The following is a 57671-nucleotide window of genomic DNA, read 5'->3' as shown; positions in this document are numbered from 1 at the left end:
GATTTGCCGTTTGGCGATCTCACGATAGAGACTTTTGCTGCCAATTTTTCACTTAAATTTTGTGACATTTGCCGTATTTCTAGGTCTTCTGACACGTTTTTATCGTCAGATAGGCCACTTAAACATTTTTTTACAAGTTGCTCGGTTTGACGAACGGTCAGTTGCTTCTTCGCCACTTGCTGCGCAATTTCAACTTGTTGTTTACCTTCGAGCATCAGAAGTGCACGCGCATGACCCATTTCCAACTGTTTGGTTTCCAATAAGCGCTTTACGTCATCACTCAATTGGTTCAGACGCAGCAGGTTGGTCACGGTAGTGCGTGACTTTCCAATCACCTCTGCGACTTGTTGGTGTGTGAGTTCGAATTCATTCTGTAAACGCTCTAAAGCTTGCGCTTCTTCCATTGCATTCAGATCTTCACGCTGAATATTTTCGATCAAAGCCATGGCGATCGCAGCACGATCTTCCACTTGCTTGATCAAACAAGGCACTTGCTTTAAGCCCGCTTGCTTGGCAGCACGCCAACGACGTTCACCGGCAATGATTTCATAGCCTCCCGTTGACAAGTGGCGCACAACAATCGGCTGAATAATGCCTTGGGATTGAATGGAAGCAGCCAGCTCTTCTAGAGCTTCTGGCGAGAGATCTTTACGCGGCTGATAGATACCGGGTTTGAGGTTAGAGATGGACAAATCAGCCAGCTCACCTTCAGTCGACATCGACTGACTGAGTGAAGCGACTTGTTGTTTTTCGCGAGCTAATGAACTGGTTGCTAGCAATGCATCCAGCCCTTTTCCTAAACCACGTTTAGTCATGTGAACGAATTCCTATAGTTGTTGTTTTATGCGGGAATCTCTTCGCGACGTAACATCTCACCTGCTAATGCCAAGTAGGCTTTAGCTCCAGCCGATTGTTTATCGTAATACATCGCAGGCTTACCATGACTTGGCGCTTCCGCCAAACGAACATTACGTGGGATCACAGTACGATAGACTTTACTACCGAAGTGTTTTTTCAACTGATCAGATACTTCATTGGCTAAGCGATTACGTGGATCGTACATGGTACGCAATATACCTTCTATCTTGAGGTTATCGTTCACCACTGCTGCTAATTTGCTGATCGTATCCATCAATGCGGTTAAACCTTCTAACGCAAAATACTCACATTGCATAGGAACCAGCACCGAATCTGCGGCTGCCATGGCATTGATTGTAAGGAGGTTTAAAGAAGGTGGACAATCAATAAAGATGAAATCATAGTTATCGCGCACTGACGCCAAAGCGTTTTTTAAGCGCACTTCACGGGCAAACACTTCCATGAGCTTGATTTCAGCTGCGGTCACATCACCATTGGCCGCAATCAAATCGTAATGTCCGGTTGTTTTACGGCATACCACTTGGTCAAACGGTGCATCTTCAACCAAAAGTTCATAAGCCGTGGAATCAACCTGATATTTATCGACCCCACTGGCCATCGTGGCGTTGCCCTGCGGGTCTAAATCCACCACAAGAACCTTGCGTTTGGTTGCAGCCATAGAGGCTGCCAAATTAATACAAGTTGTTGTTTTCCCAACTCCGCCTTTCTGGTTGGCGATTGCTACGATTTTTCCCACGGTATGCCTCGCTGTTATCCCTTGCGCGATAAGATTACAAGATGACGCTCACCTTCCAACTCAGGAACTTGCAAAGCTTTGATATCGGTCACAGAACACCACTCAGGGAGTAAGGTGATTTCATCATCAGGCCGTACCCCTTTAAGGGCTAAAAATACCCCACCATTTGGTTTTGGGAGATGCTGGCACCAGTTCACCATATCAGTCATGGAAGCAAAGGCTCGACTTAACACACCATCAAACCCCTGTTCAGGATCGAACTCTTCGACTCGGCTCTGCACGGGTAACACATTGTCGATCTTCAGTTCGTGGATCACTTGTTTCAGAAAACGGATCCGTTTACCTAAGCTATCCAGCAGTACAAATTGTTTATCGGGATGCATGATCGCCAGTGGGATCCCAGGCAACCCTGGTCCGGTACCCACATCAATAAAACGCTCACCTTCAAGATGCACACTCACTACCAGACTATCGAGAATGTGTTTCACCAGCATTTCCATTGGATCACGTACCGACGTTAGGTTGTACGCTTTGTTCCATTTGTCGAGCAGTTGCACATAACCGACTAACTGCTCACGTTGCTGCTCTGTCACCGATAGCGTGGTGTTGCTGATCAGGGCGTCTAATTTGACTCGTAACGGATTCATTACGCCGCTTCTCCCTTCTTCAGCATGCCGTGTTTTTTCAGGTGAACCAACAAGATGGAAATCGCCGCTGGAGTGATACCGGAGATGCGTGAAGCAATACCAATGGTTTCTGGCTTCGTCGTACTTAACTTCAGAACCACTTCGTTAGACAACCCTTTAACTTGCTTGTAATCCAAATCTACAGGCAACTTGGTGTGTTCATGGCGCAGTGATTTCTCAATTTCATCTTGCTGGCGTTGAATATAACCATCATATTTCACTTGAATTTCGACTTGCTCAGCGGCTTCGCTATCTTCCAATACTGGAACAAATGCCGGCAAAGTGGTGAGCAGTTCATAGGTCATTTCAGGGCGGCGTAGCAAATCTTCACCGCAGGCCTCACGCGACATTGGTGTTTTCAGCAAAGCATTGAGCTGCTCTACGCCAACCGAATTTGGATTCATCCATGTATCTTGCAGACGCTGACGCTCTTTCGCCATGTTGTCGATTTTTTGGTTGAAACGCGCCCAACGTGCATCATCAACGAGACCAAGTTCACGTGCTTTTTCAGTCAAACGTAAATCGGCGTTGTCTTCCCGTAGCAGCAGACGATATTCAGCACGAGAAGTGAACATGCGATACGGCTCTTTCGTCCCCATAGTTGAGAGATCGTCAATCAACACCCCCATGTAGGCTTGATCGCGACGTGGGCTCCATCCTTCTTTGTCTTGGCTGTACAAGCTGGCGTTTAAACCCGCCATTAAGCCTTGTGCCGCCGCTTCTTCGTAACCCGTCGTACCGTTGATCTGGCCTGCAAAGAACAAACCATGGATAAATTTGGTTTCGTAAGTCTGCTTCAAATCACGCGGATCGAAGAAATCGTATTCAATCGCATAGCCCGGACGAACAATATGTGCATTCTCAAAACCTTTCATTGAACGCACGATTTGCACTTGAACATCAAATGGCAAGCTGGTGGAAATTCCGTTCGGGTAGAGCTCGGTGGTGGTTAAACCTTCAGGCTCGATAAATATCTGGTGGCTGTTTTTATCGGCAAAACGCATCACCTTATCTTCGATCGATGGGCAGTAACGAGGACCGATCCCTTCGATGATCCCTGCATACATTGGGCTTCGATCAAGGTTGGCACGGATCACATCATGAGTACGCTCATTGGTATGCGTGATATAGCATGGAATTTGGCGCGGATGATATTCACGTTTACCCATAAACGAGAAGACAGGGGTTGGATTGTCGCCGTGTTGCGCTTCCAGAACCGAAAAATCGACGCTATTAGCGTCAATACGTGGGGGTGTACCGGTTTTCAGGCGATCTACACGAAAAGGCAGTTCACGTAGGCGGTGAGCCAAGGCGATCGATGGAGGATCCCCTGCTCGGCCTCCTGCAAAGTTTTCTAGGCCAATGTGGATCTTACCTCCAAGGAAAGTTCCAACGGTCAACACTACGGCTTTAGCATGAAACTTAAGGCCCATCTGAGTGACTACACCGCGAATATGATCATTTTCGACGATCACATCATCCACGGCTTGTTGGAACAAGGCTAAATTGGGGGTGTTTTCCAGCACATTACGCACATAGGCTTTGTAAAGTGCGCGATCCGCCTGCGCACGCGTAGCGCGAACGGCTGGGCCTTTTGAAGCATTCAGTGTTCGGAATTGAATACCTGCGTGATCGATAGCTTGTGCCATCAAACCGCCCATAGCATCCACTTCTTTGACTAAATGTCCTTTACCGATCCCGCCAATAGCAGGGTTACAGGACATTTGACCAAGAGTGTCAATATTGTGGGTAAGAAGTAACGTACGTTGTCCTGTACGTGCTGCGGCGAGGGCGGCTTCCGTTCCTGCGTGACCGCCACCAACGACAATGACGTCAAATGTTTCGTGATAAAGCATGAACGACCTCAGGTATTCATTGAGACTATGGGATAACAAAAGAGGCGTATTCTAACCTCTTTCGAATGGCTAGAAAATCGCTTTCCTCTTTTTTCGATCAAGTGAGGTCATTAAATATATATAAAGATCTATATAGAGATCTTTTTATTAGATTTACTATTAAGGAGCATGATCTTTGTGGATAAGTGAAAAATGATCAACAAGATCATATTGATTGAAAGGATCAGATCATGTGATCAAGCACTGATCTGATCAAGGATTAGCTGGGATCAAAATGCGGTGTTATGCACAGGGTGGAGATGATCTAAAAGTTATTATTGGGATAACTAAAGGAAGATCACCGGATAATCGTATAGTTATACACACGCTGATTGTTTAAAAAGACCGCAGTTGGTTTTCAGAATTTTCCGTTTTTATCCACAGAGCATAAAAAAAGCGGCCGTTGAGGCCGCTCTGATCTTATTTAGAGAGCATAGCTTAGAAGCGGTTGATGACGCGTTTTAACCAAGCTTCAGCTGCATCTTCTGGTACGGGATGTTCTTGAATATCGATGGTGAAGCAGTTGGCCAGAGGTTTTGCTCCTATATCAGCCAAAAGATGATAAGCGTGTTTACCTGCAGCACAGAAGGTATCGTAGCTGGAATCGCCAATTGCAACGACGGCATAACGCAGCGCAGAAGTGTTGGGTGGCGTATTATGCAGCGCTTGAATGAAAGGTTGGATGTTATCTGGGTATTCGCCAGCACCGTGTGTTGACGTGATGATCAGCCAAGTGCCTTTTGCCGGAATATCACTGAAGTTAGGCTGATTGTGAATTTTGGTATCAAATCCTTGTTCTTGCAGTAGATCGCTGAGGTGGTCACCCACATATTCCGCACCACCTAGGGTGCTACCCGTAATGATATGAATCATAGCGTTACTCTATTTCCCAATACAGAATGATGAAAAAATACGGCCAAGCAGATCATCGGAGCTAAATTCACCGGTAATTTCATTTAGGTGCTGCTGAGCGATGCGTAACTCTTCCGCTAAAATTTCTCCGGCCATATAACCTTCGAGCTGTTGCTGGCCAATATCTAAGTGCTCAGCAGCACGCTCGAGAGCGTCTAAGTGGCGACGGCGTGCCATGAAGCCACCTTCCTGATTACCGGCAAAGCCCATACACTCTTTTAGGTGTTGGCGTAGCGCATCGACACCTTGACCGGTTTTGGCGGATAGGCGGATCAGCGTTGGTTGATTGACATGGCAGATCCCTAGGGGTTCACCTGTTTGATCCGCTTTGTTACGGATCACGGTGATCCCAATATTCTCTGGCAATTTATCGACAAAGTCAGGCCAAATTTCTTGCGGATCTGTGGCTTCAGTAGTGGTGCCATCCACCATAAATAGCACTCTATCGGCTTGGCGAATTTCTTCCCACGCGCGTTCGATACCAATCTTTTCTACCGCATCAGAGGCATCTCGTAGTCCTGCTGTATCTATGATGTGCAGTGGCATACCATCAATGTGGATATGCTCGCGCAGGACATCACGGGTGGTACCAGCAATGTCAGTGACGATGGCAGACTCTTTACCCGAAAGCGCATTGAGTAGGCTGGATTTACCGGCATTAGGACGCCCAGCAATCACCACCTTCATTCCTTCGCGCATGATGGCGCCTTGGTTGGCTTCACGGCGCACTGCAGCGAGATTATCGATAATGGTTTGCAGATCGGCGGAAACCTTACCATCAGCCAGAAAATCAATCTCTTCCTCTGGGAAATCAATCGCCGCTTCTACGTAGATACGCAGGTGAATGAGTGACTCGACAAGCGTATGGATGCGTTTGGAAAACTCGCCTTGCAGTGATTGCAGCGCAGATTTTGCAGCTTGCTCCGAGCTGGCATCAATCAAGTCAGCGATGGCTTCTGCTTGGGTTAAGTCCATCTTGTCATTGAGAAACGCGCGCTCAGAGAACTCCCCAGGACGAGCTGGGCGGACGCCGTTGATCTGCAGAATGCGTCGGATAAGCATATCCATGACTACCGGACCGCCGTGGCCTTGCAGCTCAAGTACATCTTCACCCGTAAACGAATGAGGATTAGGGAAAAACAGCGCAATACCTTGATCGAGCTGCTGGCCATCTTCATCAGTAAAAGGCAAGTATTCGGCATAGCGGGGGCGAAGCGTGCGTCCAGTGACTGTCTGCGCGACGTGGGCAGACAGTGGGCCTGATACACGAATAATGCCGACACCACCACGGCCGGGTGCCGTAGCCTGCGCGACAATGGTATCTGTTGTCATAGTGTTACCTGAACAGGATTGAATTAGCGTCATTGTAATCAGCGGCCAACAAAAAGGCGACCTTTTGGCCGCCTCTTTATTACTTAGTCAAACTTACTTGGAGTGTAAGCCTTTTTTCTCCAGCGCTTTGTAAATCAGCGTTTGCTGGATAAGAGTTACGATGTTCGACACTAACCAGTACAAAACCAGACCTGATGGGAACCATAGGAAGAAGAAGGTAAACATCACTGGCATGAAGGTCATGATCTTCTGCTGCATTGGATCAGTGATCGTCGTCGGGCTCATCTTCTGGATGACGAACATACTCGCACCCATCAGTAGCGGCAAGATGTAGTAAGGATCTTGTGCTGACAGGTCATGAATCCAGCCAAAGAAAGGTGAGTGACGCAGCTCTACCGATTCCATCAGTGCCCAGTACAGCGCGATGAAAATTGGCATTTGCAGAAGGATTGGTAAACAGCCCCCCAGTGGGTTTACTTTCTCTTTCTTGTACAGTTCCATCATCTCTTGGCTCATGCGTTGGCGATCATCGCCAATACGCTCACGCATTGCTTGCAGTTTAGGTTGCAGCATGCGCATTTTCGCCATAGAGGTGTACTGTGCTTTAGTCAGTGGGTACATCGCACCACGAACAATAAAGGTTAAGCAGATGATTGCCACACCCCAGTTCCCCACAAAGCTCTGAATAAACGACAGCAACCAATGCAGTGGTTTCGCAATGAACCATAACCAACCGTAGTCCACAACCAGATCAAGGTTAGGCGCTACCGCGGCCATTTGGTCTTGTAGTTTTGGGCCTACCCATAGGGTGGCTTCAAATTCTGCTTTATCACCGTTAGCAATGGTTTTGTTTGGTGTTCGGATACCCATATCACCTAAATTATTGATAACACGTGAGTAAAGCTGAGCTTGTGGCTCATCACGTGGGATCCATGCAGAAGCAAAGTAGTGCTGGATCATCGCTACCCAGTTTACCGTCACATCGTTTGGTACACTGAGGTTACGATCTTTCATATCGTCGAAGCTGTACTTCTTGTAACGAACATCGCTCGTTGAGTACGCACCACCACGGTAAGTTGGCATGGCTAAGTTGCCACCAGAATCCAGCAGATTTTGGCGCAGGTGAGCATACATACCTAAAGTCGCAGCGTTACCTGAGTTGTTGGCTACGTCAAACACTACATCCACCGCATAGCTACCACGTTTGAGGATGAAGGTTTTGGTGTACTCAATACCGTTCGCTTGATACGTCATCGGAATGCGCAGTTCATCTTGGCCTTCGGCCAGAGAGAAGCTATCTGCATTCACTTGGTAAGCTGGGCGGTTATTGCTAGTGACGTCAATACCTTGTGGACCAACTAAACCACTTTGGGCAATAAACTGATGGCCTTGGGTGTTTTGCAACAAGACAAAAGGCTCAGACGAATCCAGTTCTTCGGAGTACTGATTCAGCTTTGCACTCACGATATCGCCACCGAGCGTATCGATAGACAGAGTCAGCACATCACTGGTGACGGTAATGGTCTTTGCCTGCGCTGCCGCATTTTGTGCAGGCGTTGGATCTAACTCATCTGAAAATGAAGGAGCAGGAGCTGCGCCTGTGGATTGGGCCTGCTGTGTCGCTTGCGGTGTTGGGTTCTTTGCTACTTGCCATTGTTGAAACAGTAGGAAAGAAACCAATGCCAAGGCGATTAACAAGATATTACGTTGAGAATCCATCGTTATTTATCTCTGTCTTGTTTTTGGACTGGTGGAACGGGGTCAAAGCCCCCTTCGTTCAAAGGGTGGCATTTTAATAGACGTTTGGTGGATAACCAACATCCTTTTATAAAACCGTGAGCTCGCAGCGCTTCTATCGCATACGTGGAACAAGTTGGAGTGAATCGACAGCGTGGGCCGATGAGTGGACTAATGAACCACTGGTAAAGTTTTACAATACCAATGGCTAACCACGAGAAGGGCGAGAGAGGCGTTGCCATAGTTTGCCAAGCAAGTTAAACAGTTCTTCATTGCTCAAATCTTGCGCGCTCTTTTTGGCAATGACAACAAAATCTTTGTGAGCAAGTTGATTTTGATGTAAGCGAAAGCTTTCTCGACAGAGACGTTTGAATCGATTACGACCTACGGCAGTTTTGATCTGCTTTTTAGGAACCGCGAGTCCCAAACGAGGATGAGAAAGATTATTTGCGCGAGCGATGATTGTGAGATGAGGAGAACCAGCACTGTGAGCTTGCTGGAAGACTTTTTGATAATGTTCGGGAGTTAACAAACGTAACTCCCGATTGAATGCGTACGTACTCAAAATAATTCGAGATTATTTTGAAAGGCGCTTACGGCCTTTTGCACGACGTGCATTCAGAACTTTACGACCGTTCGCAGTCGCCATGCGAGCACGGAAACCGTGAGTACGCTTGCGCTTCAGAACTGAAGGTTGAAAAGTGCGTTTAGACATGATGTTACCTTTACTGATCAGTAGTTTTAGGTTCTTGGTTAACCCGGCGTGGGCATTAAGGTCTTCACTGAAGACGCCGACGCCTCTCAACAAAGAGGCGGAATTGTAATCACTGTCACAAAAGGTGTCAATGATTGGGTTTTCCTCAGTTCGAACTTACTCAATGAGTTGGTTCATTCTGGTTGCCGCTTTATTTCCGGTCGGCCGATTATACGGGCAAACAATAAAATCTCAAGGATCCTTAACTGATCCCAACTTGATTTAGGAATTTTCTTAAGCGCAGATCCTGTGGATGGTCAAAGATATCCTGTGGAGAACCTTGTTCGACAATGTTTCCTTCCGCCATAAAGATCACCCGATCCGCTACCTCTTTGGCAAACTGCATTTCATGAGTGACCACCAACATGGTTTGATGTTGAGTCGCCAATTTCTTCATTAGTGCCAATACTTCACCAACCCATTCAGGATCGAGGGCTGAGGTGGGTTCATCAAACAGCAATAGCTCCGGCTGTAGCGCCATGGCGCGGCCAATACCAACCCGTTGTTGTTGACCACCAGACAGTGCCGCAGGGTAGCTATCGCTTTTATCGCCAAGGCCTATATCATCGAGAATTTGTTGCGCCCGTTGGTAGGCTTGATCTTTTTTCCAACCGCGCACCGTGATCAAGGCTTCTGCAATGTTTTGCCGCGCGGTTAAATGAGCGAAGAGCGCGTAGTTTTGAAACACAAAGCCAGTTTTACGGCGCAGAGCTAGCACATCGGATTTAGTATGTCGTTGGGTATCAACGGTGAGCTCATCAATGCTGATGGTGCCTTGATCCGCCACTTCAAGAAAGTTCACGCAGCGCAATAGGGTGGATTTACCGGTGCCACTAGAGCCGATGATGACTACGATTTCTCCGCGTTGGATTTCAAGATCTATACCCTTAAGCACTTCACTGCTACCAAACCTTTTGTGGATATTCTTCAGTTTAATCATCGTGCGTACGCCTTATTGAGTTTCTGCTCTGCCCAAGATTGCAGGCGAGTGAGCACCAAAACCACCACCCAATAGATGAGGGCTACCGCCAAGAAGGCTTCGAAAAAACGGAAACTGGATGAAGCTTCCATCTGCGCTTTAGCCATGATCTCAGCCACGCCAAGGGTAAAGGCGAGGGAGGTTGATTTGATCATATCAATGAAATAGTTCATCAATGAAGGCAGAGCAACGCGTGTGGCTTGTGGCAAAATGATCCGGCGCATCGCCTGAGAAGTGGTCATTCCGACTGATAAGCTGGCTTCCATTTGGCTGCGATCTATACCGATGATCGCAGCGCGAATGCTTTCCGCCATGTAAGCGGCAAAATGCAGAGTTAAACCGATCACCGCAGCGCTGAATGCATCAAGCCCAACCAACAGGGGGAAGACTTGCGGCAAACCGTAGTAAAGCAAAAATAACTGTACGAGCAGCGGCGTTCCACGAAAAAAACTGATGTAGAGCTGGCTGAGTGGATCCAGAACCGGCACTTTGAACACTCGAATATTGGCTAAAATCAGCGCCAGAATCAGAGCAAAGACCAATCCCCAACTGGCCATTTCCAGTGTGGTTCCCAGATATTTGAGTAATATCGGTAGCAACTCAAGCATGTAGTGAAAGTCAAAACCCATCTACTTTCCTTTCTGAAATAATCAAAGGTGGGAAAGTCCCACCTTTATAGAGTCTAGTTTGGTGAAGCAGAATTATTGCGAGATATCGGTACCGAACCACTTGACGGCGATTTTGCTTAACGTACCGTCAGCGCGCATGGCAGCGAGTGCTTTATTGACTTCACCTTGCAGTTGTTGACCTTTTTCGTTGTTCACAAATGGCCAAGCGTTTTCGATAGTTTCAAACGGTGAACCCGCGAGTTGTAGTGGTAGACCGGTCTTTTCAATCAGATCAAGCGCTGAAAGACGATCCATCACGAAAGCATCAGCACGACCTAAAGCAACATCGTGTTCAATCCCTGTATCGTAGGTTTTGATGTTGATTTTGCCGTTTTTGTCATGGCTGCGTAGCAGTTGCTCGAAGTTAGAACCTAAGTTTACCGCAACAGTTTTACCCGCCAGATCTTCAATACCTTTGATGGAGTCATTACCTTTACGTACGGTGATTTGTGCGCCATCAATTACATATGGGTCAGAAAACAGATATTTGGCTTTACGTGCATCAGTGATAGTGATTTGGTTAGAAATGGTGTCGATGCGCCCAGTTTCTAGCAGGCCAAACAAACCTGAGAAGTTCGCGGTAACAAACTCCACCTTATAATCATTGCGTTTGCCAATTTCATTCCATACGTCAATTTCAAAGCCTTGCAGCTCGTCTTTTTTCACGAAAGTGAAAGGGAAGTAACGGCCAGACATGCCGACTTTGACATCGGTGGCAGCCTGAACGGTGGCAGAAGAAAGGGCTAGGGCAGCCAGAGCGATGTTAAACCAGTATTTCATTATGTGACTCCTGTATCATTTATGTTTATATACTACTGGTAATTAAATCATTAAAAGAAATAACCAGTAGTTATTAACAATAACTGATCAAAATCAAAAAGGTGGGGATAACTGCTAAAGATCTTTAGATATGTGGATCTTTATGTGGGTAGCACGCGTAAAATGTGTGAGGATCTTACTTATCAGCCATAAAATAATGTGAATAACTTAGATCTTATTCACTGGATCGTTGATCCAGCGCTGGCGATCTGAGTTATCAACAGGTAGAATTGCTCCTCTTTACCGATCGTTGATTTTTGAGTGAGGGAATCGTGTCATCTTCGCTATGGTTGCAATGTTTGCAACGGCTTCAGGAAGAGCTACCTGCCGCAGAATTCAGTATGTGGGTGCGTCCGCTTCAAGCGGAGCTCAATGACAATACTCTCACTTTATTCGCCCCTAACCGCTTTGTGTTGGATTGGGTACGCGATAAGTACCTCAATAACATCAATCGTCTGCTGATGGAATTCAGCGGCAATGATGTGCCTAATTTGCGCTTTGAAGTGGGTAGCCGCCCTGTGGTGGCGCCAAAACCCGCGCCTGTACGTACGGCTGCGGATGTCGCGGCGGAATCGTCGGCGCCTGCGCAATTGGCGCAGCGTAAACCTATCCATAAAACCTGGGATGATGACAGCGCTGCGGCCGATATTACTCACCGTTCGAATGTGAACCCGAAACACAAGTTCAACAACTTCGTGGAAGGTAAATCTAACCAGTTAGGTCTGGCCGCGGCTCGCCAAGTCTCCGATAACCCAGGTGCGGCGTATAACCCCCTCTTTTTGTATGGCGGCACCGGTTTGGGTAAAACTCACCTGCTGCATGCGGTGGGTAACGCGATTGTTGATAACAACCCGAACGCTAAAGTGGTGTACATGCACTCTGAGCGTTTCGTGCAAGATATGGTAAAAGCCCTGCAAAACAACGCGATTGAAGAATTCAAACGCTACTATCGCAGTGTGGATGCCTTGCTGATCGACGATATTCAATTCTTTGCCAATAAAGAGCGTTCGCAGGAAGAGTTCTTCCACACCTTTAACGCACTGCTGGAAGGCAACCAACAAATTATTTTGACTTCTGACCGCTATCCGAAAGAGATCAGTGGCGTAGAAGATCGTCTCAAATCGCGTTTTGGTTGGGGCTTAACGGTGGCGATCGAGCCGCCGGAATTGGAAACTCGCGTCGCGATCTTGATGAAAAAAGCCGAAGATCACCAAATTCATCTGCCGGATGAAGTGGCTTTCTTTATTGCGAAACGCCTGCGCTCTAACGTGCGTGAGTTGGAAGGCGCGCTGAACCGCGTGATTGCCAACGCCAACTTTACCGGTCGCCCAATCACGATTGATTTTGTGCGTGAAGCGCTGCGTGACTTATTAGCACTGCAAGAAAAGCTGGTCACGATTGATAACATTCAGAAAACCGTTGCCGAATACTACAAAATTAAGGTGGCAGATCTGCTCTCAAAACGCCGTTCGCGTTCGGTCGCTCGTCCTCGTCAATTGGCGATGGCATTAGCTAAAGAGCTGACCAACCACAGCTTGCCTGAGATTGGTGATGCGTTTGGCGGTCGTGACCATACGACTGTGTTACACGCTTGCCGTAAAATCGAGCAGTTGCGCGAAGAGAGTCACGATATCAAAGAAGATTATTCGAACCTGATTCGTACGCTTTCCTCTTAATTTGCGCTATGGTTAGCGCACTTGCGTATTTCGCTTTCACTCCGTTTAAGAGAAGACTATGAAATTTACCATTGAACGTAGCCACTTGATTAAACCATTGCAGCAGGTGTCTGGCACTTTAGGTGGCCGTGCTAGCTTGCCGATCTTGGGTAATTTGTTGCTCAAGGTGGAAGAGAATCAACTGTCGATGACCGCCACCGATTTGGAAGTGGAACTGATCAGCCGTGTGACGTTAGAAGGTGAATTTGAAGCAGGCAGCATTACGGTTCCTGCACGTAAGTTTTTAGATATTTGCCGTGGTTTGCCAGATAGTGCGGTGATCACTGTGCTGTTAGAAGGCGATCGCATCCAAGTGCGTTCTGGTCGTAGCCGTTTCTCGCTCGCAACTTTACCTGCCAGTGATTTTCCGAACATCGAAGATTGGCAAAGTGAAGTGCAAGTCTCACTGACTCAAGCGGAACTGCGTGGTCTGATTGAGAAAACTCAGTTTTCTATGGCCAACCAAGATGTACGCTACTACTTAAACGGTATGCTGTTTGAAATTGATGGCACCACCTTGCGTTCTGTCGCGACCGATGGTCACCGTATGGCGGTAGCGCAAGCTCAGCTCGGTGCGGATTTCGCGCAAAAGCAGATCATTGTGCCGCGTAAAGGGGTACTTGAGCTGGTGAAACTGCTCGATGCGCCAGAACAACCTGTGGTGTTGCAAATCGGCCACTCTAATTTGCGTGCAGAAGTGAATCACTTTGTGTTTACTTCGAAGCTGGTTGATGGTCGTTTCCCTGATTATCGCCGCGTATTGCCGCAACATACCAGCAAAACGCTACAAGCGGGTTGTGAAGAATTACGTCAGGCATTTTCGCGTGCAGCGATTCTGTCTAACGAGAAATTCCGCGGTGTGCGCGTTAATCTGGCCGATAACGAAATGCGCATTACCGCTAATAACCCAGAGCAAGAAGAAGCGGAAGAGTTGCTGGATGTGAGCTTTGAAGGTGAGCCGATTGAGATTGGCTTTAACGTCAGCTACATCTTGGATGTGCTTAACACGTTGCGTTGCGACAATGTGCGTGTTTCGATGTCGGATGCCAACGCCAGTGCCTTGGTGGAGAATGTCGATGATGACAGCGCCATGTACGTGGTGATGCCAATCCGTCTCTAAGGTATAACCGAGTTACCATGCCGCTTTCCCGGTTAGTGATCCAACAGTTTCGTAATATTAAAGCCTGTGATATTCGCCTATCAGCAGGCTTTAACTTTCTTATCGGGCCGAATGGCAGCGGTAAAACCAGCGTGCTTGAAGCGATTTATCTGCTCGGTCATGGCCGTTCATTTAAAAGCTCGCTGACCGGACGGATCATTCAAAATGAATGTCCAGAACTGTTTGTGCATGGCCGGATTTGTGAGCATTCTTTGAGCTCTGATCAATTTGAGCTACCCGTTGGCATTAATAAGCAGCGTGATGGCTCAACTGAGGTTAAAATAGGCGGCCAAACTGGGCAAAAGTTGGCGCAATTAGCGCAGATTTTGCCGCTGCAATTGATTCATCCGGAAGGCTTTGAACTGCTGACCGATGGACCGAAACAGCGTCGGGCATTTATCGATTGGGGTGTGTTTCATACCGAGCCTGCATTTTATGATGCTTGGGGTCGGTTTAAGCGACTCAGCAAGCAGCGTAATGCGCTGTTGAAAAGTGCACAAAGCTACCGTGAGCTCAGTTATTGGGATCAGGAATTAGCGCGTTTGGCAGAGCAGATTGACCAGTGGCGTGAAAGTTACGTCAATCAATTGAAAAGTGTGGCAGAACAACTATGTCGCACATTTTTGCCAGAATTCGATATCGACTTAAAGTATTATCGAGGTTGGGAAAAAGATCAGCCTTATCAATCGATTCTGGAAAAAAACTTCGAACGGGATCAGCAGTTGGGCTATACCTTTAGCGGGCCTAACAAAGCGGATTTGCGGATTAAAGTGAACGCAACCCCGGTGGAAGATGTGTTGTCGCGGGGACAACTGAAGTTGATGGTGTGTGCGTTGCGCGTGGCGCAAGGGCAGCACCTCACCGAGTTGACGGGAAAGCAATGCATTTATCTTATCGATGATTTTGCTTCCGAATTGGATAGCCTACGTCGCCAACGTTTGGCAGATAGCCTAAAAGGGACGGGGGCGCAGGTTTTTGTAAGTTCTATTACCGAAAGCCAAGTGGCGGACATGTTGGATGAGTCCAGTAAAACATTTCACGTTGCCCACGGTGTAATAGAGCAAGGATAAACAGAGTGAGAGAGTAACTCATGTCGAACAATTACGATTCATCGAGTATTAAGGTACTGAAGGGTCTGGATGCGGTACGTAAGCGTCCGGGTATGTACATCGGCGACACTGATGATGGCACCGGTCTGCACCACATGGTTTTTGAGGTGGTAGATAACTCAATTGATGAAGCGTTGGCGGGTTACTGTAAAGACATCGTGGTCACTATCCACGAAGACAACTCAGTGTCAGTCAGCGATGACGGTCGTGGTATCCCGACTGAAATGCATCCTGAAGAGAAAGTATCTGCCGCAGAAGTCATCATGACCGTACTGCACGCAGGCGGTAAATTTGACGACAACTCCTATAAAGTCTCCGGTGGTCTACACGGGGTAGGTGTGTCGGTAGTGAATGCGCTTTCTGAAAAAGTGCTACTCACCATCTATCGTGGTGGCAAGATCCATTCACAAACTTACCACCATGGTGTGCCACAAGCACCGTTGGCTGTGGTGGGTGATACAGAGCGTACCGGTACGACCGTTCGTTTCTGGCCAAGCGCACAAACCTTTACCAATATCGAATTCCATTACGACATTCTGGCTAAACGTCTGCGTGAGCTGTCATTCCTGAACTCTGGCGTGTCGATCAAGCTGTCGGATGAGCGTGAAGAAGATAAGAAAGACCACTTCATGTATGAAGGCGGTATTCAAGCGTTTGTGACCCACTTGAACCGCAACAAAACGCCGATCCATGAGAAAGTCTTCCACTTCAACCAAGAGCGTGAAGATGGCATCAGCGTGGAAGTAGCAATGCAGTGGAATGATGGTTTCCAAGAAAATATCTACTGTTTTACCAACAACATCCCACAGCGTGATGGGGGTACCCACTTAGCTGGTTTCCGTGGTGCGTTGACTCGTACACTGAACAACTACATGGATAAAGAAGGCTTCTCGAAGAAAGCGCAAGCGGCAACCTCGGGTGATGATGCACGTGAAGGCTTAACGGCTGTGGTGTCGGTGAAAGTGCCGGACCCTAAATTCTCAAGCCAAACCAAAGATAAGCTAGTTTCTTCTGAAGTGAAATCCGCGGTTGAGTCAGCCATGAATGAAAAACTGGCGGATTTCTTGGCGGAAAACCCAAGCGAAGCGAAAAACGTTTGTTCGAAGATTATTGATGCAGCACGTGCTCGTGAAGCGGCACGTAAAGCACGTGAAATGACTCGCCGTAAAGGTGCGCTAGACTTAGCTGGTTTGCCAGGCAAACTGGCGGATTGTCAGGAAAAAGACCCAGCATTGTCTGAACTCTACATAGTGGAAGGAGACTCAGCGGGCGGTTCAGCTAAGCAAGGCCGTAACCGTAAGAATCAAGCGATTCTGCCGCTGAAAGGTAAAATCCTCAACGTAGAAAAAGCGCGTTTTGACAAGATGTTGTCTTCACAAGAAGTCGCGACTCTGATCACCGCACTGGGCTGTGGTATCGGGCGTGATGAGTACAACCCAGATAAACTGCGTTACCACAACATCATCATCATGACCGATGCGGACGTCGACGGCTCGCACATTCGTACTCTGCTGTTGACCTTCTTCTACCGCCAAATGCCTGAGCTGATTGAGCGTGGCTACATCTACATTGCTCAGCCACCACTCTACAAAGTGAAAAAAGGCAAACAAGAGCAGTACATCAAAGATGAAGATGCGATGAACCAGTACCAAGTGGCACTGGCGATGGATGGCGCAGAGCTGCATGTGAATGCCGATGCTCCTGCATTGGCGGGTGAACCGCTTGAGAAGCTGGTTCAGCAATACAACGCTGCGATCAAACTGGTTGAGCGCATGAGCCGCCGTTACCCTTACGCGATGCTGCATGAGCTGATTTATGTACCACGCATCAATGCAGACTTGTGTGCTGATAAAGCAGCGGTTGAAGCGTGGACCCAGCGTTTAGTCGAACAACTGAATGCTAAAGAAGTGGGCGCGAGCCAATACAGCGTTCTGGTTGAACACAATGCTGAGCTGAATGTGTATCTGCCAAAAATTCAGGTACGTACCCACGGTGTGACTCATGAATACCTACTGAGTGCTGACCTGATCAACTCGAAAGAGTACGCGAAGTTAGCGGAACTGTCAGAAGCGCTGGACGGTTTGATTGAAGCGGGTGCTTTCATCAAGCGTGGTGAACGTGTGCAGCCAATCAGCAGCTTTGCCGCTGCACTTGAGTGGTTAATCAAAGAATCGCGTCGCGGTCTGTCTATCCAACGCTATAAAGGTCTGGGTGAGATGAACCCTGATCAGCTGTGGGAAACTACGATGGATCCAGACACTCGTCGTATGATGCAAGTGACCATCGAAGATGCGGTAGGCGCGGATGAGCTGTTCACGACGCTGATGGGTGATCAAGTTGAACCACGTCGTGCATTTATCGAAACCAACGCACTGAAAGTGGCCAACCTCGACGTGTAAGGGGTCGGTTGATTCACCGTGACAAAAAGCAGCGCTGTGGCGCTGCTTTTTTTATCTCTGCAATTTGTACCTTCCCCGGTGCTGGATGATTGCAACTTCGCGCAAGAACAAAAGGCACAATAAAAATTTTGTGTCGAATATCCTCGGTTGTTGGGCTAAAGCACCAGTATTGGATCATAAGTAAGGCTTTTCTATCCTAGAAAAGCTTTTCTTAGACTTTACTTTTTTCTCTAAATTTCATGTGGTTGCATTCATTTTTTTAGTCACTATAGTGGTCTGTGAACCCTATAGTTATTCCTCATTTTTTGACTGGAGGTCAGGATGGTCGCCTTTGTGAATTGAACCGGGAGTGTATTTCACTCCCGGGCATACTCATCGATTTGTCACTGTTGGTAATGGAATGAGCAAAGGAAGTATCATGCTGAACCGGTTATCTTTGAATATTCGGCGTTTTCTCGCCGGTTGGTGGCTACGTAGCCGCTTTTTCACCTATCAATCTCCGCTGTTGCTGCTCGAATTGTTCGAGAAGCTGGAGCATCCTCGCTCGCCCATTGAACGAGCGCCACAGCGCATTAAGCTTGGGGATACGGTGAGCCTTGTTGATGCTCATCGTCAGTTGTCGTTTCAAGTCACTCTGACCACGTCTGAAAATCAGCACGAAGTCCAGGGTGGCGTGACGTGCGATTCCCTGCTTGGTGCCGCCTTACTTGGCCGTCGTCAGCATGAAGTGTTTACGTTGCCTATTTGGGGCCAACATCACTGCTTTGCCATTACTCACGTTCAGCACTCAATACAGGGTAAGCCAACCAAGCTCTGCCCATGCTTGTTATGTCAGTAATTAGGAGTTTGTCATGAGTAAACAAGAGATGAAAAAACCACAACTCAGCCTCAAAGAGAAGCGCAAGCTGAAGCAAGAAAAAGCGCAAGAGAGCTCGGTGATTAAGCCACGCAAAAGCAAAGGCCGTTAATTAAGGATAAAGTGCATTATCCCAATGTTAGCCCGACTCAGTGTTGGGCTTTTTTTCAAAAATTTTTTGGGCAAAAACTTGAAATGGTTTTGAGAGACCTTATATCTGGAAATGAAGAGGATGCCGCTAGGACCTCTGAATGAGACTAACACCCTTGCTCAATGGAGGAGTGTGTTACCTAACTGAAATCACGCCGATTCAGGTCATAAGAATGGATCGGGCGACTTAACAAGTCATTGTTAAGACTATTGCTTAATCAAAGAGGATAGGAATATGAGAACTGTCGATTTTACTCCACTGTACCGCAACGCAATTGGTTTTGACCGTCTACTGAACATGATGGAAAACAGCGCGGCGAAAAACGCCCAAGGCGGATACCCTCCATACAATATCGAGCAAAAAGAAGACAACCAATATCGCATTACCATGGCGGTAGCGGGTTTTGGCGATGAAGAGATCGATATTACTCAACAAGAGAATACTTTGATTGTGCGCGGGGAGCGTAAACCTGAAGAGAGCAAAAACTACATCTATCAGGGCATTGCCGAGCGCGATTTTGAACGTAAATTCCAATTAGCGGATTACGTGAAAGTGACTGGCGCGACTATGGAACATGGTCTGCTGCACATTGATTTAGAACGCGAAATTCCAGAAGCGATGCAGCCACGCAAAATTGCGATTAACGGCAAGCACCTGCTGGAAAACAAATAACTCAGCGCAGCGTTTTAACGCACTGAACGCTAGATAAAACGAAGCCCGCGAATTTCGCGGGCTTTTTGCATTGATCAGTTTAGGTGTTTAAACGTTAGCTTGTTGATACGCTTTTTGTACTTCTTCGGCGATGATGGCAATGCCTTGTTCCATCGCTTGCTCGTTCTGCACATAGTTCATACGCAAGCATTCATGGGCATGTGGCCACTCTTGCGGCTGGCCGATAAAGAAATATTCGCCCGGTACAATCAATACTCCACGCGCTTTCAAACGTTGGTAAAGCTCCATCGTGGTGATCGGCAGTTCGTCAAACCACAGCCAGAGGAAGATTGCCCCTTCTGGTTTATGGATGCGAAAACGCGGGTCAGTAATCGCATTTTGCAGCAGTTCCACCGCATGTTGCGCTTTTTGGCGATAAAACGGCTTGATTACCTGCTCGCTGAGTCTCAGCAGATCGCCTTTTTCTATCATACGTTGCACCAACGCAGGCCCCATACTGCCGGGCGCTAAGCTGATGATGCCATTCATGTTGGTCAGCGCTTGAGTCACCGCTTCATTGGCGATCACAATGCCGCAGCGCAGACCGGGCAGACCAAGTTTGGACAGGCTCATGCACAAGATGGTGTTGTCATTCCAAAACGGTTCAACGTCTTCAAAAATGATGTTAGGGAATGGCACGCCGTAAGCATTATCGATGATTAACGGTATGCCGTTATCACGTGCTAATTGGTCGAGTTTGTGGATTTCCTCTTCGGTTAACACATTACCGGTTGGGTTGGTGGGGCGAGACACACAGATTGCCGCGACCGACTCATCCACTCTCAGCTCAGAAAAGTCCACATGGTATTTGAACAGTCCTTGATCGAGCAGCTCAATCTCCGGACGGTAGGAGACAAAAATATCATCATCAATGCCTGCATCACCGTAGCCAATGTATTCGGGCGCGAGGGGCAGGAGGATTTTTTTGTGTGAACCATCGGGCTGTTTACCGGCAAACAAGTTAAACAAGTAGAAAAAGCCACTCTGGCTGCCGTTGGTCAAGGTGATGTTTTTTTCGCTGATATTCCAGCCATACGTCTCACGCAGCAGTGTGGCGAGCGATTTTACAAACACATCTTTGCCCTGTGGACCATCGTAATTGGTCATGGCATTGAGTAGTGAACCATCGGCCAGCATTTCGGCGCTAGTGTTGTGGAAATAATCGAGCATGGCAGGAATGGCGGCAGGATTACCGCCACCAAGCATGATCGCGCCCGGAGTGCGCAGACCATCGTTCAAATCATCCATTAACTGGGTAATACCGGAGTAGCGATTAAACTTTTCGCCAAAAGAGGAATACTGCATTGCTCGACTACCTAATGATTGCTGTGTGTTTGCGAAACGATATACCGGTGGAATCTCCGCCGTTTAGAATAGTTCTTGAACATACCGCAATGTATTTGCGAGGCAAAGCAATATTTTTGTGTCCCCTTCCTACTTGAAGCTGCAGCGGTGTTGGCTGCGTTCGTTCACCCCAATCACATAGTTTATCTATGCTCATGGGGATGAACTTACTTGCCGCCTACCTGCAACTCCAAGTCGTTTGGGGAGCGCGCGCAAAAACAAAGCCCAACTCAAAAGAGCTGGGCTTAACGTTTGATTACTCAAAGCAGCCGCGGGTTACTGGCCACTTTGAGTAATTTGCTTAGATGACGAAATTATCGTGCTGCAGATTATTTTTGCAGCAGCGAAATGTCGGCAATTTGCAGGAACAGGTTACGCAGCTTGTTGAGCAGCGTTAGACGGTTCTTCTTCAGTGCTTCATCGTCAGCCATCACCATTACGTTGTCGAAGAAGGCATCGACAGGGGCGCGCAGGCCCGCCAGTTTGCTCAGGGCTTCTTGGTAGTTACCGGTTGCAAAGGCTGGTTCTAACGCTTCTGCCATGATTTCGACGGCTTCGGCTAAGGCTTTTTCCGCATCTTCTTGCAGCAGAGCGAGATCAATTTCTTCACCCAATTCGCCATCGTACTTCGCCAGAATGTTGCCTACACGCTTGTTGGCAGCTGCCAGTGCTTCGGCTTCTTCAAGAGCGCGGAAATGCGATACCGCTTTCACTCGCTGATCAAAGTCAGCAGGTTTGGTTGGGTTACGCGCCAGTACTGCTTGGATGATGTCGATGCTAAAGCCGGCATCTTGGTACCAAGTTGGGAAACGGCCAAGCATAAACTCGATCACTTCTTGCTCAACGTTAGCGTTAGTCAGGCGGTTACCAAACAGGGATTTGGCTTTGGCGATCAAATCCACCAGATCCAACTGGTAGCCGTACTCAACCAGAATACGCAGTACACCCAGTGAAGCACGACGCAGCGCAAAGGGGTCACTGCCTTTCGGCGCTTGGCCGATACCAAAGATACCGACGATAGTATCGAGTTTGTCAGCCATTGCGACTGCGGCAGAAACCCCACGGCTTGGCAGTTCATCACCCGCGAAACGTGGCATGTACTGCTCGTTCAGCGCAACCGCCACTTCTTCTGCTTCGCCATCGTGACGCGCATAGTGCATACCCATCACGCCTTGGGTGTCGGTAAATTCAAACACCATCGAGGTCATTAGGTCACATTTTGCCAGTAGGCCTGCGCGTTTGGATTTCTCTACGTCAGCACCGATCTGTTCTGCGATGTAGCCAGCCAGTTCAGTAATGCGGTCGGTTTTGTCTTTAATCGTGCCGAGTTGCTGTTGGAAAATCGCGTTCTCCAGCAGAGATAAGCGATCCACCAGTGGGCGCTTACGGTCGGTATTAAAGAAGAATTCTGCATCCGCCAGACGTGGACGAACTACCTTCTCGTTACCTTCCACAATGTGGCGAGGCTCTTTCGATTCGATGTTCGAAACGAAGATGAAGTTAGGCAGCAGTTTCTTGCTCGCGTCATAGACTGGGAAGTATTTTTGGTCACCTTTCATGGTGTACACCAAAGCTTCTGCCGGAACTTTGAGGAATTTTTCTTCAAATTTCGCCGTCATCACCACTGGCCATTCCACCAGCGAGGTCACTTCTTCTACCAGCGCATCTTCCAGATCTGCGATACCGCCGAGCTGCTGAGCCGCTTGTTGTGAGCCTTCAATGATCATCGCTTTACGAGTCGCGTAGTCAGCAATGACTTTGCCGCGCTCTTCAAGGATCGCAGGGTACTGCTCAGCCGATTCGATGGTGAATTCTGCTTCACCCATAAAGCGGTGACCACGGATGGTACGTGCAGAAGCAACACCCAGAATTTCGCCTTGGATCAGTTCGCTACCAAACAGAATCGTCAGTGTTTTCACTGGGCGGATAAATTGGGTTTCTTTATCGCCCCAACGCATCGGTTTCGCAATCGGCAGGTTAGCCAGCGCTTTGGCTGCCATTTCTACAACTACAGAAGCGGTTTGTTGGCCTTGCACTTGTTCTTTGAACAGCAGCCATTCGCCTTTGTCTGTGACGAGACGTTCTGCTTGCTCTACCGTGATGCCATTGCCACGCGCCCAGCCTTCAGCGGCTTTGGTTGGCTTGCCATCGGCATCAAACGCAACGTTGACGGCTGGGCCACGTTTTTCAACAACGCGATCCGGTTGGCTTTCTGCCAAATTGGCCACTTTCAGTGCCAAACGGCGTGGAGTGGCAAACCAAGTTACGCCTTCATGGGCGATGTCGGCGGCTGCCAGTTCTGCTGCAAAGTTCGCCGCAAAGGCTTCAGCCAGCGTGCGCAGTTGCTTTGGTGGCAGCTCTTCTGTGCCTAGCTCAATTAAAAATTCTTTTGCCATGTGACGTCTTCCCCTTACTTCTGTTCTGACTTCTTACACATAGGGAAGCCCAGAGCTTCACGGGATGCGTAATAAGCTTCGGCGACCGATTTGGTTAGGTTGCGAATGCGCAGAATGTAGCGCTGACGCTCAGTCACTGAGATCGCTTTGCGCGCATCGAGCAGGTTGAAGGCGTGTGCCGCTTTCAAAATACGCTCGTAGGCTGGCAGAGGTAGTGGCTTTTCAAGCTCTAGCAGGTATTTACACTCTTTTTCGCACTGGTCGAAGTAAGTGAAGAGGAAATCCACATCCGCGTGTTCAAAGTTGTAAGTGGATTGCTCAACTTCGTTTTGGTGGAAGATGTCGCCGTAAGTGACTTTGCCCAGTGGGCCATCGGTCCAGACCAGATCGTAAACCGAATCCACGCCCTGAATGTACATTGCCAGACGCTCAATACCGTAAGTGATTTCGCCGGTCACAGGCTTACACTCAAGACCGCCAACTTGCTGGAAGTAAGTAAACTGAGTCACTTCCATGCCGTTTAGCCACACTTCCCAGCCAAGACCCCAAGCACCTAAGGTTGGGTTTTCCCAGTTGTCTTCCACAAAACGGATATCATGCACACAAGGGTCAACGCCCAGTACGCGCAGTGAACCTAGGTACAGCTCTTGAATGTTGTCTGGTGAGGGTTTGATGATCACCTGGAACTGGTAGTAGTGCTGCAGACGGTTTGGGTTTTCACCGTAGCGGCCGTCAGTTGGGCGGCGTGAGGGTTGAACGTACGCGGTAGCGATAGGTTCAGGGCCTAATGCTCGTAAGCAAGTCATCGGGTGAGAAGTACCTGCACCCACTTCCATGTCGAGAGGTTGCACAATAGTACAGCCTTGTTGGGCCCAATAATCCTGCAGCGCGAGGATCATACCCTGAAAGGTTTTGATGTCGTATTTTTGCATAGTCAGGTTCGCGCGATTCTTCTGTCTGAATTGATAAAAAATAACACTGAAGTATACCCAGATATTCCCTGACAAAGTAGCGGAAATCTTGCTGAATTAATCGACAATAATTTCTTTTACGCTCATTTTTCCCGACTTTTGTGCCAATTTCTCTCTGAGTCATGGAAAAGTGGGTAACGAGGGTTGCGATTCCGGATTCCGGTGGTTAGAATTTGCTCCGTCTTTGGGGAGTAGCTGGTCGCTAAGTTTTCAACTTTGCGATTCACACATCAACATATTTGGTACTCAATTACCATGGTGTGTGAGACTTGAGCCTTCAGGTTTAGCAAGACCTTAGACAAACAACACGAACTGGGATAGGGCGTGATTGTTTGTCTACGGTTCGATAATAATCCCTGTCCCAAAGAGCATGTCATGAGCGTTTTAGCTATTTCAATTACTACGGTGGCTTTAGCAGAGATTGGGGACAAAACCCAGCTGTTATCCTTGTTACTCGCCAGTCGTTACCGTAAACCCATTCCGATTATTGCCGCGATTTTTCTCGCCACTCTTGCCAATCACGCGCTGGCTGCTTGGCTCGGTGTTGTAGTGGCTGACTATTTATCACCAGACATTTTGAAATGGGTGGTCGTAGCCAGCTTCCTAGCAATGGCGGGCTGGGTGCTGATCCCAGACAAGCTGGATGAGGAAGAGTCGATCTCCAATCGAGGTCCCTTTATCGCCAGTTTTATTGCCTTTTTTGTTGCGGAAATCGGCGATAAAACTCAGATCGCTACGTCGATTCTAGGTGCCCAATACGCTGAATCACTGAGTTGGGTTGTGTTAGGTACGACCATTGGCATGTTGCTGGCCAATGTACCTGTGGTGCTGGTGGGTAAACTCTCTGCTGATAAACTGCCACTGGCACTGATTCGTAAAGTCACGGCTCTGCTGTTCTTAGCTTTGGCTGTTGCCGCTGCTTGGTATTAATGGTTTTTCGTCATCACGATATTGTGTAACAGAACTAAACAGCGTGATCGACTGCCCATCCCGAAGGGGTGTCTCGTGCTAGGGTGTAGTGAGAACTCATGCAAAGAGGACATCACTATGCTGACACGCTATATGGGAATGAGTGCCAAAAGCCAAAGTTACTTATTCACTTTTGGCTTAGTGCTTACGCTGTTGGGTATGACATTAACCGATCTGTGGATGCCAATGGTGATTGGTGCCATTGTGATGACGGGATTAACCGTGGAATCATGGATCCGGGTGGCGCATATCATTCCTCTGCACAATGAAGTGCGTGAAATGAAAAAGCAGCTGCATAAGCTGCAAGCAGAGATTCGCAACATCGAAGAAGTGTGAAATAAATGCGATGAAAAAAGACTGCCTTGGCAGTCTTTTTTGTTTTTACGCCAGACCTTTTTTGATCAGGTACTGGTAAGGCAGTTGGTCCGTCTGTGCCGCGAGTAATTGGTGATCCATAAAACGGCAGAAACTGGGAATATCACGCGTTGTCGAAGGATCGTCGGCTTTCACTAACAGCACTTCACCTTCCTGCATGGTGCGGATGGTTTTTCTTACCATCATCACGGGTTCTGGGCAGCGTAATCCTTCTGCTTCTAAGGTGTGCGTGGCAATGCTCGGATTAAAAGTCATGCTAAAACCTGTTGGGTGTCACAATTAAGGCGTAGATGATACTGGTGGAGAAAAATTATTCAATAATCGCTTGGCAAAAGGATCATTTTGTTATAACTTCATTAACAAGTTGGTAACAAGTTAAGTGAGGAAATGATGTTAACCACACTCGATAGACTGACCATCTATGCGGTTTTGTGTTTTATTTCCTTGTGTGCTTTGGGCTTGGGAGAAACCACGCAAGCTCAGCTCATGCCAGTGGTCGGTATCATCGCTTCCATATTCGGTATTTGGCTTGAGATGCGTAGCGAACGAGATACTAGTCAACAACCACATCGTTAACCCACGTCACTGACTACGCTCAATTACATTCCGACACTATCCCCATTTTTCTTGGGCTTCCCCGCTGAAAGGCGGGATTTTTTTGCCTGCTATTTATAACCAGATAAGGTTCACAATGAGAAACCCGCCAACTGCACGGGTTTCTTTCCATTCGAATCAATACGTTTTAGCTTAGAGTTTAACGACTACGCGGCCTGTCACTTGGCCATTGGTAATCGCTTCGGCGTATTCTGGTACTTGTGACAAGCTGATTTCGTGGCACGCTTGAGCGTAGTAGCTTGTAGGCAACAACTCCGCCAGCTTCTTCCATGCAGCAAGGCGTTTCTCGATAGGGCAAGAGACGGAGTCAACGCCCTGTAAACGCACATTGCGCAGGATAAATGGCATTACGGTGGTCGATAGATCAAAACCACCAGCCAGACCACACGCAGCGACTACACCATTGTAGTGCATTTGTGTCAGCACTTTCGCCAACACTTTACTGCCTACGGTATCTACCGCACCAACCCAAAGCTGTTTTTCGAGAGGTCTGGAGGCTTCGGTAAATTCTTGACGATCAATAATGCGGGAGGCGCCGAGTTGTTCCAAAAGAGGGCCATTTTGTGCTACACGTCCGGTCACTGCAGCTACTTGGTAGCCGAGTTGTGCGAGCAAGCTCACCGTAACTGAGCCCACACCACCACTCGCTCCGGTCACTAAAATTTCGCCATCTTCCGGTTTGATGCCACCGTCAATCAGTGCCTGCACACACAGCATAGCAGTAAAGCCTGCTGTACCAATCATCATGGCTTGCTGACTGGTTAAGCCTTGTGGCAGTTTCACCAACCAATCAGCATTCAATCGCGCTTTTTGCGCCATGCCACCCCAATGATTTTCACCCACACCCCATCCGGTCAGTACCACGGCATCTCCGACTTGATAGCGCGCGTCTGCCGATTCCAACACTGTGCCTGCAAAATCAATCCCCGGAACCATAGGAAATTCGCGGATAATTTTGCCTTTGCCAGTAATAGCAAGGCCATCTTTGTAATTGAGCGAAGAGTAGTCGACCGCCACTGTCACATTGCCAGCTGGCAGTTGTTCTTCTTGGATTTGGGTGACGGTAGCGTGGGTGGTTTTATCTTGTTGAGTAAGTAGCAACGCATTGAACATACAGATTTTCCCTCTGTTTTATCCCTTTCTAACTAAAGGCAGGGACGAGTGGTAGAGCCAAGCGAAAGTGGGGGAGTATGCCAGTCTATTGGTGATGGTGACTGGATATAGAACAAGTTTTACCAAGAATCACGCACGAATGGAATGAGTGTTTTTTCAACAAGATTGGAAGTGTGGATGAGCGAAAACCATTTTACGGTCATGCAAGCAAAAGCCCCACAACAAGGTGGGGCGGAGACTATTTGGCGAGGAAGAAACGATACGCAGGGTTATCGGTTTCATCTTTATAGCGATAACCGAGTTCAACTAAATGCTCTGAAAAGCGCACCAGATCTGGTGTATCCAGTTCAAAGCCACACAGCACGCGACCGTAGTCTGCGCCGTGGTTGCGGTAGTTGAACAAGCTGATGTTCCAGTGGGTGCCGAGCATGCTCAAGAATTTGAGCAGTGCACCGGGGTATTCAGGAAACTCAAAGCTGTACAAACGCTCGGTCAGCGGTTTGGAAGGACGCCCGCCAATCATGTAACGAATATGCAGCTTGGCCATTTCATCATCGGAGAGATCTTGCACCGGATAGCCGGATTGGCGCAGCTCGTGAATGATGGATTTCAGCTCTTCTGGACCGCCGACTAAACGCACACCGACAAAAATATTGGCCAGTTGGTCGTCACTGTAACGGTAGTTAAATTCGGTGACGGCGCGGTTACCAATAATTTGGCAGAAGTCGAAAAACGCCCCTTTGCGCTCTGGAATGGTCACCGCGAGTAAGCCTTCGCGTTTTTCACCCAGTTCGCAGCGTTCAGAAACATAACGCAAACCGTGGAAGTTGGTGTTGGCACCAGAAAGTACCGTCCCTAACTGCTTACCTTTGAGCTGTTGCTGTTCGGCGAATTTTTTCAACCCAGCCAGCGCCAATGCGCCAGAAGGTTCAGCGATTGCGCGCGTATCTTCAAAGATGTCTTTCACCGCAGCGCAGATTTCATCACTGGAAACCGTCACGTGCCCATCAATGTACTGCTGGCAAAGGCGAAAGGTTTCATCGCCAATTCGTTTTACTGCGACCCCATCAGCAAACATGCTGACTTGATCCAGTACGACAGGTTTACCCGCATCCAAGGCGGCTTTGAGACAGGCAGAGTCTTCTGGTTCAACCGCGATAACTTGAATTTCCGGCATCAACTGTTTCACCAGAACCGCCACTCCCGCCGCTAAACCACCGCCACCAACTGGCACAAAAATGTAATCCAAGTGGCCATTTTGTTGCAGCATTTCCATGCCAATCGTGCCTTGACCTGCGATCACCAAAGGGTGATCGAATGGAGGCACAAAGGTGTAGCCTTGCTCTTTGGATAAACGTTCGGCTTCGGCTTTGGCTTCATCGAAATTGCTGCCATGCAGCAGCACTTCGCCGCCAAATCCGCGTACCGCTTCAACTTTAATGTCTGGCGTGGTGCGTGGCATGACGATGGTGGTTTTGATGCCAAGTTTCGTCCCCGACAGTGCCATGCCCTGAGCGTGGTTGCCTGCGGAAGCGGCGATCACGCCCGCGGCTTTTTGTGTTTCGGTTAAGTGCGACACCATGTTGTAAGCGCCGCGCAGTTTAAACGAGTGTACTGGCTGGCGATCTTCACGTTTGATCTGCACTTGGTTACCAATGCGCGCCGAAAGACGCGGCATGGTTTGCAGTGGCGTGACGTTGGCTACCTCATACACCGGAGAGCGCAAGATCTGGCGCAGATAATCTGCGCCAGTTTGATTGGTTGATCCCATGGCTTAGCCCTCAAGTTTGGACTTATCGCGCACTGCACCTTTGTCTGCACTGGTTGCCATGCTGGCATAGGCTTTAAGCGCCAAAGAAACGGTACGTTGGCGATCCACTGGTTTCCAGCCGAGTTTATCTTGCTCAGCGCGGCGAGCCGCCAGCTCAGATTCGCTGACTTCCAGCGTGATCGAGCGGTTTGGAATATCAATCGCGATGCTGTCGCCACTGCGTACCAAGCCAATCGTACCGCCATTCGCGGCTTCCGGAGAGGCGTGACCAATCGACAAGCCGGACGTGCCACCCGAGAAGCGACCATCGGTCAGCAGAGCGCACTGTTTACCCAGTCCCATCGATTTGAGGTACGTGGTTGGGTAGAGCATCTCTTGCATGCCCGGGCCACCTTTTGGACCTTCATAACGAATGACCACGACATCGCCGGCTTTGACTTGGCCGCCAAGAATGCCGCTGACTGCATCTTCCTGACTTTCAAATACCACGGCAGGGCCACGGAATTTGAGGATACTTTCATCCACGCCAGCGGTTTTTACGATACAGCCATCCAGCGCCAAGTTGCCTTTCAGCACAGCTAGGCCGCCATCTTGACTGTAAGCATGCGCTTTATCGCGGATACAACCCTCTTGGCGATCGTCATCGAGCGTATCCCAGCGACAATCTTGCGAGAAAGCTTGGGTGGTGCGAATACCCGCAGGACCTGCGCGGAACATAGTACGTACGGCTTGGTTTTCGCTCTGTTTCACATCGTATTGCGCAAGCTGTTCTTGCAGTGAAATGCCCAGTACGGTACGGGTTTGATCGTTGAGTAGGCCTGCACGTTGCAGCTCACCCAAAATCCCCATCACACCGCCGGCGCGGTGCACATCTTCCATATGGTATTTCTGAGTGGAAGGCGCGACTTTACATAAGTGTGGCACTTGGCGAGACATACGATCGATATCGGTCATATCAAACTCAACATCGCCTTCCTGCGCTGCTGCCAACAGGTGTAACACCGTGTTGGTGGAGCCACCCATAGCAATGTCCAGTGCCATCGCGTTTTCAAACGCCGCTTTGTTGGCAATATTGCGTGGCAGAGCCGAAGCATCATCTTGTTCGTAGTAGCGTTTGGTCAGCTCAACAATGCGCTGCCCCGCGCTCAAAAATAGCTGTTTGCGATCGGCATGAGTGGCGAGTAGTGAGCCGTTACCCGGCTGAGAGAGACCCAGCGCTTCGGTCAAACAGTTCATCGAGTTGGCGGTAAACATCCCCGAGCAAGAGCCGCAAGTTGGACACGCTGAGCGTTCGATCTGCTCACTCTGTGCATCCGATACTTTTGGATCGGCGCCTTGCATCATGGCATCGACCAAGTCGAGCTTGATGATTTGGTCAGAAAGCTTGGTTTTCCCCGCTTCCATCGGGCCGCCAGAGACGAAGATCGCCGGAATATTGAGGCGCATCGCCGCCATCAGCATTCCCGGAGTGATTTTGTCACAGTTGGAGATACACACCATGGCATCGGCGCAGTGCGCGTTGACCATGTATTCGACGGAATCGGCGATCAGTTCACGCGATGGCAGCGAGTAGAGCATACCACCGTGACCCATAGCGATACCGTCATCGACCGCAATGGTGTTGAACTCTTTGGCAATACCGCCAGCGGCTTCAATTTCGCGCGCAACCAGTTGGCCAAGATCTTTTAAATGCACATGGCCGGGAACAAATTGAGTGAAGGAGTTGACCACCGCAATGATCGGCTTACCAAAATCTTCCTCTTTGACGCCAGTGGCGCGCCATAATGCGCGCGCACCCGCCATGTTACGTCCGTGTGTGGTGGTGGCGGAACGGTACTTAGGCATGGAAACTCCTTACTTCGCTTCTGGGTAAACGTAATCCAACCAGCCCCACTTATCTTCCGTGGTGCCTTTGAACAGGCCAAAGTAAGCATCTTGTACCACTTTGGTGATTGGGCCGCGTTTGCCTGCACCCACGGTGATCTTATCCACGCTACGCACTGGAACCACTTCGGCGGCGGTACCTGTCATGAAAATCTCATCAGCCAGATAGAGTGCTTCACGGGAGATGTTGGCTTCGCGCACTTCATAACCCATGTCGCGCGCTAGCGTCATGATCGAATCACGGGTGATACCCGGCAGGATAGAGCTGGTGGTCGGTGGCGTCAGGATCACGCCGTTTTTCACCACGAAAATGTTTTCGCCCGCACCTTCAGAAAGATAACCATCCACACTCAGCGCAATACCTTCCGCGTAACCGTGGCGACGTGCTTCACCACCAACCAGTAGAGAAGATAGGTAGTTACCACCCGCTTTTGCCGCGGTTGGAATGGTGTTAGGTGCAGCGCGATGCCAGCTTGAAACCATGGCATCCACGCCATTTTCTAGCGCTTCTTCACCGAGGTAAGCACCCCAAGGGAAAGCGGCAATCATCAGATCCATTTCGGTGCCGACTGGTGGACACACGCCAAGACCCACGTTACCCACATACGCCAATGGGCGAATGTAAGCGTTATCGAGTTTGTTCACGCGTAAGGTTTCGCGCGTTGCTTCCATGATGGTCTCAATCGAATAGGGGATTGGGAAGCGGTAGATTTTGGCAGAATCAAGCAGGCGCTGCGCGTGTTCGCGATGGCGGAAGATGATAGGGCCTTTTGGAGTGTTGTAGCAGCGAACGCCTTCAAACACCGAAGTGCCGTAGTGCATTGCATGGGTGAGTACGTGAACGGTCGCATTCGCCCATGGGATCATCTCGCCATTGAACCAAATATAATCAGCAGTTTTTGTTGCCATGATTGCCTTCCTTATGCGCAAATCTTTTGTTGTAAGTTGTTATTGGGCAGCTCGTCATTTCTGATCGCTGTGACTTCCACAGTACGCACATCCCACAGTTTTTCAATTTGATTGGTCAGGGTCGTGATCGGTCTGTCACTGTCGACAATGATCTCAACGCTGGCGATTTTGCTTTCATGATTTTGGGTTGCCGCGACTTGCTTGATGACAAATCCACGATGACGCGTCACGCGCAAAACGCGCTCTAATAAAACCGGTTTATCGTCCGCTTTAATATCGAGTAGATAACGTTGCATGTGGCCTCTCCCTAGGTGTTCTCAAGCATGTCAGTGTTGGATGCGCCCGGTGGCACCAGTGGCCACACGTTCTCTTCTTCATCAATCAGCACGTGCAGCAGATAAGCGGTCTTGCTAGCCAGCATTTCACGCAGTGCAGGCTCGACTTCTTCTTTGCGGCTGATGGTTTTGCCAGGGATGTTGAAGGCTTTGGCCAACATCACGAAATCAGGGTTGTCATCCAAAATGGTCTCGCTGTGGCGACCATCAAAAAACAGTGACTGCCATTGGCGCACCATGCCCAAACGTTGGTTATCCAGCAGCACCATTTTGACGGGGATCTGGCGACGCTTCAGCGTACCAAGCTCTTGCACGTTCATCATGAAAGAACCATCACCGCTGATCAGAATAGATTGATCGTCTGGACGTGCAACCGCAGCACCCATTGCCGCCGGTAAACCAAAGCCCATGGTGCCAAGACCTGCGGATGAGATGAAGTTCTGTGGTGCGCGTGGCTGAATGTGCTGCGCAGCCCACATTTGGTGTTGACCGACATCGGTTGAGACAATCGAAGAGTCCGGCATCATATCCGACAGTTGCTTGAGCAGCAGTGGTGCGAAGATGTTGTCGCCTGGATGATCGTAGCGCCATTTGAACCCACTACGCAGACTCTCGCTATGATGTACCCAAGGGGAGATGTCGTGGCTCAATTCCAACTGCGGCAGGATAAGGTTGATATCACCGCGCAGTGCAGCATGGGCATGACGCAGTTTGTTAAACTCTGCCGCATCAATATCGACATGGATCACTTTGGCATGAGGCGCGAAAGTATCGAGTTTACCTGTCACGCGGTCATCGAAACGCGCACCAACAGCGATCAGTAAATCACACTCTTGTACGATCAAGTTCGCGGCTTTGGTGCCGTGCATGCCCAGCATACCGAGATAGTGTGGGTCGTGACGCTCGATGGTTCCTAAGCCTTTGAGTGTGCTCACTGAAGGCATAGGGTTGAGGCGTAAAAACTCACGCACTGTGTCTGTGGCATTCGCCAGTTGTACACCGCCGCCCACATACAATACCGGACGCTTACTTTGCGTGAGCAGCGCTTGTGCGTTGGCTAGCTGCGTTGCATCCACATGTGGCATGGCGGGTGGGGTAAAGCTTGGCAAAGCGGAGACTGGCGCTTTGCCGAGCTGTACGTCTTTGGCGATGTCTACCAGCACTGGGCCGGGACGACCAGTTTTTGCGACTTCGAATGCTTCGGCTAACGTGGGTGCAAGCTCGTTGATGTCGGTGACTAAGTAGCTGTGTTTGGTACAAGAGAGCGACATGCCGATCACATCCATCTCTTGAAACGCATCAGTACCTATGTGTGAGCTGGCAACTTGCCCAGTGATGGCGACGAGAGGAACGGAATCAAGAAAGGCATCAGCCAAACCTGTCACCAAGTTGGTGGCTCCGGGGCCCGAAGTGGCCATGCACACCGCGACTTGTTGAGTTGAGCGCGCCATGCCAATTGCGGCCATGGCTGCACCTTGTTCATGGCGGCAGAGGATGTGCTCAACGCCTCCGTCATACAGCGCATCATAAATCGGCATGATAGCGCCACCAGGGTAACCAAAAACGGTTTTGATGCCCTGTTGTTTTAATGCGGCAACGACTAACTGTGCTCCGGTCATCGTGCCTCCTTATGGCAACAATACGTGTCGCTGCCTTCCTGTGTGTTGTGTTTGCACTTCATGTGCCGCTCCCATTCTTCCTGCTTATTCTGGAGTTATCCCAACTGAGGGTTACCGATTCGGTATTCATCAGTTGCTGGGTGTAACTTATTCAGAATGTGCTTTTTTTGGTCTGTCTGAGTTGTAAAAAAACCCCCGGACTTTTCAGTGCGGGGGTTTCTTGGATTCGGTTACTTATTTTTCGCCCACTCGCCCCCACGTCGTCACTAGAATGACCACGATAATTAGGTTAATTAGAGCGTTGATGCGAGCGTTCAAGTTCATAGTAAATTCGTTGTTAAGGTTGAACTAATATCTTACCAATGTGTTTGCGGTTCTAGTGGTAACACACATCTTCGTTACATGACAAGCAAAAACTCATTCTTTTTTCACATTCCCGTTTTATCTCATCACGCTATATAACCCATTCTGTGCTTTTTATCGCCACACCTTCTGGCACTGAATGCTTTTTGATCAAACACTAAGGGATACAATGGGACTTGCGATCATTCACAGCCGCGCCAGTATTGGTGTGCAGGCACCTCCGGTCACGGTTGAGGTTCACATCAGTAATGGAATGCCGGGGTTTACCTTAGTTGGGTTGCCGGAAACCACAGTAAAAGAGTCGCGCGATCGAGTGCGCAGCGCGATCATCAATTCTCGCTTTGAGTTTCCAGCGAAGCGCATTACGGTCAATTTAGCCCCTGCTGATCTGCCTAAAGAGGGAGGGCGTTTCGATCTTCCAATTGCACTCGGAATTTTGGCCGCCTCGGATCAAATTGCGCGAACTAAGCTTGAAAGTTACGAATTTATCGGTGAACTGGCGCTATCGGGTGAGATTCGTGGTGTGAAAGGGGTATTGCCTGCCGCCCTCGCCGCTAATCAAGTCCATCGCTGTTTAGTGGTGCCACACAGTAATGGTGATCAGGCGGCGTTAGTTGGGAGTGAGCGGCATAAATCTGCGCAAAGCTTATTGGAAGTGTGTGCCGATCTGTGTGGTCAGCAGAACCTGTCGCTGTTTCAAAGCGTACCAAGTGTGTTGGAGATACCAACTACCCGCGATTTGCAGGATATTATTGGTCAGCAGCAGGGTAAGCGTGCGTTAGAAATTGCTGCGGCAGGAAACCATAACCTGTTGTTTTTAGGTCCTCCGGGTACGGGTAAAACCATGCTTGCTTCGCGCCTGTGCGATTTACTGCCAGAAATGAGTGATGAAGAGGCGATGGAAACAGCATCGATCGCGTCCCTCACGCAGCAAGAAATTAACCAACATAACTGGAAATTGCGCCCTTTTCGTGCGCCACACCATTCAAGCTCAATGGCGGCTTTAGTCGGTGGCGGCACCATTCCGCGCCCCGGTGAAATTTCTCTCGCCCATAATGGGTTGTTGTTTTTGGACGAAATGCCGGAGTTTGAGCGCAAAGTGTTGGATTCTCTGCGTGAACCGCTGGAATCAGGCGAGATCGTGATTTCTCGTGCGCAGGGGAAAACCCGTTTTCCAGCACGTTTTCAATTAGTCGGCGCGTTAAATCCAAGCCCCACGGGTTATTACGAAGGCAGTCAGGCGCGTGCTAATCCACAGAGTATTTTGCGCTATTTGAGTCGGCTCTCTGGCCCCTTGTTGGATCGCTTTGATATGTCGATAGAGATCCCTGCGTTACCCAAAGGCACGCTTGCCAATGGTGGCGATCGTGGTGAATCGACGGCCGCTGTGCGTCAACGGGTATTACTTGCTCGAACGCGAATGCTAGAACGGTCTGGCAAGGTGAATGCCTTGCTGCAAAGCCGAGAAATTGAACAGTATTGCCCTTTGCTTAAAGCGGATGCGGAATTTTTGGAAAGTGCGCTGCACCGCTTGGGTTTATCGATTCGGGCTTACCATCGCATCATTAAAGTGGCGCGTACCATAGCGGATTTGCAAGGTGAAGCGCAGATCGCTCGTCCACATTTGGCTGAGGCGTTGGGCTATCGCTCCATGGATCGCTTACTCAAACAACTCAGTGCGCAAAATGTCTAGTACTCTGACCTGCAGAGTTCATGTTTCATTACGATGACAAGTTTGTATAATCACACGCTGTTTTTTTACTCATCTTTGAACTGAGAACTATGTTGGCTTACTTGCTCCTTGCGCTGAATGTGACCGTGGTGGTGTTAAATTCGGCCTTTCATTCGCTGCTGATCTGCTTGATTGCTTTGATTAAACTTTTGCTGCCGTCAGCCGCATGGAAAGCGCAGACCACGCAAGCGGCGAATTGGGTGATGTGGTCATGGGCGAGTGTGAACGCTTGGGTTTTGCAGCTTTCCAACCGCGTGGAATGGGATATTCAAGGCGGTGAAACCCTGACTAAGCAGGGATGGTATCTGCTGATTTCCAATCACTTGAGTTGGACGGATATTGTGGTGCTGTGCTGCGTGTTTAAAGACCGCATTCCAATGCCGAAATTTTTCCTCAAGCAGCAACTGCTGTATGTGCCTTTCATTGGTATGGCGTGTTGGGCGCTGGATATGCCGTTTATGCGCCGCTATTCGCGTGAGTATCTGCTGCGCCATCCGCACAAACGCGGCCAAGATTTAGCGACGACGCGCCGTTCGTGCGAAAAATTCCGCGCCGTGCCTACCACTGTCGTGAATTATGTGGAAGGGACGCGTTTTAATTCTCAGAAGCAGCAACGTAGCGGCGTGGGTTATCAGCATGTATTGCAGCCGAAAACCGGTGGTATTGCCTACACGTTAGCCGCTATGGGTGAGCAGTTCGAGCATATTATTGATGTGACGTTGGCCTATCCGGATAACCGTCAACAACCGTTTCGTGATTTATTGATGGGCCGTATGCAGCGCATTGTGGTGCACATTGATTTGCTACCGGTGGATGAACAGGTACAAGGTGATTACTTCAACGATAAACAGTTTAAGCGTCAGTTTCAGCTCTGGCTGAGCGAGGTGTGGCAGCGTAAAGATCAGCGATTAGAGCAGATTTACAAAGTCGATTAGCACTGAGAGGCTGATAAAGCGAAGGGATCCATTGGCTCCCTTCGTCTTTTTTCTCAATACCGAATCATGGGTTGAGATTACTTCAGCGTCAGCAGGTAGTTTACTAGAGCAAAATATTCGTCGAGGGATTTGACGGACTGACCTTGTACCAAATAACGGTTGTTAACAACAACGGCAGGTACACCAGTTAGGCCGCTATCTTGGAACTGTTTATCGAAACGGCGCACCATAGAATCCACGGCAAAGCCGTTGTAGGCTGCATCAAACTTCGCTGCATCAACGCCTTCATCTAGGAAGATTTGGCGCAGTTCTTGTTCATCTTTCGGTGGCTTACGCAGAGTGTGGATGCGGTTAAACATCACCGGCACCATTTTATCTTCCACTTCCAGAGCAATCATGGTTGCGTACGCTTTGCTCATCGCTTGACCCATGTTACCACCCATGAAAGAGACGTGGTTTTTCTGGAATTTCGCGCCTTCAGGCAACTGCTGCTTCAACTGAGCAATGATGGGTTCGAAAGTGTTACAGTGCGGGCAGTAGAATGAGAAAAACTCACTGACGACTGGTGAAGAAGAGGCGGGTGTTTTTAACACTTGGTAGTGTTCACCTTCTTTAAATTGAGCCGCATAGGCTGACACGCTTAACATCAGAGTTGCAACCAGTGCAAACAGCTTTTTCATGACTTTCTCCATTGGATTTATTGTGTTGGCTTACCATTGCGGCTGCAATGATAGCGGGGGTTCTTGCAAAGTAGCAATCTGCTCTTTAAAAGCGAGGATCTGATTTTCCCAGTATTTCGCATCATTAAACCACGGAAATGCGATTGGGAAAGCCGGATCTTGCCAGCGTTTTGCGAGCCATGCCATGTAGTGCACCATGCGTAGACCACGTAAAGGCTCGATTAGTTTCAATTGTTGGGGATTAAAATCGCAAAACTCTTGGTAGCCTTCCAAAACGATGTCTAATTGAATCAGTTTTTCTTGGCGATCACCATGTAAGAGCATCCAGAGATCCTGAACTGCTGGGCCGTTGCGTGCGTCATCCAGATCGACAAACGTTGGGCCATCACGCCATAAAATATTGCCGGGGTGGCAGTCTCCGTGCAGACGGATCTGAGGCTGGGTGGGTACCCAATGCTGCTTGATTTCAGCAATCAAAATATCGAGATCGTGAAAAAATACCCGCTGCAGATGAGCAGGAATGCAGTGACTGTACTCCAAGGTATGTCTTGGTTGGTGTAAGTATTCATCCAACGACAGGGTTGGGCGGTGGAGAAAGGGTTTACTGGCTCCAACTTTGTGAATGCGACCCAAGAAGCGACCAACCCATTCTAAGTGTTCTTCGTTATCCACTTCGTATTGGCGGCCGCCCATGCTGGTAAACAGGGCGAAACGGTAGCCTTGGTAGTGATGCAGAGTGGCTCCATTGATGTTCAATGGCGGAACGATTGGGATCTCTTCTTGCTCTAGTTCTAAAGCGAAATCGTGCTCTTCTTGGATCTGCTCGTTAGTCCAGCGCTGGGGGCGATAGAACTTCACCACGAAGCGACGGCGTTCTTCATCGGTAAACTGGTAAACGCGGTTTTCGTAGCTGTTGAGTGGTAAAAAACCGGATTCAGCACGAATACCGATACTTTCCAGTGCGTACCAAATTAGGTCAGGAGTCAAAGCATCAAAGTGAAAAGTGGCTTGGGTCATCGAATAAAAAGGGCTCATTACTGAGCCCTTTACCATGCTGGTGGTTGTCAGAGCTTTTGAATAAAACGGCTCTCGACTTCAAGGGTAAATTGGTGGCTTTCATCGTGCAGTATAAACTGAATTGTTGCTACCGCAGAGCTGAGATTTTCTGGTTTGACGCCAAGGCTCATGGGTAGGTTAAACACTTCACCAGGTTGGACAACGATGGTTTGTTTGCCGTACCAAGAGACCTGCTCAAGCCCTTTCACTGAAAGTTGGTATGTTTGTGGCTGCTGAGTTTTATTGATCACTTTTAAGTTGTAAGTGTTTTCAATTTCGCCTGAGCTGTTGGTTCTAAAGAGCTGGGTACGATCACGCAGCACGGATAGACCAGCAGGATCCACGGCGGCCACTTGGGCAAAAAATAATCCAATCATCACCAAGAACACTGCGCCATAGCCAAGCAGTTTAGGGCGTAGCACCTTGGTGTGCTTGCCTGAAAGGCGATGTTCGGTGGTGTAGTTAATGAGCCCTTTTTCGTAGCCCATACGTTCCATGGTGTTGTCACAAGCATCGATGCAAGCGCCGCAGTTAATGCATTCATACTGTAAGCCGTCACGAATATCGATGCCAGTCGGACACACTTGCACGCAGAGATCACAATCAATGCAGTCTCCAAGCCCCAATTCTTTTGGCTCCGCTTTGCGAGGGCGCGGGCCGCGTTGTTCACCACGTGCCGTATTGTAGCCAACAATGAAGGTGTCTTTATCGAACATAGCGGATTGGAAGCGAGCGTAAGGGCACATGTGGATACACATGATCGAACGCATCCAGCCAGCATTGGCATAAGTGCAAATGGCAAAAAACATCACCCAAAACACCGGCCAAAAGGTGGAGTTAAAAGTGAAGAAATCAATGACGAGTTCGCGGACGGGGACGAAATAGCCCACGAAGGTAAACCCAGTGACTAGCGCAATGGCAAACCAAGCTAGATGTTTGAGAGTCTTACGTACAACGAGTTCTGCCGTCATAGGGCTGTTGTCTTGTTTGCGTCTTTTGTTGGCATTGCCTTCCAGTTTTTCTTCAAACCAGATGTACATAAAAGTCCACACGGTTTGCGGGCAGAGATAACCGCACCAGACTCGGCCTAAAAAGGTGGTGATAAAAAATAGGCCAAAAGCCGCGATCATAAACAGCAGCGCAAGCAGCGTTAGATCTTGTGGGTAGAGTGTGGTGCCAAAGAAGTTGAATTGCTGGTTCCCGATGTCGAGTAAGATGGCTTGTCGATCGCCATAAGAGATCCAAGGTACCAATCCAAATAACAGAAGCAGAAACCAACCGCCATAGCGACGCAGCTTCTGGTAAGTTCCTTTACTTTCTCGAACATAGATGCGATTTCCGGGATTAAAGCGATCACCACCTTGGCCTTTATGGGTTTTGGGGTTAAATACTTTAGGAGTCACATCTTTGACATCGATTTTATCCTGACTCATGACACTATCCTTTTCAGGCATTCGGTGTGATTTCTATTGTTCACACTCAAATACATTGCTCTTTCCCTCGGTGATAAAACATGGTGAGGGGGCTGATGGTTTTTAGGTCATAAGTATAGCGTTAATCCCGTACTTATTTCTTTAAGGCAATCAACCTTTAACAACAATTATCCTTACAATTATTCACCCTATTAACGACTTGATAAAAAAAGCGGCTGGCGCCGCTTTTACTTTTTTCTGTACTTTATTCGTGAAGCGTTTACTTAATGATGCCACGCGCCCGCAAAATAGCGGTTTTGAAATCATCCTCATAATCTTTCTTTAATCCAGGGATTACGGCATCTTTCGCGCTATTACGCATCTTTAGATGGTAGATCAAGACATCATCGGTCAGTTCTTCGAGTGCGCCTTGATAGCCTGCTTCTTGGGCAAGTTTAAGCAAAAATTGAATCAGGTTGAGTTCGGAATCTTTGTGCCACTCAGGCTCAAGTAGTTGCAGTAGTTCTTCTACGCGATGGCATTTCATGACTTTCTCCACAATTTTTATAGTGATTTGTGGCTAAAGGTATCAAAAGCGTTGGGTAATACCAATTCGCAGACAAGAAAAAAGCGCAGGTTTTACTGCGCTTTTCAATTAAGCTGCCTGAACCACTTTGGTCTCGGGGGATGCGGTCAACGCATTTCTTTCAACCAGCGTGGGGGCTGTTGCTGTCTTTTTTGCAACTGGAGCCACTGCAAAACCACTGCGGCGACGCATTGCACTACGGTTTGTGTGTGAAAACCTGACGGTAGCTGTGCGCATTACATAACCTAACTGTCAGGCATATCCATTGCCGATGTTAAACCCTGAATCATTATGAGTGGATTGTGATAACGAACGTTATCTCGATTCACTCTTTTGGCGATTGCCGATCCGAACAATGAGACAGGAATAATGATATGTGTTCATATCGCAGATAGATTAGCACCAGTTGCTAAAATGATCGATAGTTGACCAATTTTGCGTCACATTTATTTTCCACTGCGTGGATTGAGTGAGATTAGGTTTAGCTTTTATTATGCAGTACTCACCACAGGAGGCATCTATGTCGTTTATCAAGAAAACCCTCGCCAGTTTTGGGATTGGTGCAGCCAAAGTTGATTCGGTGTTGCTGCAGGAAGTGCTCTATCCTGGTCAATCTGTGAAAGTCATTATTCATGTTTATGGCGGAGCAACGGCTCAAGAGATTGATAATATTGAACTCAAACTTTGTTGCCGTTATATCGCAGAAGCAGCTGAAGATCGTGGCCAGCAGCAAGGCCAGCAAATTCGCCGTATTCCTCATACCTATACGCTAGCCAGTTGGTCTTTACCCTATGCTTTTGCGATTGAGGCGGGTGAAACTCGGGATTTTGATATTGAACTCGCGATCCCTTGGAATACGCCCGTGACCATTGGTGATGCGAAAGTTTGGTTGGAAACGGGCTTGGATATCGCAAGGGCATTCGATCCGACAGATAAAGATATTCTCACCGTGCGTCCCGATCCTCTGATGGATGGCATTTTTAGTGCGTTGGAAGCACAAGGCCTGCGTTTACGTCAGGTTGAGTGTGAGCAAGCCAAAGGGTTTGCTCTGCCTTTTGTGCAAGAGTTTGAATTTGTCCCCACAGCTGGGCCTTTTCATGGGCGTTGGCGTGAAGTCGAAATCGTGGCTTACCGTGATAAAGATTCTTTGCAACTCTGGTTTGAGGTGGATCGCTATCAACGTGGTGCATCAGGTATGTTGGCGAGTCTGTTAGGACGAGGAGAGTTGAAACGCCACTTAGCACTATCTGGCCATACTTCCCCACAAGATGCAGGGAAAAGTGTTTTGGCTTTTTTGGATAGTCACTGCTGATAAAACACGCCAACTTTTAGCTAACACTTGTAAGCTCAATGTGACATACTGATGCCACGTTTTGGGTTTGGGTTAGGTGTGTATGTCGAACAGTTATGCTTTTAAGGAAGAAGTGGCCAATGCCATTAGCCATGGTGTGGGCCTTATTTTAGGGATAGTCGGCTTAGTGCTGTTGCTCGTCAAAGCGGTCGATCACCAAGCGGATGCATTGACCATTACCAGCATGAGCATTTATGGCGGCAGCATGATTGCGTTATTTCTAGCTTCTACGCTTTATCATTCCATCCCTTACCGGCGTGCTAAGCGTTGGTTAAAAACCTTTGACCATTGTGCTATTTATCTGTTGATTGCCGGTAGCTATACGCCGTTTTTATTGGTGAGTTTAAGAACACCATTGGCGGTTGGGTTGATGATAGTGATCTGGTCGCTCGCTCTCATGGGCATTTTGATGAAGATTGCTTTTGTCTATCGCTTCAAGAAGCTCTCTTTGGTGACGTATCTGACCATGGGTTGGCTATCGCTGATCGTGATTTATCAGTTGGCGATTCATTTGGAAGTCGGCGGTTTGACTTTATTAGCTGTGGGTGGGCTTATCTATTCGCTCGGGGTCATTTTCTATGTGGCGAAGCGTATTCCCTATAACCATGCGATTTGGCACGCCTTTGTGCTTGCGGGGTGTGCGTGCCATTTCTTAGCAATTTATCTCTATGTTGAGCCGGTTTAGTGCTCTCATTGATGAGCCAAAGAAGCGCGCTATTTGGATTAGCGCGTTTCGATCTGCTTGATGGTGGCATACAGAGTGTACTGACTCTGCTCTTCGAGAATTAACTCAAGGGATTTCCCCTCCACAGAGGTATGTGGGCGCAAATAAGTTTCGGCCATACGCTTAATCGACTGCCAAATTGTCACTTCTTGTTCTTCACTCCATTGACCTTGTGCATCTTGCACCCGAATAGCCAAACGAACGGCAATCACCGATTGACTACTTTGGTTAGTAATGGCGCTGTCGAGTTTCAATTGACCTTGCTCGTAGCGTGGCGCACTGAGTACCACATCGACACCGGAGTCACTGAGCTGCAATATGGGGCGATTGTCCCCGAGCGTCACAACTACACCGGTTAATGTGGGTTGGACAATCAAGGGGGCGGCATGAGGCTTGTCCGCTGAGTTTTCTTCTGACGCGATATAGTGCCAAGTGAAATCATCGTTGAGTTGAATGGCGCGACCATCTTTCAATCGCAAGATTTCTCCGGCTCCAGCGAAAGCGGACAGGCTTGCTAAACTGGCCGCCAATACGAAGTGTTTCATCATGCTTCCTTTTTAATGTCGCCAGAATGCGGGGAAAAACAGCACTAAGATGGTCAGGATCTCCAAGCGCCCCATTAACATACCAAAGCTCAGTAACCATTTTGCGGCATCAGGCAGTGGAGCAAAGTTACCTGTTGGGCCTATGACATTGCCCATGCCTGGGCCCACGTTTGCCACAGCAGTTACTGCGCCTGAAATACTGGTTATGGGGTCGAGCCCCATGGCTGATAGCCCTCCAGCCAATAGCACGATCGTGATAAAGAAAGTCAAACCGAATGCGACTACAGAGCGGATGACCTCTTCGTTAACTGGGCGCTGGTTATAGCGCTGAATGAAAATACCGGATGGGTGAACTAAGTTGAGTAGCTGTTTTTTCAGCAGTGCCATCGCAATTTGGAAGCGGAACACTTTAATGCCACCAGAGGTTGAGCCAGAACAGGCTCCGGCCATCAACAAGAACGCAAAAATCGTTGAGGGGAGTGCACCCCACGCGGTGAAGTCATCGAGACCAAATCCAGTGGTGGTGACGACTGAGACAATGTTGAACATCGAAACGCGTAGTGCATCGAAAATTGCGTAGTCATTTTTCAACCATAGCCAAGTGGCGACAATCAAGCTTGAGATCGTAAATAGCCAGAAAAAGCCTCGTACTTGTTCATCTTTAAAGAGTGCGCGTGGGCTCTGTTTGCGTAGTGCTTGTACAAACAGTAAGAATGGCAAGCCGCCGAGAAACATAAACAGGGTTGCGACCCAATGTGCACCGTGAGAGAAGCGATTCATTGAGCTATCGCTGGTGGAATACCCACCGGTGGATAACGTGGTAAAGGCGTGGTTAATCGCCTCAAATGGAGTCATTCCCGTGGCGATGTAGCCCATGAAACAGAGGCCGGTGAGCACCAAATACACGGCCACAATGTTTTTCGCGACAGTTTTCGCGCGTGGGCTACTTTTATCAGACCAGTCAGATGATTCGGTTTGGAATAGTTTCATCCCGCCCACGTTGAGCATAGGCAATACGGCAACCGCCATGACAATAAAGCCCACACCACCTAACCATTGCAGAATGGATCGCCACAACAAAATACTGGGTGGCATAGAGTCTAAACCGCTGAGTACGGTTGAGCCAGTTGTGGTGAGGCCGGACATGGTTTCAAAATAGGCATCAGTAAAGGTGATGTGGTTGATAAACACAAAAGGCAGCGCTGCAAAGGCGCTGGCAATCGCCCATACCAAGCTGGTGATCAAAAACATATCGCGCACGTTTAATCGGAAGTTTTCGGTGCGGCCAATGCTCAAACAGAAAAACGCGACAAGATGAGTGATGATCACCGCTTGTGCAAAATCGAGAAAACCACCGCTACCGGTAAAAAAGGCAACGAGGGTGGGAATATACATAAACAGAGCCAGCTTGGAGAGCACTAGCCCGATGATAAACGTAATGGGGCGTAAGTTGAGCATGACGCCAACCCCTACAAGAAGAATGGGCTCGGCTGGAATAGAGCTTCCACATCGGGCACATATTTTTTATCGACCAAGAACATGACGACATGGTCGTCTTGCTCGATGACAGTGCGGTCATGGGCAATCAGCACTTCTTCACCGCGAACAATAGCGCCGATGGTGGTGCCCGGTGGCAGTTTGATATCTCCCACGGCTCGCCCAACCACTTTTGACGTCGCTTCATCTCCGTGAGCAATGGCTTCGATGGCCTCTGCAGCGCCACGACGCAAAGAAGATACGTTCACGATATCGGCACGGCGCACGTGGGTTAACAGGGCTGAGATGGTGGCTTGCTGGGGTGATATGGCCACATCAATCACACCGCCTTGAACTAAATCGACATAGCCACTGCGCTGGATCAGCACCATGGCTTTTTTGGCGCCCATGCGTTTGGCAAGCATGGCCGACATAATATTGGTTTCATCTTCGTTGGTCAGCGCGATAAAGACATCGACTTGATCGATGTTTTCTTCTGACAGCAGTTCCTGATCGGCCGCATCGCCACAGAATACGATGGTGTTTTCCAACTCTTCCGAGAGCTGCTCTGCGCGCTGGTAACTTCGCTCAATCAACTTCACGCTGTAAGTGTGTTCCAAGCGTTTTGCAAGGCTTGCGCCTATGTTGCCGCCGCCGACAATCATGATTCGACGATAGGGTTTTTCAAGACGCTGCAATTCACTCATCACTGAGCGAATGTGGTTGCTGGCCGCAACGAAAAACACTTCATCATCCGCTTCAATAATGGTGGTGCCTTGTGGACGAATCGGACGGCCTTGACGGAAAATCGCCGCCACGCGAGTATCGATGTGTGGCATGTGATCACGCAGGGCGGAAAGCGCATTACCGACCAGTGGGCCACCGTAATAGGCTTTCACCGCCACTAGGCTGACTTTTTCTTCCGCAAAGCTCACCACTTGCAATGCGCCCGGATACTGGATCAAACGCTCGATATAGCTGGTGACCAGTTCTTCCGGTGCAATCAGGTGATCAACGGGCACTGCCCCTGATTGGAACAGCGCTTCTTTTTCTGCCAGATATTGTGGAGAGCGAATACGGGCAATTCGGTTGGGCGTGTTAAACAGAGTGAAAGCGACCTGACAGGCTGCCATGTTGGTTTCGTCAGTATTGGTGACGGCAACCAGCATATCAGCATCTTGTGCCCCAGCTTCGCGCAGCACATCAGGGTGGCTGGCATGGCCGTTGACCACGCGTAAATCATATTTATCTTGTAAATCGCGCAGTCGATCGGCGTTTTTATCGACCACAGTAATGTCGTTGTTTTCGCCAACCAAGTTTTCGGCGAGTGTGCCGCCGACTTGCCCTGCACCAAGAATGATGATTTTCATAACCTGTTCTCTTTGTTTACTTACGCCCAAGGTGAGTGAAGACTCACCTTGGTTGACCGAATCAGTTCTGTTTGCTTAACACGGCGTAATAGAAACCGTCCATTGCTTCTTCTCCCGGAAGAATTTGGCGGCCGGGCTGCGCAGGATCGGAACCTACCAAGCTTGCTTCTGGTGTGCGTTCAAGGAACGCTTTGACCTGTAAGCAGTTTTCTTGAGGTGTGATCGAGCACGTTGCGTACACCAAAGTACCACCGGGCTTAAGTTGTTGCCACATCGCATCCAAAATTTCGCGCTGTAGCTCGGCTAATGCTGGGATATCTTCCGCGCGACGCAGCCATTTGATGTCAGGATGGCGGCGAATAACGCCTGTTGCCGAACAAGGAGCATCCAATAAGATGCGATCAAATTGTTCGTCTTGCCACCAATCTTGTGGGTAACGAGCATCACCACAAATCACCTGCGCGTTGAGTTTTAAACGCTGTAGGTTTTCTTGTACGCGTTTGAGGCGTGTTTCATCACAATCAATGGCGACGACTTGGCTATCCGGAGTGCGCTCCAGAATGTGCGCGGTTTTACCTCCTGGGGCGGCGCAGCAATCTAAGATCAGCTCTCCGGCTTTAGGTGCGAGGTAAGTCAGTGCTAACTGTGCTGCGGCATCTTGCACTGAAACCCAACCTTCGGCGAAACCGGGGAGTTGGTTAACATCGCACGGATTTACTAAGCAAAGTGCGTCTTCCGCTTGTGAATGTGGTTCGCTGGCAATTTCCGCTTGTTCAAGCAGAGCTTGGTATTCATCACGGCTGTGGTGCTGATGGTTAACGCGCAGCCACATTGGGGCTTTGCTGTTGTTGGCTTCAACGATTTGTTGCCACTGCTCAGGGTAACTCTCTTTGAGCAATTTCAGTAACCAACTTGGGTGACCATAACGGCCCGCATCATGGCTGGTGGCTTGAGCGTCTAAACGTTCTTGTTCACGCTGGTAGTTGCGCAGTACTGCGTTAATCAAACCACGCAAGCGTGGGCCTTTCAGATCCTGAGCGCCTTCAACCGTTTCACCGACTGCCGCATGGGCAGGGATACGCATAAAGCTGATCTGGTATAAGCCAACCAAAATCAGAAAGTGGAATACACGTTGTTTGCCTTTCAACGGCTTTTCCATCAAGGCTTGGCTAATCGATTCCAAACGTGGTAACTGGCGCAAAACGCCATAGCAGATCTCTTGCAGCAGGGCGTGATCTCGCGGTCTGATTTGCTGCTGAGCGGTAGGCAAAGCATTGGATAGGGATTGCCCTAAATCAACCACTTGGTATAGAGCTGACGCAGCAGCGGCGCGAACATTCATAATAAAACCTAAACAAAAAAAGCAGAACCCCAGCCATCGATTGACTAGGGTTCAGGATTAACTGAGTTGGCTGCCGACACTAAACCAGTCGGCACGCGCGTTGAGAATATCTTGTACTGGCAAGGCTTTCTTGCCAGGAATCTGTAGGCTTTCGAGCACCAGAATACCTTGCCCAGTGGCCACATAAATCCCACTTTTATCGGCTTGGATAATTGTGCCTGAAGCTTGGGTGACCGCTCGGGTTTCCACGCGGGCGTGCCACACTTTGATGCTGTTTTCCGCCACCTCAAAATGGCTCATTGGCCACGGATTAAAGGCTCGAATACAGCGTTCGATATGCACGGCTTCATCATTCCAGTTGATGCGCGCTTCTTCTTTGCTGAGTTTATGTGCGTAATTAGCCAGCGTATCGTCTTGTTTGACTGCAACGGCTGTACCTTGAGCGATCTCTTGCAAGCACTCTAACAAGGCTTGTGGCCCCAGTTCGGCCAGTTTGTCGTACATTGAGGCACTGGTGTCGCTTGCTTCGATCGGTAGAGTAGCAATTTTCAGCATATCGCCCGTATCAAGGCCGACATCCATCTGCATGATGGTGACGCCAGTGTCACTATCACCAGCCCAAATTGAACGTTGGATCGGTGCAGCACCACGCCAACGCGGCAGAATAGAGCCGTGTACATTAATACAACCAAGTTTAGGCGTATCCAAAACCACCTTAGGCAACAGTAAACCGTAGGCTACCACCACCATTAAGTCGGCGTTGAGTGCGGCAAGTTGTTGCTTGGACTCGTCAGATTTAAAGTTTTCAGGCTGATAAACCGGAATGTTGTGCTCGAGAGCATGGGTTTTAACTGGGCTAGCAGTGAGTTTTTTGCCGCGACCCGCTGGGCGATCGGGCTGGGTGTAGACCGCAATGATCTCGTGCTCCGAAGACAATAACGCCGCCAAGTGACGGGCGGCGAAATCCGGAGTACCTGCAAAGACAATACGTAGTGATTGGCTCAAGGTTACCTCACAGTAATTTATTTTTTCTCATTGAAGCGTTTAACTTTCTCTAGCTTCTCTTTAATACGGTTGCGCTTAAGTGGTGACAGATAGTCAACAAACAGCTTACCCGCTAGATGATCGAGTTCATGTTGTACACAGATAGCCAGTAGGTCGTCAGCTTCAAAGCTGTACTCTTGACCATTGCGATCCTGTGCTTTCACTGTCACTTCTGCAGCGCGTGGAACTAACGCTCGTGCGCCTGGGACAGATAAACAACCCTCTTCAATACCATCTTCACCGCGTTTTTCGATGATTTCTGGGTTAATCAGCACCATAGGCTGATCGCGAGTTTCAGAAATATCGATCACCACGATACGTTGATGAATATCGACTTGAGTTGCCGCCAATCCAATGCCTTCTTCGGCATACATGGTTTCCAACATGTCATCGATGATTTGTTGGATTTCTGGCGTCACTTTCTCGACCGGTTTTGCAACGGTACGCAGTCGATCATCTGGGAATGTTAATACTTGCAATACAGACATATACACTCGAAATGTTGAACTGTGCCGAAACAGCTTAATGCGTGTTGGCTCAATTCTAGACATTTTAAGACCCAAATGACAGCATCCGGACGTGATTTCTCCGATACCCCGTTATTTTTTCGACCAAGGAAGCTAGGTCATGGCACGACTAACCCGTTATATTGCCTGCGCTTTATTACCGTTCACTTTACTGAGTGGGCAGGTAAGGGCGGATGAGCAAACTCCGCTGACTCTCAAACAAGGTGCACCGAAAACGTATACCGTGGTGAAGGGCGATACCTTGTGGGATATTTCGGCGCTGTATCTTGATAGCCCATGGCTATGGCCAAGGCTTTGGCAAGTCAACCCAGAGATTGATAACCCACATCTGATTTATCCTGGAGATAAACTGACGCTGTTTTGGCGCGATGGACAACCCGTACTCAGCCTAAAACCGATGCGAAAACTGAGCCCGCAAGTGCGTGTATTGGAAAAACAAGCCGTTCCGACTGTGCAGGAAGGTTTAGTGTTGCCTTATCTGCAGTCCGACCGCCTGATGGAGAGAGCGGCCTTGCAAGATAGCGTGCGGGTGATTGGTTCAAGCGATGGTCGTAAATATCTGACCAAGCAAGATCAGCTGTACATCACAGGAGTACAAACCGAGAAAAAGTGGGGCATTTATCGCGAAGTGGCACAATATCAGCGTGATGATGAAGTGATGGTTGTGCTGCGTTTGGTCGCGACCGGTGAGCTCGCCACGACAGAGAGCAATTTCAGTGGTTTAACCTTGCAAGAACAAAATCAAGAGATTTTGGCTAACGATATTGCGTTACCGGAAGTGGAGATTGAAGAGCGACAACTCTCAACGACTTTCTATCCGCAGCCTGCTCCAGCTGGGAGTGAAGCGCATATCCTCGGTTCGCTAGAAGGCAGCCAGTATGCGGGGCAGAATCAAGTTGTTGTAATTGATCAAGGGAGTAGTGATGGCCTTGCGCAAGGCAGTATGTTTGAACTCTACCAAGCAGGCGCGAAAGTTAACGGTAAGAAAGGCCAGTTTACTTACCAGCAAGAAGGCTCAGAGGTGGATGTACAGCTACCCAGTCTAAAAGTGGGCACCTTGATGGTGATCCGCCCTTATGAGCGGTTTAGCTTGGCATTGATCACCAACAGTTCAGCCCCGATCAGTAATGATGTGCTGGCACTGTCGCCGCAGATTGCAAACCAAGAAGCTCAAGCAGAGGTTGCGCAATCTACGGAACAAACTGATTTGGTTAATGATGCCAGTTAATGAAGGATCAGGACTTAGCCATTTGGCTAGCGCTTTGCTTCACCCCTAAGCTGGGTAGCAGGACAATTTCCCATCTCCTTGCTACCCAAACGCCAACGCAACTGCAAAGCGTTACGCCAAAGCAGTGGTTGGCGCTAGGGCTCAAATCAGAACAATTGGTGTATTTAACCACGGAAGCCGCCAAGCAAGCCGAGCAATGCTTGCAATGGCGAAATGGTGCGAAAAATCGCCACATAGTGACGCCGCATTGCCCGCTTTATCCCCGCCTATTAAAAGAAATCTCAGTTCCTCCTCCGGTATTGTTTATTGAAGGGATATGCGGGGCTTTGCACGATCCTGCCGTGGCGATTGTCGGTAGTCGCAATGCCACGATTGATGGTCGACAAATTGCGCGTCAGTTTGCTAGCGAGTTAGTTCAATCTGGATTAGTGGTGGTGAGTGGGCTTGCTATCGGTATTGATGGACATGCCCATGATGGCGCTTTGCAAGCACAAGGGCAAACTGTGGCTGTGTTAGGTTCTGGTTTGACTCAAATCTACCCCAAACAGCATCAAGGACTCGCTGAGCGGATTATTACACAAGGCGCTTTAGTCTCGGAATTTGCACCTTATGTGCCTCCCAAAGCTGATCACTTTCCGCGACGCAACCGTATTATTAGTGGGTTATCGCTTGGTGTGGTCGTGGTTGAAGCTGCGGAGAAAAGTGGCTCTTTGATCACCGCGCGTTATGCGGCAGAGCAGGGGCGTGAGGTCTTTGTGGTTCCAGGTTCTATTTACAATGCCTCTAGTCAGGGTAGTAATCAGTTGATTCGTCAGGGGGCTTGTTTAGTTCAGAGCGTGCAACAAATTCATCAAGAGCTCAAAAATGCACTCACTTGGTCACTCTCTGAGCGGGTTCCTTACCAAGCCACACTTTTTTCTGCTCCGCAGGGCGATGAAGAATTGCCATTTCCCGAGCTGTTAGCTAACGTAGGAGTAGAAGCTACACCTATTGATATTCTCGCAAGCCGGACCCAGATACCGGTGCAAGATATCATGATGCAGCTCTTGGAGCTTGAGCTCCTTGGGCATGTGGTTGCAGTACCTGGTGGCTATATTAGAAAGGGGAGAGGCTAGCTATGATGATGGATATTCTGATGTATCTGTTCGAAACCTACGTCCATAGCGATGCAGATTTGCAAGTGGATCAGGACCAGCTGGAAGATGAACTGCTGCGTGCTGGGTTTCACCAAAAAGACATCTACAAGGCCCTCCACTGGTTGGAAGAGCTGGCGGCTTTGCAACAAACCGATGCACAAACCGCAATTGCGAAAAGTGCACCCACTTCAATGCGTATTTACGCGCCGGAAGAGATTGAACGACTGGATCTCGAATCGCGTGGTTTCCTGCTGTTTCTTGAACACATCAATGTGCTGACCCCAGAAACTCGTGAAATGGTGATCGACCGTGTCATGGGATTAGAAACCGATGAGTTTGAGCTTGATGACCTGAAATGGATCATCCTGATGGTGCTGTTCAATGTCCCGGGTAATGAAAATGCTTACACAGTGATGGAAGAGCTGCTGTACAGCAAAGAACAAGGCATTTTGCATTAAGCCTGTGAATTGTCTATGAGCAGTAAAATCGACCCACAACTGTTTGCCGCCCATGAACATGCGCTGCAATCTTCACCCTGTCCTCGATGTGGCGCAGAATTGCAGCTGCGCCACGGTAAACACGGGCCTTTTTTCGGCTGTACTGCGTATCCGGGGTGTGACTACATTAAGCCTTTGCATCAAAATGATGGCCATATCATCAAAGAGTTAGGTGTGCCTTGTCCTGAGTGTGGACATGAGCTGGTGCTACGCCAAGGTCGTTACGGGATGTTTATTGGTTGTAGCCATTATCCGCAGTGCCATCATATCGAGTCGATGGATTCGCCTAATCAAGCGGAAAGCTCTCCAGATATTATTTGCCCTGACTGTGGTAAAGGTCATCTCATCGAACGAAAGTCTCGCTTCGGCAAGCTATTTTATGCCTGTGATGCTTACCCTAAATGCAAATTTGCGCTCAACGCTAAGCCGATTGCTCAGACTTGTGCCATGTGTGGCTTTACGGTGATGGTTGAGAAAAAGAGCGCGGCAGGTATCCGTTATCAGTGCGCCAATCGTCAATGTGGGAATATTCAGGACAGTTAACCTCGGTTTTTGCCCATCGCATAAAAATTAAAGCCGCGTTAGACGCGGCTTTATTACATTAGTGAGGTATGGATTAAGGCTGAATTTCCTTTGCTACTGCGTGTACGGCAGGAAAAGCCTTCTCATCTAACACGGTCGCTAATTGGCATAGTTTGCGTTGCAACTCACCACTGTAATCAGCGGTCACATTGATGTGTCCCATTTTTCGCCCTGGGCGTTTGGCCTTGCCGTACCAGTGTACATGGCAACCTTCCATTGCCAACACTGAAGATGGGAGCTGGTCTTCACCGAGAATATTGATCATCGCGGTTTCACGAACCAGTTTGGTGCTACCCAGTGGCAAACCACATACCGCGCGTAAGTGATTTTCGAACTGGCAGGTTTCCGCGCCTTGTTGAGTCCAGTGACCGGAGTTATGAACTCGTGGTGCGATTTCATTGATCAGTAACTTGCCTTTTACTTCAAAAAATTCCAGCGCTAATACACCGACATAGTTAAGCTGCTCAGCCACCGCTTTAAACATCGCTTCCGCTTGGGTTTGCAGAGTAGGTGCATCAATCGCCGTCGAAAGGCTGAGTACACCTTGGATGTGAACGTTTTCTGCTAAAGGATAAACCACAATATCACCTGCGACGTTGCGAGCACCCACCAGTGATACTTCGCGATTAAAAGCCACAAATTCTTCTGCCACAATCGCTTGTTCTGGATTTGCTTCAAGATACTGTGCTAACTCACCCCAGATATTGTCGACCTGAGCTTGTTCTTTTAAACGCCATTGACCTTTGCCGTCATAGCCACCGAGTGCACTTTTCAGCACCATAGGCAATCCAATCTCAGAGATAGCTGAGGTCAGATCGTCTCGGCTACGAATAATTGCATAGCGAGCATTCGCCACTTGGGCACGATCTAATAAGGCTTTTTCTAATCGACGATCGCCACCGGCTTTGATCGCTTCAGCACTTGGGTAAAGCTTGCCGCTGCGAGCACAGAGATCGAGGATCGGATGGGGAATGTGTTCAAACTCAGCCGTGATCACGTCCGCTTGCTCAATCGCTTGCCCCAATCCGTGGCCGAGCACGGTTTGAGTTAAGGGATGCACAATGTTTTCGCTACCGACATCAAACGCAATCGTCTCAATATTCAATGGTGCTCCGGCTAGAGACATCATGCGCGCCAGCTGGCCAGCTCCCAGAACTAAAACACGCATCCGTTACTCCTCCGCAGGATTTGGGTTGTCTAACACGGACTGTGTTTGCTTGGCGCGGAAGACTTCTACCTTGCTCATCACTTCGGGATTGTGAATGCCGATGATTTGCGCAGCGAGCAAGCCCGCATTCGCGGCACCCGCTTCACCAATCGCTAATGTGCCCACCGCAATACCTTTTGGCATCTGCACAATGGAGTATAAGGAGTCGAGGCCAGATAGAGCGCGTGATTGAACGGGTACACCTAAAACAGGCAGGCTTGTAAACGCTGCCGTCATTCCCGGCAGATGCGCCGCACCGCCAGCCCCAGCGATGATCACTTGTAAACCACGTTCTTTGGCGCTTGAGGCGTAGTCGGCCAGCAGATGAGGAGTACGATGTGCCGAAACCACCTTGGTTTCATAAGCCACACCAAACTGGTCAAGCATCTCTGCTGCGTGTTTCATGGTTGGCCAGTCTGATTTGGAACCCATGATAATACCGACTGTCATCTCAAACTCCTTCAGTGTTTAAATTGGTCGGGTAAACCCGTATTGCGGCGCATTATACGGGGATTTTTATCTCAAGCAAACGTTTGCCTTTTGTTGGTGGCGAGAATCACTGGTCAATCGCCATACTATTCGTACACTGCTATTGAGTGATATATAGGAGTCAATAAAGTGGACAATCTGCAACAAGCGGTGCATGTGCTGCAAAGTGGCGGTGTGATTGCCTATCCTACCGAGGGGGTATTTGGTTTAGGCTGTGATCCGGATAACCAAGCCGCGATGCTGCGTTTACTCGCGATTAAGCAACGTCCGATTGAAAAAGGGGTGATCTTGATTGCCGCAAACTATGAGCAGTTACGCCCTTACATTGATGAAGACCAACTGACAGAACAACAATTGCTGCAAGTTTTGGCTTCTTGGCCCGCTCCTTTAACTTGGGTGATGCCCGCAAGTGTTGATACTCCAAGCTGGGTGCGCGGTCAGTTTGATACGGTGGCGGTGCGAGTGTCTAATCATCCGTTAGTGCAGCAATTGTGTTTGGCGTTTGGTAAACCATTAACGTCAACCAGTGCCAACTTGAGTGGGCAACCGGCTTGCACCACACGGCAAGAAGTGGTGGCTCAGTTAGGAAATCAAATTGAGACCGTGTTGGAAGGTGAAACCAGTGGCCGTTGTGGTCCGAGCGAAATTCGCGATGCACGCAGTTTACAAGTGTTAAGACAGGGATAACCCTGCGCAGGAGAGAACGTGAAGTCAAACATAGATAAACAAGCAGTGAAGAGCTTTTTGCTGCAGTTACAAGATCAAATTTGCCAGCAATTGGAAGCCGCAGATGGCCAAGCGCAATTTATTGAAGATGCATGGCAACGTGAGTCGGGTGAAAAGTTGGGGGGCGGTGGCCGTACCCGAGTGATGCGCGATGGTGCCGTTTTCGAACAAGGCGGTGTAAATTTTTCCCATGTGTTTGGTGAACAGATGCCGGGTTCCGCCACGGCCCATCGCCCAGAGTTGGCGGGGCGTCGTTTTGAAGCCATGGGGGTTTCTCTGGTCATGCATCCGAAAAATCCGTATATCCCAACTTCTCATGCCAATGTGCGCTTTTTTATTGCTGAAAAAGAGGGCGAAGCCCCGATCTGGTGGTTTGGGGGTGGTTTTGACCTTACGCCGTTTTACCCCTTTGTTGAGGATTGTCAGTTCTGGCACCACACTGCAAAAAATCTCTGCGCACCTTTTGGTGCGGACATCTATAACCAGCATAAAGCATGGTGTGATCGCTACTTCTACTTACCGCACCGCAATGAAACACGCGGCATCGGTGGATTGTTTTTTGATGATCTGAATGAGTGGCCATTCGAACAATGTTTCGCCTATATGCAGGCGGTCGGTGAAGGTTATACCCAAGCTTATGTGCCGATTGTCGAAAAACGTAAAAACACACCCTTTACAGAGCGTGAGCGCCAATTCCAACTCTATCGTCGTGGTCGATATGTTGAATTTAATTTGGTGTTGGATCGCGGCACGCTGTTTGGTCTGCAAACCGGTGGGCGTACCGAGTCAATTTTGATGTCGATGCCGCCTCTAGCGCGTTGGGAATACGCTTATCAACCTGAGTCCGATACCCCAGAAGCCCAGTTGAGCGAGTTTTTAGTGCCGCGTGAATGGTGACACTTGAAGTTGTGAGTGATAGGGTCGAGCAAGTGACCCTTTTGATTGTGTAGGCAAGGATATGGCTTCTCAAATCGATCAGTATGTAGTTTTTGGTAATCCCATTAACCACAGTAAATCCCCCTTTATTCATACGCTGTTTGCGCGTCAAACCCAGCAGCCCATGACCTATACCGCGCAATGTGCGCCAGTCGATGGGTTTATCGAGGCCGCGAGTCACTTTTTTGCGCAAGGTGGCCGAGGCTGTAATGTGACGGTGCCTTTCAAAGAAGACGCCTATCGTTTTGCTGGGCGACTGACGGAACGCGCTCGGTTGGCTGGGGCTGTGAACACGCTCAAAAAGTTAGATGACGGTGAAATATTGGGAGACAACACCGATGGTGAAGGCTTGGTGCAAGATCTACTTGCTCAACAAGTGCAACTCAAAGGCGCGAATATTTTGTTGATAGGCGCAGGTGGTGCGGCGCGTGGCGTGCTCAAACCACTGCTGGATCAAAAGCCCGCCTCGATTACGATTACCAATCGGACGTTATCTAAAGCCGAACAATTGGCGGAACTACTGGCACCGTACGGTGCAGTGATAGCCAAACCATTCACAGAGCTTACTCAAAGCTATGATGTGATCATTAACTCGACCTCAGCCAGTTTAGAAGGTGAGTTGCCCGCGATTCAGCCAGTGATTTTCGCTGCCCATTCAATATGTTATGACATGATGTATGGCAAAGGGCATACCGTGTTTAACCAATGGGCTCTACAACAAGGTTGTGCGCAGGTGATTGATGGCTTAGGTATGCTGGTGGGGCAAGCCGCGGAAAGTTTTATGTTATGGCGAGGGTTACGTCCGGGAACCAAACAAATTTTGCGCGAGCTGCGTAAAAATCTTGAGGGGGCACTATGAACCAATCCATCCTGTTTCCAGATTTACAGCATTGGGATGAGAGCAAACAAGCCGTCGTATTTTTTGCTCAGCAAAACGGAGCATTAATCGAATGTCTTGTGGCACGTCAAGTTCTACAAGAACTCTCAGGCGAAGCCTTAGCAGAATCGCAACACGTAATGACGGTATTCAGTGAGTGGCGTTTTGACCTAGAGGAACTCGCCGAACAGGCGATAGAAGACGAAATGTTTAACGCTCTAGGTCAAATTGAGATCACTCGCGAACGGTTTTAACGTCATTCAGATAGTCATTTTTACTCTGAACGTAGTTGCTTGAGGACTTTAAGAGAAAAGCACGCTCCTTATCATTGAGTGGGCGTGCTTGTTTTACTGGGCTGCCTATATAAAGAAAGCCACTTTCGAGTTGCTTGCCTGGAGGCACTAAACTGCCCGCGCCAATCATCACATCACTTTCAATCACAGCGCCATCCAACACTATAGAACCCATACCGACTAATACTCGATCATGAATAGTGCAACCATGCAGCATGACTTTATGCCCAACCGTTACATCCTCTCCTATCAGTAGAGGATAACCATTCGGGTTTTCAGCATTTTTGTGGGTGACATGCAATACAGAACCGTCTTGAATATTAGTGCGCTTTCCAATCCGAATGTGGTTTACATCACCACGAGCGGCCACTAAAGGCCAAATGCTGGCATCATCATCTAATTCAATGTCACCCACGATGACTGCACTGGCATCCACATAAACCTTTTCTCCCATTTTGGGCGTAATACCTTTGTAGCTACGAATTGAACTCATGATTTCACCTTTTTATAAGCGAGTACTGGGTATAGTAGATGGCCTAATCATTAATAAATAGCCAATTATGCCTAAAACATCACCAAGCATCCGAAATCTTTAAAAAACTTCTAAAAAGTGCTTGCCAATATAACTAGCTTCTCTATAATCCGCCCTCACTGACACGGCAGACGCAACAAGCGTTAGCAGTGATTCAGTTCGGTATTTTAGGTGGTGAAATCGCCAACGAAAATAAACTGAAAAAAGTGTTTGACACGACAGTTTAT

General features: G+C 48.8%; 56 protein-coding genes, 1 pseudogene and 1 riboswitch (1 of these 58 running past the window's edge). Of the genes and pseudogenes, 21 read left to right on the top strand and 36 right to left on the bottom strand.

Annotated elements, in window-relative coordinates:
* The 13 genes from VOA_RS14060 to VOA_RS14115 form a co-directional block, all read right to left on the bottom strand.
* Positions 1 to 815 carry the 5' portion of a ParB/RepB/Spo0J family partition protein gene (locus VOA_RS14060; RefSeq protein ID WP_000166632.1) on the bottom strand. The gene continues 67 nt to the left of window position 1, outside the view, so 815 of the gene's 882 nt are visible here — the first part of the coding sequence; it begins with the start codon at positions 813 to 815; its stop codon lies off the left edge, out of view.
* A 26-nt stretch (positions 816 to 841) separates the two neighbouring features.
* Positions 842 to 1615, bottom strand: coding sequence for a ParA family protein (locus tag VOA_RS14065; RefSeq protein ID WP_000516546.1), 774 nt, complete (start codon positions 1613 to 1615; stop codon positions 842 to 844).
* 14 nt (positions 1616 to 1629) lie between these two features.
* Positions 1630 to 2262 carry a 16S rRNA (guanine(527)-N(7))-methyltransferase RsmG gene (gene rsmG, locus VOA_RS14070; RefSeq protein WP_001068953.1) on the bottom strand — a complete coding sequence of 211 codons (633 nt, stop codon included), beginning with the start codon at positions 2260 to 2262 and terminating at the stop codon, positions 1630 to 1632.
* On the bottom strand, positions 2262 to 4157 hold the full coding sequence (gene mnmG, locus VOA_RS14075; RefSeq protein WP_000965602.1) for a tRNA uridine-5-carboxymethylaminomethyl(34) synthesis enzyme MnmG: 1896 nt from the start codon (positions 4155 to 4157) through the stop codon (positions 2262 to 2264). Before mnmG ends, rsmG begins: the two co-directional genes overlap by 1 nt.
* Before the next feature lie 477 nt (positions 4158 to 4634).
* On the bottom strand, positions 4635 to 5069 hold the full coding sequence (mioC, locus tag VOA_RS14080) for an FMN-binding protein MioC (RefSeq protein WP_000581312.1): 435 nt from the start codon (positions 5067 to 5069) through the stop codon (positions 4635 to 4637).
* Positions 5070 to 5078: 9 nt separating this feature from the next.
* Positions 5079 to 6440 carry a tRNA uridine-5-carboxymethylaminomethyl(34) synthesis GTPase MnmE gene (gene mnmE, locus VOA_RS14085; protein WP_000205972.1) on the bottom strand — a complete coding sequence of 454 codons (1362 nt, stop codon included), beginning with the start codon at positions 6438 to 6440 and terminating at the stop codon, positions 5079 to 5081.
* 93 nt (positions 6441 to 6533) lie between these two features.
* On the bottom strand, positions 6534 to 8159 hold the full coding sequence (yidC, locus tag VOA_RS14090; RefSeq protein ID WP_000378242.1) for a membrane protein insertase YidC: 1626 nt from the start codon (positions 8157 to 8159) through the stop codon (positions 6534 to 6536).
* A gap of 2 nt (positions 8160 to 8161) precedes the next feature.
* Positions 8162 to 8419: a membrane protein insertion efficiency factor YidD gene (yidD, locus tag VOA_RS0117330; RefSeq protein WP_001886301.1), complete on the bottom strand. Its 258-nt coding sequence runs from the start codon at positions 8417 to 8419 to the stop codon at positions 8162 to 8164.
* A complete protein-coding gene (rnpA, locus tag VOA_RS14095; protein ID WP_000957258.1) occupies positions 8386 to 8709 on the bottom strand; it encodes a ribonuclease P protein component in 324 nt (107 codons plus the stop codon). Before rnpA ends, yidD begins: the two co-directional genes overlap by 34 nt.
* A gap of 45 nt (positions 8710 to 8754) precedes the next feature.
* Complete coding sequence (gene rpmH / locus VOA_RS14100) at positions 8755 to 8892, bottom strand: 50S ribosomal protein L34 (RefSeq protein WP_000044781.1); 138 nt, start codon at positions 8890 to 8892, stop codon at positions 8755 to 8757.
* Between the two features lie 241 nt (positions 8893 to 9133).
* Positions 9134 to 9871 (bottom strand): amino acid ABC transporter ATP-binding protein, encoded by a 738-nt coding sequence (locus VOA_RS14105; RefSeq protein ID WP_000593544.1) that lies wholly within the window; start codon positions 9869 to 9871, stop codon positions 9134 to 9136.
* On the bottom strand, positions 9868 to 10539 hold the full coding sequence (locus VOA_RS14110) for an amino acid ABC transporter permease (protein ID WP_000505208.1): 672 nt from the start codon (positions 10537 to 10539) through the stop codon (positions 9868 to 9870). Before VOA_RS14110 ends, VOA_RS14105 begins: the two co-directional genes overlap by 4 nt.
* Positions 10540 to 10611: 72 nt before the next feature.
* Positions 10612 to 11358 carry an amino acid ABC transporter substrate-binding protein gene (locus VOA_RS14115; RefSeq protein ID WP_000878545.1) on the bottom strand — a complete coding sequence of 249 codons (747 nt, stop codon included), beginning with the start codon at positions 11356 to 11358 and terminating at the stop codon, positions 10612 to 10614.
* A 311-nt stretch (positions 11359 to 11669) separates the two neighbouring features.
* Here VOA_RS14115 and dnaA point away from each other — a divergent pair, with 311 nt between their 5' ends.
* The 6 genes and pseudogenes from dnaA to VOA_RS14150 all read left to right on the top strand — a co-directional run bounded on the left by dnaA (position 11670) and on the right by VOA_RS14150 (position 19458).
* Positions 11670 to 13073 carry a chromosomal replication initiator protein DnaA gene (gene dnaA, locus VOA_RS14120; protein WP_000099214.1) on the top strand — a complete coding sequence of 468 codons (1404 nt, stop codon included), beginning with the start codon at positions 11670 to 11672 and terminating at the stop codon, positions 13071 to 13073.
* A gap of 58 nt (positions 13074 to 13131) precedes the next feature.
* Positions 13132 to 14232 carry a DNA polymerase III subunit beta gene (dnaN, locus tag VOA_RS14125; protein ID WP_000673173.1) on the top strand — a complete coding sequence of 367 codons (1101 nt, stop codon included), beginning with the start codon at positions 13132 to 13134 and terminating at the stop codon, positions 14230 to 14232.
* Between the two features lie 17 nt (positions 14233 to 14249).
* The gene (recF, locus tag VOA_RS14130; protein WP_001131360.1) at positions 14250 to 15341 is read left to right on the top strand and encodes a DNA replication/repair protein RecF; all 1092 of its coding nucleotides are present in this window, start codon (positions 14250 to 14252) and stop codon (positions 15339 to 15341) included.
* Positions 15342 to 15361: 20 nt separating this feature from the next.
* Positions 15362 to 17779 carry a DNA topoisomerase (ATP-hydrolyzing) subunit B gene (gyrB, locus tag VOA_RS14135; protein ID WP_000070016.1) on the top strand — a complete coding sequence of 806 codons (2418 nt, stop codon included), beginning with the start codon at positions 15362 to 15364 and terminating at the stop codon, positions 17777 to 17779.
* A gap of 418 nt (positions 17780 to 18197) precedes the next feature.
* Positions 18198 to 18621, top strand: a pseudogene (locus tag VOA_RS14140) (transcription elongation factor GreAB).
* Positions 18622 to 19020: 399 nt separating this feature from the next.
* Positions 19021 to 19458 (top strand): Hsp20 family protein, encoded by a 438-nt coding sequence (locus VOA_RS14150; protein WP_001261062.1) that lies wholly within the window; start codon positions 19021 to 19023, stop codon positions 19456 to 19458.
* A gap of 87 nt (positions 19459 to 19545) precedes the next feature.
* Here the strand turns inward: VOA_RS14150 and VOA_RS14155 are convergent, their stop codons facing one another.
* The 3 genes from VOA_RS14155 to glyQ all read right to left on the bottom strand — a co-directional run bounded on the left by VOA_RS14155 (position 19546) and on the right by glyQ (position 24169).
* Positions 19546 to 20802: a valine--pyruvate transaminase gene (locus VOA_RS14155; protein ID WP_001200176.1), complete on the bottom strand. Its 1257-nt coding sequence runs from the start codon at positions 20800 to 20802 to the stop codon at positions 19546 to 19548.
* Positions 20803 to 21170: 368 nt separating this feature from the next.
* Positions 21171 to 23237 carry a glycine--tRNA ligase subunit beta gene (gene glyS, locus VOA_RS14160; protein ID WP_001040209.1) on the bottom strand — a complete coding sequence of 689 codons (2067 nt, stop codon included), beginning with the start codon at positions 23235 to 23237 and terminating at the stop codon, positions 21171 to 21173.
* Between the two features lie 14 nt (positions 23238 to 23251).
* Entirely contained in the window at positions 23252 to 24169 is a 918-nt protein-coding gene (gene glyQ / locus VOA_RS14165) for a glycine--tRNA ligase subunit alpha (RefSeq protein WP_001174901.1), read from the bottom strand.
* A 213-nt stretch (positions 24170 to 24382) separates the two neighbouring features.
* A riboswitch (yybP-ykoY riboswitch) is annotated at positions 24383 to 24493 on the top strand.
* A 90-nt stretch (positions 24494 to 24583) separates the two neighbouring features.
* Between glyQ and VOA_RS14170 the strand changes: the two genes are divergently transcribed.
* Positions 24584 to 25138, top strand: a complete 555-nt coding sequence (locus VOA_RS14170; RefSeq protein ID WP_000114376.1) for a TMEM165/GDT1 family protein — start codon at positions 24584 to 24586, stop codon at positions 25136 to 25138.
* A 117-nt stretch (positions 25139 to 25255) separates the two neighbouring features.
* Positions 25256 to 25513: a hypothetical protein gene (locus VOA_RS14175; protein WP_000957996.1), complete on the top strand. Its 258-nt coding sequence runs from the start codon at positions 25256 to 25258 to the stop codon at positions 25511 to 25513.
* A 45-nt stretch (positions 25514 to 25558) separates the two neighbouring features.
* Here VOA_RS14175 and tusA read toward each other — a convergent pair whose 3' ends face one another.
* Entirely contained in the window at positions 25559 to 25807 is a 249-nt protein-coding gene (gene tusA, locus VOA_RS14180) for a sulfurtransferase TusA (protein WP_000143769.1), read from the bottom strand.
* A 135-nt stretch (positions 25808 to 25942) separates the two neighbouring features.
* Here tusA and VOA_RS14185 point away from each other — a divergent pair, with 135 nt between their 5' ends.
* The gene (locus VOA_RS14185) at positions 25943 to 26128 is read left to right on the top strand and encodes a hypothetical protein (RefSeq protein ID WP_000958279.1); all 186 of its coding nucleotides are present in this window, start codon (positions 25943 to 25945) and stop codon (positions 26126 to 26128) included.
* 171 nt (positions 26129 to 26299) lie between these two features.
* Here VOA_RS14185 and acuI read toward each other — a convergent pair whose 3' ends face one another.
* The 6 genes from acuI to ilvG all read right to left on the bottom strand — a co-directional run bounded on the left by acuI (position 26300) and on the right by ilvG (position 33798).
* A complete protein-coding gene (gene acuI, locus VOA_RS14190; protein WP_000481262.1) occupies positions 26300 to 27280 on the bottom strand; it encodes an acrylyl-CoA reductase (NADPH) in 981 nt (326 codons plus the stop codon).
* Positions 27281 to 27518: 238 nt separating this feature from the next.
* Complete coding sequence (gene ilvA, locus VOA_RS14195) at positions 27519 to 29051, bottom strand: threonine ammonia-lyase, biosynthetic (RefSeq protein ID WP_000535925.1); 1533 nt, start codon at positions 29049 to 29051, stop codon at positions 27519 to 27521.
* Between the two features lie 3 nt (positions 29052 to 29054).
* Positions 29055 to 30896, bottom strand: coding sequence for a dihydroxy-acid dehydratase (ilvD, locus tag VOA_RS14200; protein ID WP_001127453.1), 1842 nt, complete (start codon positions 30894 to 30896; stop codon positions 29055 to 29057).
* 9 nt (positions 30897 to 30905) lie between these two features.
* Positions 30906 to 31844 carry a branched-chain-amino-acid transaminase gene (ilvE, locus tag VOA_RS14205; protein ID WP_000202000.1) on the bottom strand — a complete coding sequence of 313 codons (939 nt, stop codon included), beginning with the start codon at positions 31842 to 31844 and terminating at the stop codon, positions 30906 to 30908.
* Positions 31845 to 31855: 11 nt separating this feature from the next.
* Complete coding sequence (gene ilvM, locus VOA_RS14210; RefSeq protein WP_001190201.1) at positions 31856 to 32140, bottom strand: acetolactate synthase 2 small subunit; 285 nt, start codon at positions 32138 to 32140, stop codon at positions 31856 to 31858.
* Positions 32141 to 32151: 11 nt separating this feature from the next.
* Entirely contained in the window at positions 32152 to 33798 is a 1647-nt protein-coding gene (gene ilvG, locus VOA_RS14215) for an acetolactate synthase 2 catalytic subunit (protein ID WP_000145268.1), read from the bottom strand.
* Between the two features lie 532 nt (positions 33799 to 34330).
* Here ilvG and VOA_RS14220 point away from each other — a divergent pair.
* Entirely contained in the window at positions 34331 to 35854 is a 1524-nt protein-coding gene (locus tag VOA_RS14220) for a YifB family Mg chelatase-like AAA ATPase (protein WP_000521797.1), read from the top strand.
* 89 nt (positions 35855 to 35943) lie between these two features.
* Positions 35944 to 36828, top strand: a complete 885-nt coding sequence (locus VOA_RS14225) for an acyltransferase (RefSeq protein ID WP_000881905.1) — start codon at positions 35944 to 35946, stop codon at positions 36826 to 36828.
* Positions 36829 to 36905: 77 nt separating this feature from the next.
* Here VOA_RS14225 and VOA_RS14230 read toward each other — a convergent pair whose 3' ends face one another.
* From VOA_RS14230 to VOA_RS14240, 4 genes are all read right to left on the bottom strand, one after another.
* A complete protein-coding gene (locus VOA_RS14230) occupies positions 36906 to 37508 on the bottom strand; it encodes a thiol:disulfide interchange protein DsbA/DsbL (RefSeq protein WP_000732284.1) in 603 nt (200 codons plus the stop codon).
* Between the two features lie 30 nt (positions 37509 to 37538).
* Positions 37539 to 38525 carry a serine/threonine protein kinase gene (locus VOA_RS0117320; protein ID WP_000189624.1) on the bottom strand — a complete coding sequence of 329 codons (987 nt, stop codon included), beginning with the start codon at positions 38523 to 38525 and terminating at the stop codon, positions 37539 to 37541.
* A 47-nt stretch (positions 38526 to 38572) separates the two neighbouring features.
* Positions 38573 to 39997 carry a cytochrome c oxidase accessory protein CcoG gene (ccoG, locus tag VOA_RS14235; protein ID WP_000076146.1) on the bottom strand — a complete coding sequence of 475 codons (1425 nt, stop codon included), beginning with the start codon at positions 39995 to 39997 and terminating at the stop codon, positions 38573 to 38575.
* Positions 39998 to 40256: 259 nt separating this feature from the next.
* On the bottom strand, positions 40257 to 40523 hold the full coding sequence (locus tag VOA_RS14240) for a YihD family protein (RefSeq protein ID WP_000649657.1): 267 nt from the start codon (positions 40521 to 40523) through the stop codon (positions 40257 to 40259).
* A gap of 559 nt (positions 40524 to 41082) precedes the next feature.
* Here VOA_RS14240 and VOA_RS14245 point away from each other — a divergent pair.
* Together VOA_RS14245 and trhA are read left to right on the top strand one after the other, a co-directional pair.
* Positions 41083 to 41874 carry a sporulation protein gene (locus tag VOA_RS14245; protein WP_000008123.1) on the top strand — a complete coding sequence of 264 codons (792 nt, stop codon included), beginning with the start codon at positions 41083 to 41085 and terminating at the stop codon, positions 41872 to 41874.
* Positions 41875 to 41956: 82 nt separating this feature from the next.
* On the top strand, positions 41957 to 42598 hold the full coding sequence (gene trhA, locus VOA_RS14250) for a PAQR family membrane homeostasis protein TrhA (protein ID WP_000072042.1): 642 nt from the start codon (positions 41957 to 41959) through the stop codon (positions 42596 to 42598).
* 38 nt (positions 42599 to 42636) lie between these two features.
* On the opposite strand, the gene VOA_RS14255 is transcribed toward trhA, so the two are convergent.
* The 6 genes from VOA_RS14255 to def all read right to left on the bottom strand — a co-directional run bounded on the left by VOA_RS14255 (position 42637) and on the right by def (position 48902).
* Complete coding sequence (locus VOA_RS14255) at positions 42637 to 43182, bottom strand: DUF3157 family protein (protein WP_000680278.1); 546 nt, start codon at positions 43180 to 43182, stop codon at positions 42637 to 42639.
* Between the two features lie 12 nt (positions 43183 to 43194).
* Positions 43195 to 44640 (bottom strand): TrkH family potassium uptake protein, encoded by a 1446-nt coding sequence (locus VOA_RS14260; protein WP_000933520.1) that lies wholly within the window; start codon positions 44638 to 44640, stop codon positions 43195 to 43197.
* 11 nt (positions 44641 to 44651) lie between these two features.
* Positions 44652 to 46028, bottom strand: a complete 1377-nt coding sequence (gene trkA, locus VOA_RS14265; RefSeq protein ID WP_000691365.1) for a Trk system potassium transporter TrkA — start codon at positions 46026 to 46028, stop codon at positions 44652 to 44654.
* A gap of 61 nt (positions 46029 to 46089) precedes the next feature.
* Positions 46090 to 47370, bottom strand: a complete 1281-nt coding sequence (gene rsmB / locus VOA_RS14270) for a 16S rRNA (cytosine(967)-C(5))-methyltransferase RsmB (RefSeq protein ID WP_001102811.1) — start codon at positions 47368 to 47370, stop codon at positions 46090 to 46092.
* A gap of 57 nt (positions 47371 to 47427) precedes the next feature.
* On the bottom strand, positions 47428 to 48375 hold the full coding sequence (gene fmt, locus VOA_RS14275; protein ID WP_000083520.1) for a methionyl-tRNA formyltransferase: 948 nt from the start codon (positions 48373 to 48375) through the stop codon (positions 47428 to 47430).
* A 17-nt stretch (positions 48376 to 48392) separates the two neighbouring features.
* Positions 48393 to 48902 (bottom strand): peptide deformylase, encoded by a 510-nt coding sequence (gene def / locus VOA_RS14280; protein ID WP_000115004.1) that lies wholly within the window; start codon positions 48900 to 48902, stop codon positions 48393 to 48395.
* Between the two features lie 139 nt (positions 48903 to 49041).
* Between def and VOA_RS14285 the strand changes: the two genes are divergently transcribed.
* From VOA_RS14285 to VOA_RS14300, 4 genes are read left to right on the top strand one after another with little or no spacing between them, the layout of a single operon-like run.
* On the top strand, positions 49042 to 50169 hold the full coding sequence (locus VOA_RS14285; protein ID WP_000113365.1) for a LysM peptidoglycan-binding domain-containing protein: 1128 nt from the start codon (positions 49042 to 49044) through the stop codon (positions 50167 to 50169).
* On the top strand, positions 50169 to 51284 hold the full coding sequence (dprA, locus tag VOA_RS14290) for a DNA-processing protein DprA (protein ID WP_000654781.1): 1116 nt from the start codon (positions 50169 to 50171) through the stop codon (positions 51282 to 51284). The genes VOA_RS14285 and dprA overlap by 1 nt, the downstream gene beginning before the upstream one ends.
* 2 nt (positions 51285 to 51286) lie before the next feature.
* Positions 51287 to 51763: a DUF494 family protein gene (locus VOA_RS14295; protein WP_000979769.1), complete on the top strand. Its 477-nt coding sequence runs from the start codon at positions 51287 to 51289 to the stop codon at positions 51761 to 51763.
* A gap of 15 nt (positions 51764 to 51778) precedes the next feature.
* Entirely contained in the window at positions 51779 to 52345 is a 567-nt protein-coding gene (locus VOA_RS14300; protein WP_000095518.1) for a DNA topoisomerase family protein, read from the top strand.
* 73 nt (positions 52346 to 52418) lie between these two features.
* Here VOA_RS14300 and VOA_RS14305 read toward each other — a convergent pair whose 3' ends face one another.
* The gene (locus VOA_RS14305) at positions 52419 to 53552 is read right to left on the bottom strand and encodes a 5-(carboxyamino)imidazole ribonucleotide synthase (protein WP_001265405.1); all 1134 of its coding nucleotides are present in this window, start codon (positions 53550 to 53552) and stop codon (positions 52419 to 52421) included.
* A 3-nt stretch (positions 53553 to 53555) separates the two neighbouring features.
* Positions 53556 to 54041: a 5-(carboxyamino)imidazole ribonucleotide mutase gene (purE, locus tag VOA_RS14310; RefSeq protein WP_000215769.1), complete on the bottom strand. Its 486-nt coding sequence runs from the start codon at positions 54039 to 54041 to the stop codon at positions 53556 to 53558.
* A 168-nt stretch (positions 54042 to 54209) separates the two neighbouring features.
* On the opposite strand from purE, the gene VOA_RS14315 reads away from it, so the two are divergent.
* The 4 genes from VOA_RS14315 to VOA_RS14330 all read left to right on the top strand — a co-directional run bounded on the left by VOA_RS14315 (position 54210) and on the right by VOA_RS14330 (position 56873).
* Positions 54210 to 54767, top strand: a complete 558-nt coding sequence (locus tag VOA_RS14315) for an L-threonylcarbamoyladenylate synthase (RefSeq protein WP_000369452.1) — start codon at positions 54210 to 54212, stop codon at positions 54765 to 54767.
* An 18-nt stretch (positions 54768 to 54785) separates the two neighbouring features.
* A complete protein-coding gene (gene hemF, locus VOA_RS14320) occupies positions 54786 to 55703 on the top strand; it encodes an oxygen-dependent coproporphyrinogen oxidase (RefSeq protein ID WP_000841191.1) in 918 nt (305 codons plus the stop codon).
* Positions 55704 to 55764: 61 nt separating this feature from the next.
* Positions 55765 to 56601 (top strand): shikimate dehydrogenase, encoded by an 837-nt coding sequence (gene aroE / locus VOA_RS14325; RefSeq protein ID WP_000168158.1) that lies wholly within the window; start codon positions 55765 to 55767, stop codon positions 56599 to 56601.
* Positions 56598 to 56873 (top strand): DUF1488 domain-containing protein, encoded by a 276-nt coding sequence (locus VOA_RS14330; RefSeq protein ID WP_001076447.1) that lies wholly within the window; start codon positions 56598 to 56600, stop codon positions 56871 to 56873. Before aroE ends, VOA_RS14330 begins: the two co-directional genes overlap by 4 nt.
* Here the strand turns inward: VOA_RS14330 and VOA_RS14335 are convergent.
* Entirely contained in the window at positions 56854 to 57405 is a 552-nt protein-coding gene (locus tag VOA_RS14335) for a gamma carbonic anhydrase family protein (protein ID WP_000095094.1), read from the bottom strand. The two genes, VOA_RS14330 and VOA_RS14335, sit on opposite strands and share 20 nt — an antisense overlap.
* Between the last annotated feature and the right edge of the window lie 266 nt (positions 57406 to 57671).

It is taken from the genome of Vibrio sp. RC586 (assembly GCF_000176715.1).
GTDB lineage: Bacteria > Pseudomonadota > Gammaproteobacteria > Enterobacterales > Vibrionaceae > Vibrio.
This window is presented reverse-complemented; position numbering and strand designations above follow the sequence as displayed.

Coding starts and splice junctions, on each gene's coding strand:
- rsmG (WP_001068953.1), bottom strand. CDS start 2,262: ATGAATCCGTTACGAGTCAAATTAGACGCCCTGATCAGCAACACCACG.
- mnmG (WP_000965602.1), bottom strand. CDS start 4,157: ATGCTTTATCACGAAACATTTGACGTCATTGTCGTTGGTGGCGGTCAC.
- mioC (WP_000581312.1), bottom strand. CDS start 5,069: ATGATTCATATCATTACGGGTAGCACCCTAGGTGGTGCGGAATATGTG.
- mnmE (WP_000205972.1), bottom strand. CDS start 6,440: ATGACAACAGATACCATTGTCGCGCAGGCTACGGCACCCGGCCGTGGT.
- yidC (WP_000378242.1), bottom strand. CDS start 8,159: ATGGATTCTCAACGTAATATCTTGTTAATCGCCTTGGCATTGGTTTCT.
- yidD (WP_001886301.1), bottom strand. CDS start 8,419: ATGGCAACGCCTCTCTCGCCCTTCTCGTGGTTAGCCATTGGTATTGTA.
- rpmH (WP_000044781.1), bottom strand. CDS start 8,892: ATGTCTAAACGCACTTTTCAACCTTCAGTTCTGAAGCGCAAGCGTACT.
- VOA_RS14105 (WP_000593544.1), bottom strand. CDS start 9,871: ATGATTAAACTGAAGAATATCCACAAAAGGTTTGGTAGCAGTGAAGTG.
- VOA_RS14110 (WP_000505208.1), bottom strand. CDS start 10,539: ATGGGTTTTGACTTTCACTACATGCTTGAGTTGCTACCGATATTACTC.
- VOA_RS14115 (WP_000878545.1), bottom strand. CDS start 11,358: ATGAAATACTGGTTTAACATCGCTCTGGCTGCCCTAGCCCTTTCTTCT.
- dnaN (WP_000673173.1), top strand. CDS start 13,132: ATGAAATTTACCATTGAACGTAGCCACTTGATTAAACCATTGCAGCAG.
- recF (WP_001131360.1), top strand. CDS start 14,250: ATGCCGCTTTCCCGGTTAGTGATCCAACAGTTTCGTAATATTAAAGCC.
- gyrB (WP_000070016.1), top strand. CDS start 15,362: ATGTCGAACAATTACGATTCATCGAGTATTAAGGTACTGAAGGGTCTG.
- VOA_RS14150 (WP_001261062.1), top strand. CDS start 19,021: ATGAGAACTGTCGATTTTACTCCACTGTACCGCAACGCAATTGGTTTT.
- VOA_RS14155 (WP_001200176.1), bottom strand. CDS start 20,802: ATGCAGTATTCCTCTTTTGGCGAAAAGTTTAATCGCTACTCCGGTATT.
- glyS (WP_001040209.1), bottom strand. CDS start 23,237: ATGGCAAAAGAATTTTTAATTGAGCTAGGCACAGAAGAGCTGCCACCA.
- glyQ (WP_001174901.1), bottom strand. CDS start 24,169: ATGCAAAAATACGACATCAAAACCTTTCAGGGTATGATCCTCGCGCTG.
- VOA_RS14170 (WP_000114376.1), top strand. CDS start 24,584: ATGAGCGTTTTAGCTATTTCAATTACTACGGTGGCTTTAGCAGAGATT.
- VOA_RS14175 (WP_000957996.1), top strand. CDS start 25,256: ATGCTGACACGCTATATGGGAATGAGTGCCAAAAGCCAAAGTTACTTA.
- tusA (WP_000143769.1), bottom strand. CDS start 25,807: ATGACTTTTAATCCGAGCATTGCCACGCACACCTTAGAAGCAGAAGGA.
- VOA_RS14185 (WP_000958279.1), top strand. CDS start 25,943: ATGTTAACCACACTCGATAGACTGACCATCTATGCGGTTTTGTGTTTT.
- acuI (WP_000481262.1), bottom strand. CDS start 27,280: ATGTTCAATGCGTTGCTACTTACTCAACAAGATAAAACCACCCACGCT.
- ilvA (WP_000535925.1), bottom strand. CDS start 29,051: ATGGGATCAACCAATCAAACTGGCGCAGATTATCTGCGCCAGATCTTG.
- ilvD (WP_001127453.1), bottom strand. CDS start 30,896: ATGCCTAAGTACCGTTCCGCCACCACCACACACGGACGTAACATGGCG.
- ilvE (WP_000202000.1), bottom strand. CDS start 31,844: ATGGCAACAAAAACTGCTGATTATATTTGGTTCAATGGCGAGATGATC.
- ilvM (WP_001190201.1), bottom strand. CDS start 32,140: ATGCAACGTTATCTACTCGATATTAAAGCGGACGATAAACCGGTTTTA.
- ilvG (WP_000145268.1), bottom strand. CDS start 33,798: ATGACCGGAGCACAGTTAGTCGTTGCCGCATTAAAACAACAGGGCATC.
- VOA_RS14220 (WP_000521797.1), top strand. CDS start 34,331: ATGGGACTTGCGATCATTCACAGCCGCGCCAGTATTGGTGTGCAGGCA.
- VOA_RS14225 (WP_000881905.1), top strand. CDS start 35,944: ATGTTGGCTTACTTGCTCCTTGCGCTGAATGTGACCGTGGTGGTGTTA.
- VOA_RS14230 (WP_000732284.1), bottom strand. CDS start 37,508: ATGAAAAAGCTGTTTGCACTGGTTGCAACTCTGATGTTAAGCGTGTCA.
- VOA_RS0117320 (WP_000189624.1), bottom strand. CDS start 38,525: ATGACCCAAGCCACTTTTCACTTTGATGCTTTGACTCCTGACCTAATT.
- ccoG (WP_000076146.1), bottom strand. CDS start 39,997: ATGAGTCAGGATAAAATCGATGTCAAAGATGTGACTCCTAAAGTATTT.
- VOA_RS14240 (WP_000649657.1), bottom strand. CDS start 40,523: ATGAAATGCCATCGCGTAGAAGAACTACTGCAACTACTTGAGCCTGAG.
- VOA_RS14245 (WP_000008123.1), top strand. CDS start 41,083: ATGTCGTTTATCAAGAAAACCCTCGCCAGTTTTGGGATTGGTGCAGCC.
- trhA (WP_000072042.1), top strand. CDS start 41,957: ATGTCGAACAGTTATGCTTTTAAGGAAGAAGTGGCCAATGCCATTAGC.
- VOA_RS14255 (WP_000680278.1), bottom strand. CDS start 43,182: ATGAAACACTTCGTATTGGCGGCCAGTTTAGCAAGCCTGTCCGCTTTC.
- VOA_RS14260 (WP_000933520.1), bottom strand. CDS start 44,640: ATGCTCAACTTACGCCCCATTACGTTTATCATCGGGCTAGTGCTCTCC.
- trkA (WP_000691365.1), bottom strand. CDS start 46,028: ATGAAAATCATCATTCTTGGTGCAGGGCAAGTCGGCGGCACACTCGCC.
- rsmB (WP_001102811.1), bottom strand. CDS start 47,370: ATGAATGTTCGCGCCGCTGCTGCGTCAGCTCTATACCAAGTGGTTGAT.
- def (WP_000115004.1), bottom strand. CDS start 48,902: ATGTCTGTATTGCAAGTATTAACATTCCCAGATGATCGACTGCGTACC.
- VOA_RS14285 (WP_000113365.1), top strand. CDS start 49,042: ATGGCACGACTAACCCGTTATATTGCCTGCGCTTTATTACCGTTCACT.
- dprA (WP_000654781.1), top strand. CDS start 50,169: ATGAAGGATCAGGACTTAGCCATTTGGCTAGCGCTTTGCTTCACCCCT.
- VOA_RS14295 (WP_000979769.1), top strand. CDS start 51,287: ATGATGATGGATATTCTGATGTATCTGTTCGAAACCTACGTCCATAGC.
- VOA_RS14300 (WP_000095518.1), top strand. CDS start 51,779: ATGAGCAGTAAAATCGACCCACAACTGTTTGCCGCCCATGAACATGCG.
- VOA_RS14305 (WP_001265405.1), bottom strand. CDS start 53,552: ATGCGTGTTTTAGTTCTGGGAGCTGGCCAGCTGGCGCGCATGATGTCT.
- purE (WP_000215769.1), bottom strand. CDS start 54,041: ATGACAGTCGGTATTATCATGGGTTCCAAATCAGACTGGCCAACCATG.
- aroE (WP_000168158.1), top strand. CDS start 55,765: ATGGCTTCTCAAATCGATCAGTATGTAGTTTTTGGTAATCCCATTAAC.
- VOA_RS14330 (WP_001076447.1), top strand. CDS start 56,598: ATGAACCAATCCATCCTGTTTCCAGATTTACAGCATTGGGATGAGAGC.
- VOA_RS14335 (WP_000095094.1), bottom strand. CDS start 57,405: ATGAGTTCAATTCGTAGCTACAAAGGTATTACGCCCAAAATGGGAGAA.